Below are 55007 nucleotides of genomic sequence, written 5' to 3'. Positions count from 1 at the left end.
GCCAGGCGTTCGTCGCCGCGCTCCTCGCCGGGATCGCCGCGCCGCTGGTCGGCACCTTCCTCGTCCAGCGGCGGATGTCGCTCATCGGCGACGGGATGGGTCACGTCGCCCTCGCCGGCGTCGCGGTCGGCATCCTCACCGGGTCGCAGCCCGTGCTCACCGCCCTCGTCGCGGCGGTGCTCGCCGGGGTCGCCATCGAGCTGATCCGCGCCAGCGGCCGCACGAGCGGAGACGTCGCGCTCGCCGTGATGTTCTACGGCGGCATCGCGCTCGGCGTCGTGCTCATCGCGCGCTCGTCGGCGAGCAACCCCTCGAACCTCACCGCCTACCTCTTCGGGGCGATCCTCACGACGAGCGGCGGTGACCTCGCCCTGCTCGCCGCGCTCACCGTCGTCGTGCTCGTCGTGACGACCGTGCTGCGACAGCGGTTCTTCGCGGTCGCCAACGACGAGGAGTACGCGCGCTCGGCGGGCCTGCCGGTCCTCGCCTACAACCTCGTGCTCGCCGTGCTCACGGCGGTGACGGTCGTCGTGTCGATGCGGATCGTCGGGCTGCTGCTCATCAGCGCGCTGATGATCGTCCCCAACGCCACGGCGCAGCTGCTGGCCCGCAGCTTCGGGGCGAGCGTCCGCTGGGCGGTGCTCGTCGGCGTCGTCTCGAGCGTCGGCGGGGTGGCGGTGTCGTACGAGGCGGGCACGCCGTCCGGCGGCACGATCGTCCTCATCGCCATCGGCCTCTTCCTCACGGTCACCGTCGTGACCGGGCTCGTCGGCCGCGCCCGGCGGGCCGCGCACCGCCGCGCCGAGCGGCACGACCACGAGCACGGCCCCCGGTGCGGCCACGACGCCGTCGAGCACGACGACCACGTCGACTACCTCCACGACGGCCACCGCCACGCCGCCCACGAGGGGCACTACGACGAGCACGGCCACCACCACGCACCCGAGCACGACCGGCCGCAGGAGGCAGGGACCCGATGACCGAGCAGACGCAGGCCGCCCGCCGGCCCACCCGCCAGCGCGCGGCCATCGCGCAGGCGCTCACCGGCACCGTCGAGTTCCGCTCCGCCCAGGAGATCCACTCGTCGATGGCCGGCGACGGCACCCGCGTCGGGCTGGCCACGGTCTACCGCAACCTCCAGGCGATGGCCGCCGACGGCGAGGTCGACGTCATCCGCACCGCGGACGGCGAGGCGGTCTACCGCTCGTGCGCGACCGACGACCACCACCACCACGTCGTGTGCCGCTCCTGCGGCCTCGCGGTCGAGGTCACCGGCGACGCCGTCGAGCGGTGGGCCGAGGCCGTGGCCGCCGAGCACGGCTTCACGCAGGTGCGCCACACCGTCGAGATCGACGGCCTCTGCGCGGAGTGCGCCGCACGCCGCTGACGCCCGTCGGCCGGGGTCAGCCGGCCGGGGCCTCCGGCACGCCGGGGGCGTCGACGGCGCCGCCGTACCGCCGCTCGCGGTCGACGTAGGACTCGACCGCGGCCCAGAGGTCGCGGCGGTCGTAGTCGGGCCAGAGCCGGTCCTGGAAGACCATCTCGGCGTAGGCGCTCTGCCACAGGAGGAAGTTGCTCGTGCGCTGCTCACCGGAGCTGCGGACGAAGAGGTCGACGTCCGGCATGTCCGGCTCCGGCAGGTAGCGCGCCACGGTGCGCTCGTCGACGCTGCGCGGCTTGAGCCGGCCCGCGGCGACGTCCTGCGCGAGGCGCTGCACGGCGTCCCCGATCTCGGCGCGGCCGCCGTAGTTGACGCAGAAGTACAGCGTCAGGCCGGTGTTGTGCCGCGTCATCTCCTGGGCCGTCTCGAGCTCCTTGATGACCGAGCCCCACAGGCGCGGCCGCCGGCCGACCCAGCGCATCCGCACGCCCCACGCGTGCAGCTGGTCGCGGCGGCGCCGGATGACGTCGCGGTTGAAGCCCATGAGGAAGCGGACCTCGTCCGGGCTGCGCTTCCAGTTCTCGGTGCTGAAGGCGTACGCCGACAGGTGCGTGACGCCGACCTCGATGGCGCCCGCGACGACGTCGAGGAGCGCGGCCTCGCCGGCCTCGTGGCCCTTGGTGCGGGCGAGCCCGCGCTGGTTGGCCCAGCGGCCGTTGCCGTCCATGACCACGGCGACGTGGCGCGGCATCCGCGACGCCTCGATGACCGGGGCCTGCGCGCCGCTGGGGTGCGGGAAGGGGCGCTCGTAGGGGGTGGGGCCGCTCACCGCTCCACCATACGGAGGCTGCGGATACCGCGTTCGAGGTGCCACTGGAGGAAGGCCGCGGTGAGACCGCTGCCCTCGCGGCGCTGCCGCTGGTCGGCGTCGTCGGCGAGCGCCCAGTCCCCGGCGAGGAGCGCGGCGAGCAGGCGCAGCGTGTCGGGGTGCGGGGCGGTCGAGCCGGGCGCGCGGCAGACCGGGCAGACCGCGCCGCCGGCCGCGACGTGGAAGGCGCGGTGCGGGCCGGGCGCGCCGCACTTGGCGCAGTCGTGGAAGCTCGGGGCGTAGCCGCCGATGGCCATCGCCCGCAGGAGGTAGGCGTCGAGGACGAGGCCGGGGTCGTGCTCGCGGTGGGCCAGGCTGCGCAGCGCGCCGGCGAGCAGGAGGTACTGCTGGAGGGCGGGCTCGCGCTCCTCGGTCAGCCGGTCGCAGGTCTCGAGCACCGCCGTGGCCGCCGTCCACGCGGGGTAGTCGCGGGCGATCGCCTCGCCCCACGGGTCCATCGTCTCGACCTGGGTGACGGTGTCGAGGGTGCGGCCCTCGTAGCACTGGAGGTCGATGTGCATCCCCGGCTCGAGCCGCGCCCCGAACCGGGAGCGGGTGCGGCGCACGCCCTTGCCGACGACCCGGAGCTTGCCGAGGCGCCGGGACAGGACGGTGACGATGCGGTCGGCCTCACCCAGCTTGTGGGTGCGCAGGACGATCGCCTCGTCGCGGTAGAGGGGCACCGCACCATCATCCGCCCCCGCACCGACATCCCCGGCGCCGCCCCGCCGACGACCCCGCCCCGGACATCCCCGCACGTGCGGGGTTGTCGCTGTCCCTCCCTCTCCCGGCGCACGCCAGGCCCGCACGTGCGGGGTTGTCGCGGCCCGGCGCCCACCCAGCGCACGCCAAGCCCGCACGTGCGGGGTCGTCACGGCCCGTCGACGACCTGCACGCGACCGTGGCGCACGACGTGGGGTCATCGCCCCCGCTCTGGCGCCACGAGGGACGCCACCATCCGCGCCCCGGCGTCCGCCGGTGTCAGCGGGGGTCGAGGGCGTGATGGGTCCACAGGTGCACGACGGCGAGGCTGCGGTGTGGCGCCCAGGCCTCGGCCAGCCGGGCCGCCTCGCGCGCCGGCACGCCGCCGAGCGCCTTGCGCAGGACGAGGTCTCCGGGCAGGAAGACGTCGGGGTCGCGCAGGCAGCGCATCATCACGAGGTCAGCGGTCCACGGGCCGACCCCCGGCAGCGCGAGGAGCTCGGCCCGCCGCGCGGTCCGCAGCGCCGGGTCCGGCTCGGCCTCGAGCGACAGCCCCCCGGCCACCGCGGCGCCGAGGGCCAGGAGCGTGCGGGCGCGGGCGCCGGTGACACCCACCGCTCGTTGCAGCTCGTCGGGGTCGGCGGCCGCGAGCGCCATCGGCTCGACGGCCAGCAGCGCCGCCAGCCGGGTCGCGAACACCCGGCCGGCCGCGAGCGACACGTGCTGCCCGAGGACGACGTTGACCGCGGCGGCGAACGGGTCCGGCGCACCGGGGACACGCACGTGCGGCCGGGCCCGGACCAGCGCCCCGAGGACGGGGTCGTCGGCGAGCGCCGCCACCCCCGGCGCCGGGTCGAGGTCGAGCCCGAGCCACCGCCGCCCCGCCATTAGGGCGCCCGCCGCCCCCGGTCCCCCCGAGCGCAGCACCGGCGCACCGGACCCCGGCAGCACGACCTCGAGCCACCCGTCCCCGACCGACCGCCGGTGGATGCTCCCGCCGGGCTCCACCGTGGTCGTCTCGACGCCGTCGACGGCGTGCGCGACGAGCCAGGCCCGCAGCGCCGGCACGTCGACCGGCGCGGACACGACCTCCTCGGTCAGGGGCGGGACGGGCACGCGACCATCCAACCCCACCCCGGCGACACCGCTGCGCCCTACGCTGCCGGGATGACGGAGCAGCCGTTCTTCGACCCGTGGCCGGAGCCGGAGGAGCACGAGCACGACCAGCCCGAGTACGACATCCCGTGGATGCCCCCGCGGCACGTCGTGGGGGTGACCGTCCCCCTCGACGTCGAGATCTTCACCGGCCCCGACGTCGTCGTCCGGGCGACCCGGGCGCGTGCCTTCTCGCGGGGTCTCGAGATCGAGGTCGAGGCGTGGGTCCGACCCGGCGCCACCCGGCCGGTCGACGACGTCGCGCACGGCTGGGAGCAGCAGGAGCCGCGCTTCGGCGTCCGGCTCGCCGACGGGACGCGCCTCGGCCACCGCCCCCCGCACGGGCCTCCGGACGAGGACGCCGGCCCCTCGACCCTCGCGCAGACCGGCGGCCAGGGCGACGCGCTGCGCTCGAGCCGCTCGTGGTGGCTGCATCCGTTCCCCGACGGCGACGCGCTCGAGCTCGTCGTGCGCTGGGACCACCTCGGCGTGCCCGAGAGCGCGGCCTCCCTCCCCCTGGCACCGCTGCGCGAGGCCGGCACGCGCGAGCACGTCCTCTGGGACCCGCCTCCGCCGCCCGGCGCGGACGGGGTCGGCTGGTTCGCCTATGCGCCGATGTCGGGCGCCGCGTACGGCTCATCGCTGGCGATCACGTGGGACGACGACGAGGACGAAGAGGCCCGCGAGCGCGCCGACGAGGAGGAGTAGGCCCGCCCACCACGACCGGGCTCAGGCGAAGTCGCCGGATGCCACCTCGGCCGTGCGCTGCCAGATCGCGTCGAACACGACCTGCGCGACCCGCTGGGGCTCGAGCCCCTGCGGGAGCGACGGCGCCGTCCCGGCGAGCGGGCGCGTCGCGAGCCCGGTCTCGGTGTGCGGGGGCCTCAGGTCGATGACCTGCACGCCGCTGCGGCGGGCCTCGCGGGCCAGCGCGCGGTCGGCGGCGGTCAGGGCCGCCTTGGCCGCGGCGTAGGCGACCATCCCGGGCAGCGGTGCCTCGGCGACGACGGCGCTGATGTTCGCGAGGTAGCCCTTGGTCTCGGCCAGGGCGGGCAGCACCCGGCGCGCGAGGAAGAGCGGGCCGATGACGTCGGTGAGGAAGAGCTCCTCGATGACGGCGTCGTCGGTGTCGACGAGCGTCCCGAAGGCGACGACGCCCGCCGCGTTGACGACCCCGTCGAGCCGTCCGTGCTCCTGGCGGCAGTGCGCGACGAGCCGGTCCCCCAGCGCGGCGTCCCCGATCTCGCCCACCACCTGGGTCGCCCCCGGGACGGCCTCGTCCAGCCGACCCGCGTCCCGTCCGACCGCGACGACGGTGGCTCCCCGCTCCTGCAGCCCCCGCGCGACCAGCCCGCCGAGCACCCCCGAGGCACCGACGACGGCCACGACCTGTGCGTTCTCCTCGCTCATGGCGCCACTCTCGCAGCGGGCGCCGCGCGCCCGCGGGCACGGACCCGGCGCCTCCGGCGCGCGTCGAACGTGGGGCGAGACCGTGGGGCGAGATCGTGGACACGTGTTCGATTCCGGGCTACGCTCACGACATGGCAGTGCTCCAGGGCTCGCTCCTCGACCTCGCCGACGGCATCGAGGTCCGGCCGCTCGGCGACTCGGTGCGGCGCACGGTGCTCGACCACGGCGCGTGGGTCGACGAGCGCACCGGATGGGTCGGTGGCGCCGACGAGCTCTACGAGGCGCTGCGCCGTGACGTCCCGTGGTTCGCCGAGCGGCGGCAGATGTACGACTCGGTCGTCGACACCCCGCGCCTGCTGTCCTTCTACGGGGAGGGCGACCCGCTCCCCCACCTCGCGCTCGAGGAGGCCCGCGACGCCCTCTCGGCGCACTACGCCGCCGAGCTCGGGGAGCCGTTCGTCACCGCCGGCCTGTGCCTCTACCGTGACGGGCACGACTCGGTCGCGTGGCACGGCGACCGCATCGGGCGCAGCCGCAACCAGGACACGATGGTGGCGATCCTGTCCGTCGGCGCCCCGCGCGACCTCCTGCTCCGCCCGCGCGAGGGCGGCGCCTCCCGCCGGTTCGCCGCCGGGCACGGCGACCTCCTCGTGATGGGCGGCTCCTGCCAGCGCACCTGGGACCACGCCGTCCCGAAGACCGCGCGCCCCGTCGGTCCGCGCATCAGCATCCAGTTCCGGGTGCGGGGCGTGCGCTGACGCGCGAGGAGCCGTTCAGCCGCGGATGCTCGCGACGCGGAACTCGACGACCCTCCGGACGAGCTCGAGCGGCAACGGCCGGTCCAGAGGCAGCTGCACCGAGCCCTTCCCCTGCCGGTAGGCGGCGAACTCCTCCGCGAAGGCCTCGTGCCCGTTCGGGGTCGCGTAGAAGCCGACGTGCCGCTCGAACCCGGCGAAGTAGACCAGCGGCTTCTTGTCCAGCTTGTACGCGGGCATGCCGTAGGCCATCGACTCGACCGCGCCCGGCGCCACCTCGCGGACGACCCGGCGCATCGCGTCGAGCCGCTCGCGCACCTCGCCCTCGAAGCCGGCCAGGTACTCGTCGACGGTGTCGGCCATGGGGGCTCCTCGGGGGCGGTCAGTCGGTGAGGACGACGCGGTTGCCGTCGGGGTCGGCGAGCCGCAGGATGCGCACGCTGCTCGCCTGCTCGACACCCTCGTGGGCGACGCCGGCCGCGGTCAACCGCGCGGCGACGGCGTCGAGGTCGAAGACGGTGACGGTGCAGCCGGAGCGACCCGCCGCGTCGGGCTCGCGCCAGACCTGCAGGCCCGCACCGGGGCCGAGGCGCCACTCGAGCAGGCCGTCCATCGGGCGCTCGTCGGGCCCGCGCCCGAGCAGCGCCGTGTACCAGCGCTCGGCGGCATCGAGGTCGGAGACGCGGAGGTTGGGCATCACGAGGGTCGTTTCCATGTCAGGGCAGACCCGTCCCGGGGCAGGAACTCATCGCTGCCGCGCCCAGCCGAGGGCGCCCGGGTGGGCCACCGAGCGCGAGGCGACCTCCACCGCGCGGGCCAGGGCTGCGGGCAGGTCGTCCGCTCCCCCGCGGCCGAGCTCGGCGAGGAGCGCTCCGTGCAGGACGTCACCGGCCCCGAGGGTGTCGACGACGTCGACGACCGGCACGGGCACCTCGCCGTGCAGACCGCCCGCCCAGCGCCAGCGCACCGGCCCGGCGCCGTCGGACACCGCCGCCCACGACGGCCCCGCCGTCAGGACGGCCTGGAGCGCCCCGGCCGACCCCGGGTCGCCCGGCACCGTGAACGCGGACGACAGCACGGCGAGGTCGGTCTCGGCCAGCAGCTCCTCGAGCCCCGGCTTCCACGAGCCGCCGTCCAGGAGCACCGGCACACCCCGCCGCCGGGCCGCCCGCGCGACCGCCACGGCGACCGGCAGGTGGTGCCCGTCGACGAGCACCGCCGCCACCCCGTCGAGCAGGGCGTCGAGCGCCGAGTCCGACGGCGCCCCGAGATCCGTCACCCCGACGGCGTTGCGCGACACCACGGCCCGCTCCCCGGTCGCCTGCGTCACCAGCACGGTCGACAGGGGCGGCTCGAAGGCCGGGGGCGCGAGGTCGGTCACCGCGACACCCCCGGAGGCGAGCTCGCGCAGCACCACCGCCGACAGCGGCCCGCTGCCCACCGCTCCGACGAACCGGGTCGGCACACCGAGCGCGGCGGCGGTCAGGGCCGCGTTGCACGCCGGGCCGCCCGCGGTCACGTCGGCCGCGAGCGCCACGACCTTCTCGTCCGGGCCCGGCACGGCCTCGACGACCTGGACGACGTCGACCGTCGCCAGCCCGCACGCGAGGACCGTGCCGGACACCGGCGCTCAGCCCTCGGTGGGAGCGCGCTCGGCGCGGTTGACCGCGGAGAGGATGGCCCGCAGCGACGCCTTGACGATCGACTCGTGGAGCCCGACGCCCCAGAGGACGCGGTCGCCGACGGCGCACTCGACGTAGGCGGCCGCGCGGGCGTCGCCACCGGCCGACAGCGCGTGCTCGTGGTAGTCGAGGACGCGGACGTCGACGTCGAGGGTCGCGAGCGCCGCGGTGAAGGCGTCGATGGGTCCGTTGCCGCGGCCGTGGACCGGGGTGTCGACCCCGTCGACCCGGATGACGGCGTCGATGACGTCGGTGCCGTCGTCGGAGCCGGCGATCGTCGAGCGGACCGGGCTGAACCGGCCCCACCGGTGGTCGGGCGACTCGGCGTGCAGGTACTCGTCGGCGAACATCGCCCAGATCTCGGCGCCCGAGAGCTCGCCGCCCTCGGTGTCGGTGCGGCGCTGGACGACGTGGCTGAACTCGACCTGGAGGCGGCGCGGCAGGTCCAGCCCGTGCTCGGCCTTGAGCAGGTACGAGACCCCGCCCTTGCCGGACTGGCTGTTCACGCGGACGACGGCCTCGTAGGAGCGCCCGATGTCGTGCGGGTCGATCGGCAGGTACGGCACGCCCCAGTCGAGGTCGTCGATGCTCGTGCCCTTGTCCTTCGCCCGGCGCTCCATGTCCTCGAGGCCCTTCTTGATGGCGTCCTGGTGGGAGCCGGAGAAGGCCGTGTAGACGAGGTCGCCGCCCCACGGGTGCCGCTCGTGGACGGGCAGCTGGGTGCAGTACTCGACGGTGCGCCGGACCTCGGCCATGTCGGAGAAGTCGATCTCGGGGTCGATGCCCTGGCTGAAGAGGTTCATCCCGAGGGTGACGAGGCAGACGTTGCCGGTGCGCTCGCCGTTGCCGAAGAGGCAGCCCTCGATGCGGTCGGCGCCGGCGAGGTAGCCGAGCTCGGCGGCGGCCACGCCCTCCCCGCGGTCGTTGTGCGGGTGCAGGCTGACGACGACGGACTCGCGCCGGTCGAGGTGGCGGATCATCCACTCGATGCTGTCGGCGTAGACGTTGGGCGTCGCCATCTCGACCGTCGCGGGCAGGTTGATGATCATCTTGTGGTCCGGCGTCGGGTCGATGACGTCGATGACCTCGTTGCAGATGCGCACGGCGAACTCGAGCTCGGTGCCGGTGTACGACTCCGGCGAGTACTCGTAGTAGACGTCGGTCTCGGGCACCGTCTCCTCGAGCTTGCGACACAGGCGCGCGGCCTGGAGCGCGATGTCGACGATGCCGTCCTCGCTCATCCCGAAGACGACGCGGCGCTGGAGGACCGAGGTCGAGTTGTAGAAGTGGACGATCGCCTGCTTGCTGCCGCGGATCGCGTCGAAGGTCCGCTCGACGAGGTGGTCGCGGCTCTGCGTGAGGACCTGGATCGTCACGTCGTCGGGGATGTGCCCGCCCTCGATGAGCTCGCGGCAGAAGTCGAAGTCGGTCTGGCTGGCGCTCGGGAAGCCGACCTCGATCTCCTTGTAGCCCATCCGCACGAGGAGCTTGAACATCCGCATCTTGCGCTCGGAGTCCATCGGGTCGATGAGCGCCTGGTTGCCGTCGCGCAGGTCGACGGCGCACCAGCGCGGCGCCTTCGTCATCGTGCGGTCGGGCCAGGTGCGGTCGGGGAGGTGGACCTCGATCTGGTCCTGGAACGGCACGTACTTCGCCGTCGGCATCCCGGAGGTCTGCTGGGGGTGGATCATCTCTGCGCTACGCCTTCGTCTCGTCTGCGGGGGCCGGCCGGGTGCAGCAGGAGCTCCGCGACGAGGGGCGGCCGATGTCAGGCCCCGCCGCGGCAGCGAAGGAGGAGGCGCGAGGAACGCACACGTCGAGCATGCCACAGGGGTCGCGGGGTGGCGAGCGATGTGTCCACGACTCGGGCCGTCGGGCTCACCCGTCGCGCCGGAGCACGACGACGGCGACCTGCCGCCGGACGGTGAAGCCCAGGCGCTGGTAGAGCCGGTCGGCGCCGTCGTTGCCGAGCCGGGTGTGGAGCATCGCCCGGTCACCGCGCTCCTCGATGGCACCGGCGGCGGCGCGGGTCACGAGCGCCCCGAGTCCCGCGCCTCGTGCCTCGGCGGCCACGCAGACCCCCGAGACCTCGCCCCACCCGGGCGGCCGGATGCGCTCGCCGGCCATCGCGACGAGCCGCCCCTCGCGGCGCACCCCGAACCAGCGACCGGCGAGGTGGCTCGTCGGGCCGAAGGGGCCGGGCTCGGTCTCGGCCGCGAGCCGGACCATCTCGGGCGAGTCGGCGTCACCGAGCTCGACCACCCCGTCCTCCCCACGGCGACCGACGGGCCTCTCCGCGACCAGCTGCGTCGCCGGCTCGCGCACGAGCTCGGTCCAGCCGGCCGGCGTGGGCGGCACCTCGCCGCGCAGGAACACCGCCGTGCCCCCGGGTCCGACGAGCTCGGCGAGGGCGTCCCACCCCTCGGCGTCGAGCACGCCGACGCCGCAGAACGGGGCGATGCCGTCGCGGTAGCCGAGGGCGCGGCCCCCCGCGGCCGCACGTGCCAGACCGGCCTGCGGGCCGGTGAGCGCGGACCAGGCGACGTCGTCGAGCGGGTGCCCGCCGGTCACGGCCAGAGGGAGTGGTACGCGTTGAGCGCCTGCTGGCCGCCGAGGTGGGCGTAGAGCACGGTCGAGTCCTTCGGGATGTCGCCGGACCGGACGAGGTCGACGAGCCCGGCCAGCGACTTCCCCTCGTACACGGGGTCGGTGATCATCGCCTCGTACTGGGCGCCGAGGCGCATCGCCTCCATCGTCGAGTCGACGGGGATGCCGTAGAGGTCGCCGGCCCAGTCCGGCAGCAGGGTGAGCTCGTCGTCGCGCAGGTCGCGGCCGAGCTCGATGACCTCGGCGGTGTGGCGGGCGATGCGCTCCAGCTGCGCCCGCGTCTTCTCGAGCGTGGCGCTGGCATCGATGCCGATGATCCGACGGCGAACGCCCGTCAGGTCTTCCAGGGCCGCGAAGCCGGCGACCATCCCGGCGTGCGTCGAGCACGTGACCGTGCAGACGACGACCGTGTCGAAGATGACGCCGAGCGCCTTCTCCTGCTCGGCGACCTCGAAGGCCCAGTTCGCGAACCCGACGCCGCCGAGCGGGTGCTCGCTCGCCCCCGCGGGGATCGGGTAGGGCGTGCCGCCGGCCTCCTCGACCTCGCGCAGTGCGTCCTTCCACGAGTCGCGGATGCCGATGTCGAAGCCCGCCGGGTCCAGCCGCGCGTCGGCGCCCATCATCCGCGAGAGGAGGATGTTGCCGACCCGGTCATTGACCGGGTCGTCCCAGGGAACCCACTTCTCCTGCACGAGACGGCACTTCAGCCCGAGGTGCGCGGCGACGGCGGCGACCTGGCGGGTGTGGTTGCTCTGGTACCCGCCGATGGAGACCAGGGTGTCGGCGCCGCTGGCCAGCACGTCCGGGACGATGTACTCGAGCTTGCGGACCTTGTTGCCGCCGTAGGCCAGCCCGCTGCTCACGTCCTCGCGCTTGGCCCACACCTGCGCCCCGCCGAGGTGCTCGCTCAGCCGGCGCAGGTGGTGCACCGGGCTCGGGCCGAAGGTCAGCGGGTACCGCGGGATCTCGTGCAGGCGCATCCCGCAGGTCTACCACCGCGGGAGGCCCGCGCGTCAGCCCCGTTCGCGGAGCAGGCGCGCGATCTCGGTGCGGCCCAGGCGCTCGGCGTGCTCGAGCGCGGTCACGCCCTCGGCGTCGGCGACGGACGGGTCGGCGCCGGCCTCGAGGAGGATGCGGACGATCTCCTGGTGGCGCGCTCCCCCGTCCCCGAGGATGACCGCCTCGAGGAGCGCGGTCCAGCCCAGCCGGTTGACGTGGTCGACGTCGATGCCGGTGGTCACCACCCGGCGCACGTAGTCGACGTGCCCGCGCTCGCTGGCCGGGATGACCGAGACGCCCCCGTATCGGTTGACCTCGGTGAGGTCGGGGTCGGCGGGCAGCAGCACCTCGAGCATCGCCACGCTCCCGGTCACGCCGGTGACGAGCCACGGGGTGTCGTGACGGTCGTCGAGGGCGTCCGGGTCGGCGCCGGCGGCGACGAGGACCCGGGCGGCCTCGACGTGGTCGGCGGCGGCCGCGAGGAGGAGCGGCGTGCGGTCGTGCTCGTCGCGGGCCTCGGTGTCGGCCCCGGCGTCGAGGGCGGCCCGGACGGCGTCGGCGTCCCCCGTCGACGCGGCGGCGAGGAGGTCGGTGTCGGCGGTGGTCACGGACCCCAGTGTGCGACACCGCCGGAAACGCGGGTGCGGGGCGCGCGGCCCGTCGGACATCCTGTCCCGGTGACGCACTCCCCCGACCTGCCCACCCTCCCGGCCGGCTGCACCGAGCGTGCGCTGACCGCCGACGACCTCGACGCCGCGTACTTCGTGTACTCGAGCGCCCAGCTCGAGGACAGCGGGGTCGTCGCCCTCGAGCGGGCCGACATCGAGGCCGACTGGTCACGCCCGAGCATGGACCTGGCCACGGACACCCGCGGCGTCCTGCGCGACGGGCGGCTCGTGGGCGCGGTGGAGGTGGCCCGGCGCGGGAGCCGGGCCGAGGGCGCCGTCCACCCGCACGCGCGCGGGCACGGGGTCGGGACGTGGCTCGCCGCGTGGGCCGAGGCGCGCTCACGCGCCACCGGAGCGGCGTCGGTGGGGCAGACGGTGCCGCGCGGGTCCGCCGGGCACCGGCTGCTGGAGGCGCGCGGCTACCGCGACGGCTGGACCTCGTGGGTGCTCGAGCTGCCGGCCGGGGCGCGCGTGCCCGAGCGTCCGCTGCCGCCGGGCTACGAGCTGCGCACCGCGACGAGCGACGCCGACCGGCACGCGGCGCACGAGGTCATCGAGACCGCGTTCGGGGAGTGGTCGGACCGCACCGGCGAGACCTACGACGAGTGGGCGGCCGGTACCGTCCGGCGGCCCGGCTTCGAGCCGTGGAACCTGCGGGTCGCGGCGCTCGGCGACGAGGTCGTCGGCGCCTGCTTCACCGTCGTCGACGAGCGGGGGTGCGGGTTCGTCGACCAGGTCGCCGTCGCGCGCGAGCACCGCGGGCGGGGTCTGGCGCAGGCGCTCCTCGCCGACGGCTTCGGCCACGCCGCCGCCCACGGCGCGGTGCGCAGCGAGCTGTCGACCGACAGCCGCACCGGGGCCCTCGACCTCTACCGGCGCGTCGGGATGCGGGTCGCCGCGACGTGGGTCCACCTCGTCCGCGGCCACGACGGCGTCAGCCGCTGAGGCCCCGCACGACCTCGACGTACTCGGTGCGGGCGGCCTCGGCGTCCGTCCCGCGGGCCGCGGCCCAGGCGTCGTACTTGGCGCGGCCGACGAAGTCCATCATCCCCGGGCGCTTGCCGCCGACGTCGCCCTCGGTGGCCTGCTTGTAGAGCGCGTAGAGGCGCAGCTTGGTGTCGTTGCCCGGGTCCTTCGTCAGCCCGGACACCGCCTCGACGGCGGCGCGGAACTCGTCCTCGGTGGCCATGCCGGCGACTCTAGGCGTCGGTCCGCCCGACGGCCAGCGCTCGTCCGGCGGCCGTCGACGCCCGCTGTCGTGCCCCGAGACCCCGGTTCGTCCACGAGACCCCGGCTCGGAGCCGGGGTCTCGTGGACATTTCGGGGTGACCCCGAAAAGTTGAGGCGCGGAGGGGGGCAGCGCTCAGCGGCGCTTGACGAGCTCCTCGGCGACCTGGACCGCGTTGAGGGCCGCACCCTTGCGCAGGTTGTCGCCGACGACGAACAGGGCCAGCCCCTTGCCCTCGGGCGCCGCCTGGTCGGCGCGGACGCGGCCGACGAACACCTCGTCGCGCCCGGTCGCCTGGAGCGGGTTGGGCACGTCGGTGACGACGACACCGGCGGAGCGGCCGAGCACCTCGAGCGCCTGCTCGGGGCTGATGTCGCGCTCGAACTCGGCGTGGATCGCGAGGCTGTGCCCGCTGAAGACCGGGACGCGCACGCAGGTGCCCGAGACGCGCAGGCCGGGGATGTGGAGGATCTTGCGCGACTCGTTGCGCAGCTTCTGCTCCTCGTCGGTCTCGAGGCTGCCGTCGTCGACGAGCGAGCCCGCGAGCGGGACGACGTTGAAGCCGACCGGCACGGCGTAGACCTGCGGGTCGGGCAGGGTGAGCGCGGAGCCGTCGAGCGCGAGGTCCTTGGGGTCGCCGGCGGCGTACCCGCCACGCAGCTGACCGTCGAGCTCGGTGAGGCCGACGCCGCCGGAGCCGGACACCGCCTGGTAGCTGGAGACGTGGAGCCGGACGAGCCCGGCGAGGTCGTGCAGCGGCTTGAGGACCGGCATCGCGGCCATCGTCGTGCAGTTCGGGTTGGCGACGATGCCCTTCGGGATGTCGTCGAGGTCGTCGGGGTTGACCTCGGAGACGACGAGCGGGACCTCGGGGTCCTTGCGCCAGGCGCTGGAGTTGTCGACGACGACGGCCCCGGAGGCGGCCACGCGGGGCGCCCACTCACGCGAGGTCGCGCCCCCCGCGGAGAAGAGCGCGAGGTCCAGGCCCGAGAAGTCGGCCGTGGCCGTGTCCTCGACGGTCACGTCGCGGCCGTCCCACGGCAGCGTCGAGCCGGCGGACCGCGCCGACGCGAAGTAGCGGATCTCCTCGACCGGGAAGTTCCGCTCGTGCAGGAGGGTACGCATGACCTTGCCGACCTGACCGGTCGCACCGAAGACTCCGACTCGCATGCCGGCCAGTCTAGGGAGGGCGGCATCCGCCGGCCGTCGACGGCCCGGCATCCGGTCACCGCCCGGGCGAGGAGCCCGAGCCGGTGGCGTGGCCGGGGCACCCCCACCCCTGGAACGGTGCACCCGGCCACGCCTGCTCTCCGCCCCGGAGGACCGCGTGGCGCGACGACCTCCGTCGGCGGTGGCCGTCGCGGCACTACTGTGACCCGAAGAGCCCCGAGGGGGGAAGCGTGATTGCGAGATCTCGCAACCGTGGGAGGGAGCAGGATCCGTGGGGACCCAGGACGGTGCCGGGGGGCACGCGTACGACGTGGGCGAGTTCTTCCGGTGGGTGCAGGCGCTCGCCGTCCGGGGCGACCCCCGGATGGAGCCGCTCGGTGACCTGGCGCCGGCCTTCGAGTCCGGCATCGCCGCCCTCGCGGGGTCGGTCCGCCGCAGCATCTGGCACATGACGTTCCGCCCCACGTGGTCGGAGGTCCGGATGGCGCGCCCGCTCGCCGACGCCTCACGGCGGACCGGCATCGACGGCCGGTACGTCACCGACCGCGTCACCTCGGCCCGCCTGCCGGTGCTCGCCAGCCACCACCACCCGTACTTCCGGCACCACCCGGTGCACGCGCCGCTGCTCGTCGTCGACGCCCGGCGCGTGTACGTCGGCGCGCCGCCCGGCCACGAGCTCGCCGGCTCGGTGTGGACGAGCACGGCGCCCCAGGTCGTCGGCGGCGCCGTGCGCGCCTTCGACGCCGTGTGGCGGGCCGCCGTCGACCCCCACCCGGGCGACACGGCACCGTTCACCCGTCGCATGGTCGAGATCGCCTTCCACCTGACCGACGGTGCCAGCGATCGGGAGATCGCGCGGGCCATCGGGGTCTCGGAGCGGACGGTCTCGGCCGAGGTCGCCGAGGTCATCCGTCGCCTCGGCGCGCGCAACCGGTCGCACGCCATCGCCCTCATCGGCGACGCCGGCCCCTGACCTGCTGCGGGTCCGCGCCACCCCCTCTAGGCTGGGCGGCCCCACCAGCCCCAGGAGACACCGCCGTGCCCCACCCGTCCGCGATGGACCGCCTCGTCGTCCACGTGGGCCGGCTGGCCGCGGAGCGCTCGCCGGTACTGCGACCTCTCCCCCATCTGCGTGACGTCCTCGTCGAGCTGGAGGCGGTCGAGGCCCGGACGGCGCGCAGCGTGTGGAACATGCAACGGGAGATCCGGCTCCCCGTCGTGCGCCTGGCCGCTCACCTGGACGCCCGCTCGCGCAGCCGGCAGGTCGAGGAGCGCACCATCTACCCGGTGGCCAGGGCGAGGGCCTGCCCGCTGGTGACGTCGTTCGAGCCCGCGATGCGCCTGGCACCGGTCGACCTGCCCCTGCTCGTCGCGGACGAGCGCGACGTGGTGCTCGGCGTCGCGGCGCAGGACGACACGGTCTTCGCCTGGGCGTCCGACGACCCCGAGGTGGCGGCGCTGGCGTCCGCTGCGTTCCTCGAGTGGTGGGAGGGTGCGCGGACGTGGCAGGACGCCGGGCTGCGCGAGCCCCTGCCGCCCCGCCGGTTCAACGTCGCGCTCGGGATGGCCGACGGGCTGTCGGACCGCGAGATCGCCGAGACCCTCGGGGTCAGCGCGCGCACCGTCGCCGTCGAGGTGCGGGCGGTGCTGGACTGGCTCGGTGCCCGCAACCGGGGCCACGGCATCGCGATGCTCGTGGGGGCGGCGTGAGCGTCGGAGGGAGCGCGACCCGGCGACTCGCCACGCAGGTCGAGACCCTGCTGCGGGCGAACGACCCCGTCCTCCGGCCGCTCGGCGAGGGCTGGGCGCTCGTCCGGGCGTTCGAGGAGCTCGAGGCGCGAACCAGGCGCTCGGTGTGGCTGGCCGCGCAGCGCCACATCCGGATGACCGCCCGGGGCATGCACGAGCTCAACGACCGCTCGCGCGCCCGGGGGATCGAGGAGCGCTCGATCTACTCGACGCCCCACGCCCGCTCCTCGCCCCTCCTCACGTCCTTCGAGCCGCAGGCCCGGATCGGTCCGGTCCCCCTCAAGGTCCTCGTCGTGGACGAGGACTACCTCGTCGTCCCGGGCCCCGACGGGGTCGGGGTGTCGGCCACCGCGTGCGGCACCGACGACCCGGACCTGGTCCGGATCGGCATCGAGGCGTTCGAGGAGATGTGGTCCCGCTCCGCCCCCTGGCAGGAGGTCGGGCTGCGTCCACCTTTGCCGCAGAGGCGTTTTCAAGTCGCTCTACTGCTCCTCGAGGGCTACTCGGACCGCGAGGTCGCCGAGGAGCTGCGGGTCGGCGCGCGCACCGTGTCGCAGGAGGTCCGCGAGGTCGTCGCCTGGCTGGGTGCGCGCAACCGGGCACACGCCATCGCGATGCTGGCGGGGGCCGCATGACGAGGGCGTTCGCCGACACCCGACGACTGGCCGAGCGGGTCCGTGCCCTGCTGTCCTCCGGGGACCCGGTCCTGCGCCCGCTCGGGGAGGGCCGCGAGCTGGCCCGCGCGTTCGGCGAGCTCGAGGCCGCGACCGAACGCTCGTTCTGGCGGGTCGCCGACCGTCACGTCCCGTCCATCGCCCGGGCCATGGACCACCTCAACCACCGGACCCGGTCGAGGGGCCTCCACGAGAGGGTCGTCTTCTCCACCCGTCACGCGCACGAGTCGCCCCTGCTCACGTCCTTCGACCCGGGCTGCCGGATCGGGCCGGTCCACCTCAAGATGATCGTCCTCGACGAGCGGTACCTCGTGGTCCCCGGTCCCGACGGCGTGGCCGTGTCGGGGTCCGCCTACGGCTCGGACGACCCCGACCTCGTGGCCCTCGGGTGTGCCGCCTTCGAGGAGACGTGGGAGGCCGCCGTGCCGTGGCAAGAGCTCGGGCTGCGTACCCCGTTGCCGGACAGACGTTTTCGGGTGGCGCTCCTCCTGCTCGACGGCCACTCGGACCGGGAGATCGCCGACGCGCTCGGCGTCGGTGCGCGCACCGTGTCGCACGAGGTCCGCGAGGTCGTCGCCTGGCTGGGCGCCCGCAACCGCTCGCACGCCGTCGCGATGCTCGTCGCCGCCGGCACCCGCTGACCGGGAGCGGTCAGAACCCGAGGCGCTGCATCTGCTTGGGGTCGCGCTGCCAGTCCTTGGCCACCTTGACGTGGAGGTCGAGGTGCACCCGCTGCCCGAGCAGCGCCTCGATGCCCTGCCGGGCGTTCGTGCCGACCTCGCGCAGCCGCGAGCCGCCGCGGCCGATGACGATCGCCTTCTGGCTGTCGCGCTCGACGAACACGTGGACGCGCACGTCGAGGAGCGGGTCGTCCGCCGGCCGGTCCTCGCGCTGGACCATCTCCTCGACGACGACCGCGAGGCTGTGCGGCAGCTCGTCGCGCACCCCCTCGAGGGCCGCCTCACGGACGAGCTCGGCGACCATGACGGCCTCCGGCTCGTCGGTCAGCTGGCCGTCGGGGTAGAGCGGCCCGGGCGAGGGCGGCAGGTAGCCGGACAGCACCTCCGCCACGTCGTCGACCTGGTCGCCGCGGGTCGCCGAGCACGGCACGATGGCATCCCAGTCCCCCAGCCGGTCGACGGCGATGAGGTGCTCGGCGAGCCGCTGGCGGTCGACGGAGTCGGACTTGGTCGCGATGGCGACGACCGGCACGCGGCGGCCGCGGCGCAGCTCGGCGAGCTCGTTGGCGATGAACTGGTCGCCCGGGCCGACGCGCTGGTCCGAGGGCAGGCAGAAGCCGATGACGTCGACCTCGAGCAGCGTCTCGCGGACGAGGTCGTTGAGCCGCTCCCCGAGGAGCGTGCGCGGCCGGTGCAGGCCCGGCGTGTCGACGAGCACGAGCTGGCTCGCGTCCGTCGTGACGATGCCGCGGATGGTGTGCCGCGTCGTCTGCGGCTTGCTCGAGGTGATGGCGACCTTCTGCCCGACGAGCGCGTTGGTCAGGGTCGACTTGCCCGCGTTGGGACGGCCGACGAAGCAGGCGAACCCGGCGACGTAGCCCTCGCGCGGGGCGATGGGGGTGCTGTCGGTCATCCGACGCTCTCCTCGAGCTCGGCGTCGGCGGGCTGCTCGGGGGCGACCCGCTCGACGAGGACGGTGGCGACGCGGTGGCGCCGCCCGGACATGCGCTCGGCCGTGAGCCGCAGCCCCGCCACCTCGCAGGACGACCCGAGGATGGGCACGAGCCCGGTCGTCTTGCCGATGAGGCCGCCCACGGTGTCGACCTCGTCCTCGTCGAGGTCGACGTCGAAGAGCTCGGCGAGGTCGTCGACGTGCATCGTCGCGGCGACGCGGGTGCGGCCGTCGGGCAGCTCCTCGACCTCGAAGGCCTCGCGGTCGTACTCGTCGGTGATCTCGCCGACGATCTCCTCGAGGATGTCCTCGATCGTCACGATGCCGGCGGTGCCGCCGTACTCGTCGACGACGACGGCGAGGTGGGTCTGCTCGAGCTGGAGCTCGCGCATGAGTGCGTCGACGGGCTTGCTCTCGGGGACGAAGCGGGCCGGGCGCATCAGCTCGGTGACCGGCAGGGTGACGGCCGCCGGGTCGGCGTTCATCCGCCGCACGACGTCCTTGAGGTAGAGGATGCCGACGACGTCGTCGACGCTCTCGCCGACGACGGGGATGCGCGAGAACCCCGAGCGGAGGAAGAGCTTCATCGCCTGGCGGCAGACCCGGTCGTCGTCGACCGCGACCATGTCGGTGCGCGGGACCATCACCTCGCGGGTCAGGGTGTCGCCGAGCTCGAAGACGGAGTGGAGCATCTCGCGCTCGTCGGAGTCGATGAGCCGGTTCTCGCGGGCGACGTCGACGAGGTCGCGCAGCTCGGACTCGCTCTCGAACGGCCCGTCGCGGAAGCCCTTGCCCGGCGTCACGGCGTTGGTCAGCGCGATGAGCAGCCGGGAGAACGGGCCGAGCACCCGGCGCAGCCAGATGGCCACCGGCGCCGCGAGCAGGGCGACCCGGACGCTGTGCTGGCGGCCGAGGGTGCCCGGCGAGACACCGACGATGGCGAAGCTGATGAGCGCCATGACGCCGATCGCCACGAGGAACGGCTGCCACGTGCCCTCGACGAGCGCGACCGCGGCGAGGGTGACCATCACGGCGGCGGTCGACTCGGCGATGACCCGCAGGAACGACAGCACCGAGAGGTACGCGGCGGTGTCGCCGACGACCCGGACGAGCGCGGCGGCGCCCGGGCGGCCCTCGTCGACCAGCTCCTCGGCGCGCACCCGCGACATCCGCTGGAAGGCCGACTCGGCCATCGAGATGAGGAACGCGACGACGGTCGCGAGGACGGCTGCGACGACGAGCCGGGTCATGGGGTCCTCCGGCTCAGGTGCTCGGTCGGCCGCGGCTGGCGAGGAAGGTGAGCAGGAGCTGGCGCTGCAGCTCGAACATCTCCTTCTCCTCCTCGGGCTCGGCGTGGTCGAAGCCGAGCAGGTGGAGGATGCCGTGCGTCGTGAGCAGGAGCAGCTCCTCCTCGGTGGCGTGGCCGGCCTCGCGGGCCTGCTTCGCGGCGACGGTCGGGCAGAGCACGATGTCGCCGAGGACGCCCTCCTGCGGCGGCACGCCGTCGCGGCCGGGGCGCAGCTCGTCCATCGGGAAGCTCATGACGTCGGTCGGGCCGGGCAGGTCCATCCACTGCACGTGGAGGGTCTCCATCGCGGCCTCGTCGACGAGGCGCAGGCAGAGGTCGGCCTGCGGGTGCACGCGCATCTCGGCGAGGACGTAGCGCGCGCAGGCGACGAGCTCGAGCTCGTCGAGCGCGACCTCGGTCTCGTTGAGGACGTCGATGCTCATGCGCCCGGGCCGTCCTGCGGGGAGGGGCGGCGGGCCGGCGCCCGGCGCGGACCCTTCTGCTGGCCGGCGTCCCAGCGGTCGTAGGCGTCGACGATGTGCCCGACGAGCCGGTGGCGCACGACGTCGGCGGCCGTCAGCTCGGAGAAGTGGACGTCCTCGATGTCGCCGAGGATGTCGCGCACGATCCGCAGGCCGCTCGTCGTGCCACCCGGCAGGTCGACCTGCGTGACGTCGCCGGTGACGACCATCTTCGAGCCGAAGCCGAGGCGGGTGAGGAACATCTTCATCTGCTCGCCGGAGGTGTTCTGCGCCTCGTCGAGGATGATGAACGCGTCGTTGAGCGTGTTGTGAGTGACCAGGTAGTCGTCGGTCACGTAGAGCGAGTCGGCCGCCGCGACCTGGATGCACATCGTCTCGGCGATGCCCGCCGGCTCGATCGACTCGACGTAGCGCATCGGCCGGCCGCCGCCGTGGCGGAGGAACGTGTCGCGCTTGCGCCCCAGGCGGAACGGGATGTAGCCCTCCGGGAGGCGGAGCTCGACCGTGTAGGAGTCGTGGCGGTGCTCGACGGGACGCCCCTTGGCCAGGCCGGGCGCACGCCCGGCGGCCGGGCGCACGCGCCACGTGGCCACGCCGCCGAGGGAACGGACGATCGCGACGACGTCGTCGCGCAGTCGGGGCGAGGTCGTCGAGTACTGGACACGGCAGGTCCGGTCGACCTGGGTGACGGGGCCACCGTCCGAGTCGAGCAGGCCCTCGAGCACGGCCAACCGCACCCACGGCGCGTTGTCGAGGTAGACCGGCGGGACGAACTTCGTGTGGGACGTCGTGCCGGCGAGGCCGAGGGCGCGGACGACCTCGGTGACCGGGTTCGCGACGCGCAGGCCACCGCGGCCGTGACCGCGGTGACGCAGGACGTGGTCGTAGCCGTTCTTGTGGACGACGTCGACCGCGAGCAGCGGCTCGCCGAGGGCCTCCTCGAGTCGCTCGACGAGCTCGGGGTCGGCCGTCGTGAAGGACGGAGTGGTCGACGTCGTGAGGCAGCCGTCGCCGAGGAGCAGCCCGAGTGCGTACGGGTCCATCGGCACGTCCTGGGGCACGACCTCGACGGCCTCCACGAGAGGCAGCTCGAACCGGTGGACGTGGCCCCGGCGTAGGCGACCGACCATCTCGGAGGTCTGCACGGTGCGCCAGCGGCCCCGCCGCTTGTCCTCCGGGGTGCGGACGGTCCACAGGTGCTCGCCGCAGGCGAGGGTCGACGCGCCGTCCTGCGTGGTGACGCGGAAGACCTCCTTCCGCCCCTGCGGGTAGACGCCGATGACCGGCGTGGGACGGCCGTCCGAGCCGGTGACGAGGTCACCCACCTGCAGGTCGCCGAAGCGGCGGAAGCCATCAGGGGTGTGGACCCGGCTGTCGAGGGGCTGCGCGCGGCCCCGCATGTAGGCCAGGGGCGCGACCTCGACGGTGCCGGAGGCCATGAGCTTCGGGATCGACTCCGGGTCGACCATGTCGTGCAGCGCGTCGTAGAGCGGCCGCAGGTACGGGTCGATCTTGTCGTTGAGCGTGCCCGGGAGGAAGCCGAGCCGCTCCCCCGCCTCGACGGCCGGACGCGTGAGGATGATCCGGTTGACCTGCTTGGCCTGGAGAGCGGCGACCGCCTTGGCCATCGCGAGGTAGGTCTTGCCGGTGCCGGCGGGCCCGATCCCGAAGACGACGGTGTTCGCGTCGATCGCCTCGACGTAGCGCTTCTGGTTGAGCGTCTTCGGCCGGATGGTGCGCCCGCGGTTGCTGACGATGTTCATCGTCAGGACGTCGGCGGGACGCTCGACGGTCTGCGCGCGGAGCATCTGGATGGAGCGCTCGACGGCGTCGCGGTTGAGCGGCTGACCACCGTCGATGACGTCGAGGAGCTCGTCGATGAGCCGCTCGATGAGGGCGACCTCGGCGCTCGGGCCGGCGAGGTGGAACTCGTTGCCGCGCACGTGCACCTGCACCTGCGGGAACTGGCGCTCCATCGTCCGCAGCATCTCGTCACGGGGACCGAGCAGCGTCACCATCTGGACGTCGGCCGGGATCGTGACCGTGTGCAGCGGCACGTGCGGTTGGCTGGGGCTGGAGCCGGCGTCGGGGGCCGGGCCGTCGTTCTGCGCGTCTGACATCGTCGGGCCAGTCTAGAGGCCCGCACCGACGGTCATCACGCGGGAATGCGCGCCCGTCAGCCGGGGGGCCAGGTCAGCTCGCGCCCGCCGAGGACGTGCAGGTGGCAGTGGAAGACCGTCTGCTGCGCGGCCGCGCCCGTGTTGGCGACGAGCCGGAACCCCTCGAGACCCTCGTCGTCGGCGACGCGGGCCGCGAGCGCGACGGCGTCGGCGAGCTCCTCGGGCGACTCGGCGGCGAGCGTCCCGACGTCGGGGACGTGTCGGCGCGGGATGACCAGGACATGAGTCGGTGCCTGGGGGCCGATGTCGCGGAAGGCCAGCGAGTGGTCGGTCTCGGCGACGACGTCGGCCGGGACCTCACCCGCGAGGATGCGGCAGAACAGGCACTCGGAGGTCTCGCTCATGCGCCGACCCTAGACGAGCGCGGGGTGTCGGCGCGGCGTGCTCCACTGGAGCCCCCGACGAGCAGGAGGTGCGGCATGACGGTGCGCTGGACGGTGACCGTGGACTGCGCGGAGCCGCGGACGGTCGCGGCGTTCTGGCGCGAGGCGCTCGGCTACGTCGACGCGCCCCCGCCCGAGGGGTTCGCCTCGTGGGAGGAGTGGAACCGCTTCTTCGACGTGCCGGAGGAGGAGTGGGACGACGGCGCCTTCCTCGTCGACCCCGACGGCGCGCTCCCCCGGCTCTCGTTCCTCCGGGTGCCGGAGCGCAAGGTGGCGAAGAACCGGCTGCACCTCGACCTCCAGGTGAGCGGTGGCCGGCACCGGCCGGCGGACGAGCGTCGGGCCGCGCTCGACGCCACCGTGCGCCGGCTGCTGGCGGCGGGGGGCTCGGTCCTCGCCGAGCACCACCACGACGGCGCGCTCGACCACGTCGTCGTCGCCGACCCCGAGGGCAACGAGCTCTGCGTCGTGTGAGCGGCGGCGCGCGTCAGACGTCGAGCGAGACCGACACCGTCACGACGTCACCCAGCTCGACACCCTCGCGGCGGCGCACCGCGAGCTTGAGCGGCAGCAGGTAGCCGCCGTCCTTGGGGAAGAGCGAGGTCGTGAAGTCGCTGCCCCCGAGCCGTCCCGCCACCGGGATGCAGCCCCAGCCGTAGGTCGCCAGCCGCGCGACCTCGTGGACGCGGGCCGCCTCGGCCTCGGGCAGCGCGACGAAGTGGTGCGGCGCCGGGCCGCGCCACTCCACGACCTCCCCCGTGAACTCCAGGTCCATCGCGCCAGCGTAGGACCGTCCCCGACCCCGCGCCCGTCGCGAACGCGTGTGGACCCGCCGGTCGTCCCCGGCGGTCTCACACGCGTTCGCGGTGAGACGGGGAGCGGTGGGGAGGTCGGGTCAGCGCCAGCGGGAGGCGGCGCTGAGCACCGCCAGCGCGGCCGGACCGGCGCTCGACGCCCGCAGCACGGTCGCGCCCAGCCGCACCGTCCGCGCGCCGGCCGCCTCGAGCGCCGCGACCTCCTCCGGGGCGATGCCGCCCTCGGGCCCGACGACGACGAGCACGTCCCCGGCGTCCGGCAGGGACACCCCGGCCAGCGGGGCCTCGGCGTCCTCGTGGAGGACGAGGACGAGGGCCGCGTCCCGGGCGCGCTCGACGAGCCCCGCGGTGGTCACGGTCGGGCCGAGCACCGGCCGGCGGGTGCGCCGTGACTGCTTGGTGGCCGCGACGAGCACGGCGTCCCACTTGCGGCGGGCCTTCTCGCCGCGCTCCCCGCGCCACTGGACGATGCTGCGCGCGGCCTGCCACGGCACGACCTCGTCGACCCCGCACTCGGTGGCCGCCTCGACCGCCTGGTCGTCGCGCTCCCCCTTGGCCAGGGCCTGGACGAGGACGAAGCGCGGCGCGGGCTCGGGCTCGTCGCGGACCTCGTCGACGCGCAGGTCGAGGGTGTCGCGCTCGACCACCACGACCTCCCCCTCGACGGCTCGTCCCGCCCCGTCGGCGAGCACCAGCCGTTCACCGACACGGGTGCGCCGCACCGCCACCGCGTGCCGGCCCTCGGGTCCGTCGAGCCGCACGGCCGAGCCGGGGCCCACGGCGTCGAGGGTCCCGGCGGGGACGAGGTGGACGGGCAGCGTCATCGGGCTGGGAGCGTCGGACGAGCCGGGGTCAGCGGGCCTTGAAGGCGTCGCGCAGCTTGCCGAACAGGCCGCCGTCGGCGGGGTTGGCCATCTTCCCCTGCGGACGCTCCTCGCCGCGCAGGGCCGCGAGCCGCCGCAGCAGCTCCTCCTGCTCGCCGTCGAGCCTCGTCGGGGTCTGCACGCTCGTGTGGACGATGACGTCGCCGCGCCCACCGCCGCGCAGGTGCGTGACACCCAGGCCGCGCAGGGTCAGGGTGTCGCCGGACTGCGTGCCGCGCTTGATGTCGAGCTCCTGCGCCCCGTCGAAGGTGTCCATCGAGAGCGAGGCCCCGAGCGCCGCGGCCGTCATCGGCAGCTCGACGCTCGCGTGGAGGTCGTCGCCGCGACGCTGGAAGACCGGGTGCTTGCGGACCGCGACCTCGACGTAGAGGTCACCGGCCGGGCCGTTGCCGGGGCCGACCTCACCCTCGCCGGCGAGCTGGATGCGGGTGCCGGTGTCGACACCGGCCGGGACGCGCAGGGTGAGCGTGCGGCGGGTGCGGACCCGGCCGTCGCCGCTGCACTCGTAGCAGGGGTCGGTGATGATCTGGCCGAACCCCTGGCAGGTCATGCACGGACGGGTCGTCATCACCTGGCCGAGGAAGCTGCGCTGGACCTGGCGGATCTCGCCGCGGCCCTCGCAGACGTCGCAGGTGCGCGTGCCGGTGCCGGGCTGGCGGCCGTCGCCGTGGCAGGTGCCGCAGCCGACCGCGGTGTCGATGGTCAGCTCCTTCTCGCCACCGAACACGGCGTCACCGAGGTCGATGTCGAGGCGGACGAGCGCGTCCTGGCCGCGGGCGGTGCGCGAGCGGGGGCCGGCGTTCGGCCCGGCCGCCTGCCCGCCGAAGAAGGCGTCCATGATGTCGCTGAACGAGAAGCCCTGGCCGAAGCCGGCGGCGCCCCCCGAGTAGGGGTCGGCGCCCATGTCGTACTGGCGGCGCTTGTCGGCGTCGGACAGCACGTCGTAGGCCTGCGACACCTTCTTGAACTGCTCCTCGGCCTCGGGGCCGGGGTTGACGTCCGGGTGCAGCCGGCGCGCGGCCTTGCGGTAGGCGCGCTTGATGTCCTCGGGGCTCGCGTCGCGGGCGACGCCGAGGTCGGCGTAGTAGTCGTTCACGGGTGGGGGGTCCTCCGTGGGTCGGTGTGGTGGCGGGGTCCGCGCGGGTCAGTCCGCGAGGATCCGGGAGACGTAGGTGGCGACGGCGCGGACGGCGGCCATCGTCGAGGGGTAGTCCATGCGCGTGGGGCCGACGACGCCGAGCCCGGCGACGAGGTCGGCGCCCGACCCGTACCCGGTGCTCACCATCGACGTCGACTGCAGCCCGGCGTAGGGGTTCTCGTGCCCGATGCGCACCGCGAGGCTGCCGCCCTCCTCGGCGACCGTGCCGAGCAGGCGCAGGAGGACGACGTGCTCCTCGAGCGCCTCGAGCACCGGGCCGATGCTCGACGTGAAGTCGCCGCCGGCGCGGGCGAGGTTGGCCGTCCCGGCGAGCACCAGCCGCTCCTCGCGCTCCTCGACGAGGGAGTCCTCCAGCGCGCCGACGACCGCCCGCACGACCGGTCGCGCCCCGTCCTCGAAGCGCTCGGGGACGCCCGCGAGCTCGGAGGAGGCGTCGGCGAGGGTGCGGCCGGCCGTCGCCGTGTTGAGCTCGGTGCGCAGCGCCGACAGCACGCGCTCGCCGTCGTCGGTCGTCAGGTCGGCCGGGACCTCGATGACCCGCTGCTCGACCCGGCCGGTCGTCGTGATGAGGACGACGAGGAGCCGCCCGGGGCCGATCGGGACGAGCTCGACGTGGCGCACCGAGGAGCGCGACAGGGACGGGTACTGCACGACCGCGACCTGCCGGGTCAGCGACGCCAGCAGCCGGACCGTGCGGTCGACGACGTCGTCGAGGTCGACGGCCCCCTCGAGGAAGTGCGCGATCGCGCGCTGCTCGGCGGTCGACATCGGCTTGATCTGCGAGAGACGGTCGACGAAGAGCCGGTAGCCGGCGTCGGTGGGCACCCGGCCGGCGCTGGTGTGGGGCGCGGCGATGAGGCCGTCCTCCTCGAGCGCGGCCATGTCGTTGCGCACGGTGGCCGCGGAGACGCCGAGGTGGTGGCGCTCGAGCAGCGCCTTGGAGCCGACCGGCTCGGAGGTGTGCACGTAGTCCTGGACGATGGCCCGGAGCACGCGCAGGCGGCGGTCCTCGCTCATCGGGGCTCCTCCTCGGGCGGCTCGTCGGGTCGGGCGGCACGGCGGGCTCTGGCACTCTCGCCGTCCGAGTGCCAATGCTACGTCGTCGCACCGTCACGCGCGAAAGCCGAGGGGCGCTCCCGCGTGCCGCTCCCGGCGACCGTCGCCGCTCGCGGCTAGCCTCGCGGCCGTGGTGGACAGGTACGGATCCGACGTGCTCTCGGGCGACTGGCGCGCTCCCCGGCGGGGGCGCTCGGTCGAGCTGCCGGCCGAGCCCGGCACGGTCGTCGAGGACGTCGAGACCGGATGGGTCGGCGCGGTCGTGCGCGTCGAGAAGGCCGGCGGCGTCCACGTCGTCCACCTCGAGGACCGGCGGGGCCGGACCAAGGGCTTCCGGCTCGGCCCGGGCTTCCTCGTCGACGGCTCCCCCGTGACCCTCGTCGCGCCGCGGACCGCCGAGGCCCAGCGCCTCGCCGCCGCGAAGGCCGCGGGCGCCCGGACGGCCAGCGGCTCGGTCGCGGTGCACGGGCAGCGCGCCCGCGTCGCCAGCGGCTCGCGCATCTTCGTCGAGGGCAAGCACGACGCCGAGCTCGTCGAGAAGGTGTGGGGGCACGACCTGCGCGTCGAGGGTGTCGTCGTCGAGATGCTCGACGGCGTCGACGACCTCGCGGGCGCCATCCGCGACTTCGCCCCCGGCCCCGGCCGCCGGATGGGGGTGCTCGTCGACCACCTCGTGCCCGGCACCAAGGAGTCGCGCGTCGTCGACGAGGCGCGGGCGCTGCGCCCCTGGGCGCAGCACGTCCTCGTCGTCGGCCACCCCTACGTCGACGTCTGGCAGTCCGTGAAGCCCGGCCGCCTCGGGATGGACGCGTGGCCGGTCATCCCGCGCGGGACGTCGTGGAAGCACGGCATCGCCGCGCACCTCGGCTGGCCGCACGCGACCCAGGCCGACATGGCGCAGGCGTGGCGGCGCATCCTCGCCTCCGTCGACTCGTGGACCGACCTCGAGCCCGAGCTGCTCGGTCGCGTCGAGGAGCTCATCGACTTCGTGACGGCGCCTGAGTAGGCGTCAGCGGGCGGCCCGTGCGGCGGCGACGCCGACCTCGAGCCAGCCCGCCAGCGCGTCGTCGTCCTCGAGCACCGACGCGTGGACGTCGACCCACCCCCGGCTGGTCCGCCCCTTCATGACCATCGGCTCGACGCCGGGGCGGGCGACGAGCTCGTCGAAGCGCTCCGGACCGGTCCGCACGAGGAGGCCCCGGGACCCGACCGAGCACGCGAGCGCGCCGTCGACCATGAAGGCCACGCCCCCGAACATCCGCTTCTCCTCCGCGGGCGGCAGCGCCGCCCGGACCCGCTCGAGCAGCTCCACGGGCCCAGTGTGGCCCCGGCGCCGGCGCCGGCGGTAGGGGTCGGCCCTGAGCGCACCCCGACCCGGACCCCGACATGCCCCCGGAACCCCTTGGGCCGCGCGGCCGTCGGGTGTTCGATGGACCCAGACCCACTCCAGGAGGAAGAGATGAGCGAGAACACCCCTCGCGACGACGCCCCGCGCGACGAGCCCACGCAGATCGTGCCGCCGCCGCCGGCCGAGCCCCCGGCGCCCCCCGCCGCCCCCGCACCGACGCCCGGCTGGGAGACCCCGGCCGCGGGCGAGGTGCCCCCGCCCCCGCCGCAGCCCCAGTACGCGCAGCAGGCCCCGGGGCAGCAGCAGTACGCCCAGCAGCCGTACGGCCAGCAGCAGTACGGCCAGCCCCAGTACGCGCCCGCTGCCCCGCTGACCGCGCAGGAGGAGAAGACCTGGGCCCTGCTCAGCCACGCGGCCGGGCTCGTGGCGATGGTCATCAGCGCCGGGACCCTGGGCTTCGTCGGCAGCCTCGTCATCTACCTCGTCTACAAGGACCGCGGGCCGTTCGTGCGGGCGCACGCGGCGAACTCGCTCAACATCCAGATCACGACCGCCATCGGCGTCGTCGTCTCGGTCATCCTCATGTTCGTGCTCGTCGGGTTCGTGACGATCTTCCTCGTCGGGATCTACGCGTTCGTCATGCACATCATCGGGATGGTCAAGGCGAACAACGGCGAGTGGTGGAACCCGCCGTTCACGCCGCGCTTCGTCAAGTGACCCGCGGCTGACCCGGTCCGTACGCCGGCCGCTCCCCCGTCAGGGACCGAGCAGCCGGCGCACGACCGTGTCGGCGAGCAGGCGGCCGCGGAGGGTGAGGACGGCCCGCCGGTCGCGGACGGCGGCGGGTCCCTCGAGCAGCCCGTCGGCGACGAGCCCGGCCACGGCCGTCCGGCCCGCGTCGTCGAGCCGGCGGAGGTCGAGCCCTTCGCGCAGTCGCACCCCGAGGAGCACCTCCTCGTCGTGGCGCTGCTCGGCGGTGAGGACCTCCCGGGCCGCCGCCGGGGACTCGCCCGCCGCCAGCCGGGCCGCGTACGCGCGGGGGTGCTTGACGTTCCACCAGCGCACGCCGCCGACGTGCCCGTGCGCCCCGGGACCGACGCCCCACCAGGCGTCGCCCCGCCAGTAGCCCTCGTTGTGACGGCACCGGTCGGCCGGCGTGCGTGCCCAGTTGCTCACCTCGTACCAGCCGTAACCCGCCTGCGCGAGAATCGTGTCGGCGAGCTCGTACTTGTCCGCCTCGTCGTCGCCCTCGGGTTCGGGCAGCTCTCCGCGGGCCACCTGCCGGGCCATCCGCGTGCCCTCCTCGACGACGAGGGCGTACGCCGAGACGTGGTCGGGCTCGAGCGCCAGGGCGGCCTCGAGGCTCGTGCGCCAGTCGTCGAGCGACTCCCCGGGGGTGCCGTAGATGAGGTCGAGGCTCGTCGCGAGGCCGGCGGCGCGCGCGGCGGCGACGGCCTGCCCGACCCGTGCCGGGTCGTGCGTGCGGTCGAGGGTGGCGAGGACGCTCGGGACTGCGCTCTGCATCCCGAGGCTCACCCGCGTGAACCCACCCGCCGCGAGGGTCTCGAGGCCCTGCGGCGTCACCGAGTCGGGGTTGGCCTCGGTCGTCACCTCGGCTCCGTCGGCGAGCCCGAACCGCTCGCGCACGCCGTCGAGGAGCCGCACGAGGTCGTGCGCCGGCAGGAGGGTCGGCGTCCCGCCGCCGACGAACACGGTGTCGACGACCGGCGCGGCGGCGCCGAGCACCCGGGCGGCGAGGTCGAGCTCGGCCAGCGCGGTGCCCGCGAAGTCCTCGGTCGACGCGCCGGGCCCCAGCTCGGTCAGCGTGTAGGTGTTGAAGTCGCAGTAGCCGCAGCGCACCGCACAGAAGGGCACGTGGAGGTAGAGGCCGAACCGTCCGTCGGCGAGGCGGGCGAGCGCGTCGGCGGGCAGCTCGCCGGAGGCCGGCGCGGGGTCGCCGGCGGGCAGTCGGGGCACGACCCCAGTCTCGCAAGGTCCACCCACCGGCCGCTCCCCTGCCCCCGGTCGTCCACCGGCGCTGCCTAGGATGACGAGGTGACAGACCGCTGGATCCACCTCGACGGACTCGTCAACATGCGCGACCTCGGCGGGCTGCCGACCCGGGACGGCCGCACGACCGTGCCGGGGCGGCTCATCCGCTCCGACAACCTCCAGGACCTCAGCGACGCCGACGTCGACCGGCTGGTGCGCGAGCTCGGCGTCAGTGACGTCGTCGACCTGCGCACGGAGGCCGAGGTGCACGTCGAGGGTCCGGGGCCGCTGCACGCCGTGGGGTCGCTGACCCACCACCACCACTCGCTCATCCCGGAGCGCCGCCCGAGCGAGAGCCTGCGCGACACCGCCGAGCGGGCGCTGCCGTGGAGCGAGGACGAGCCCGAGCGCGACGCCGCCTTCTGGGCCAAGCACTACCTCGGGTACCTCGCCAAGCGGCCGGAGGCCGTGGCGGCCGCCCTCGACGTCGTCTCCCGCGCGAGCGGCGCCGCGGTCGTGCACTGCGCGGCCGGCAAGGACCGCACCGGCACGGTCGTGGCGATGGCCCTGTCGGTGGCCGGCGTCCCGCGCGAGGAGATCGTCGCCGACTACGTCCTGACCGCCGAGAGGCTCGAGCAGATCGTCGGCCGGCTCAGACCGCGGCCGGCCTACGGCGAGGCGCTGGCGCGCCAGAGCCTCGAGGACCAGCGGCCCCGCGCGGAGTCGATGGAGGCCATCCTCGACGCCGTCGACGAGGGCTGGGGCGGGGCGGCCGACTGGCTGCGCGCCCAGGGCTGGTCGGACGCCGACGTCGAGCGCCTGCGCGACCGCCTCACCCTCGACTGAGACCGGTCGCGTTCAGCGCGAGGGACGTTCGCTGACGTAGATGGTGATGACACCCTCGACCACCACCGTGCCGTCGGTGCGCAGGGCCCGCACGCGCACCGGGACGTCACCCGACGCGCCGACCTCCCACTCGGCCGGCGAGGTCTCGGCCACGCAGAGCAGGTCGGTCGTCGACTTCGCGAGGTAGCACACCTCCATCCCCCGCGGGATCCAGCGGTGGGTGGTCGGAGTGGTCGCCTCGGCGAGCAGGCCCATCGCCGCCTCGAGACCGTTGCACACGGCGATGGCGTGCACGGTGCCGAGGTGGTTCTGGACGCCCCAGCGCTTGGCCACGACGAGCTCGGCGTGGTGAGGGCGCACCTCGCGCACCCGGGGACGCACGGTGCGGAAGTAGGGCGCCTTGAGCGCGAAGAGCACCGAGAAGGCCTCCCGTCCGAGGGGTCGGGCGGCGAGGCGACGGTAGAGCGCGTGGGTGTCGGTCACCCCGCTGATGTTACCCACGGGTAGCGACGGGGCCCTCGGTAGCGTGGCGCCGGTGACCCCTCCCCTGCCCGGGCAGCCCGGCTTCGTCGCTCCCGCCCCGTCGGACCGTCCTCGCTTCACCCGCCGGGCGGTGCGTGTGCTCCTGCTCGACGAGGACGACCGCGTGCTGCTCATCGAGGACTCCGACCTCGGGCTCGACCCCGTCGCGCACTGGTGGAACACGCCCGGCGGCGGAGTCGACCCCGGCGAGAGCGACGCCGAGGCGGTCGTGCGCGAGCTGCACGAGGAGACCGGCCTGCGGGTCACGGAGGCCGACCTCGAGGGACCGCTGCTGGAGCGACGCGTCCTGCACGGGTGGAGCGACAAGGTCGTCGACCAGGAGGAGACCTTCTGGGCGGTGCGCGTCCCGGCGTTCGAGGTCGACACCTCCGGCCACACCGAGGAGGAGCGGATGACGGTCGTCGGCCTGACGTGGTGGGACCTCGACGCGCTCGAGGCCACCGGCGACCTCGTCTGGCCCGTCGGCCTGCGCGCCCTCGTCGCCCTGGCCTCCGACCGCGACCGGTGGCGCGACGCGGCCGTCGACGGTGGGCGCGTGGAGGAGTCGACGGTCCCCGTCGACCCCCACGTCTGAGGGGGTCGACCACCCCGCACCTGCGGGTCGCCCGGAGGAACCGCAGGGCGGAGACTCGACGGGACCCGCGACAGCCCGTCGCGCCCTGACCCGAGGACCGTCGATGCGCCTGGTCCGGCTGTTCGGCACGACCGCCGTCGTCGTCAACGACACGACGCTGCTCACGGGCGACGCGCTCGGCGACGACCGCAGCCGCCGGCTGCTCGCCCGGCTCGCCCTCGCGGCCCCCGCGCCCGTCCCCCTCGCCCGCCTCGAGCGAGACCTCGGACGCGCGACGCTCCTGCGCCGCGACGCCGCCACTCTCGCCCACGCGCTCGGCACCCCGGGGCTCGTCGTCGAGCAGGAGGACGGCTGGGTGCTGCGCCCGGGCTGGGCCAGGGTCGACGTCCAGGTCGCCCACGCCCTCTTCGCCCGTGCTGCCGCGGCGCCGCCGACGACCGCCCTCGCCCTCGTCCTGCGGGCGTTGCGCAGCTGCTGCACCGCGACGTTGCTGGCCTCCGAGGACGACACCCTCCCCTGGGTGGCCGCCGCCCGGGCCCGACACGACCGCGTCCTGCGCGACGCGTTGGTCCGCGCGGCGGCCGCCGCGAAGGTCCTCCACGACGACGAGCTGGCCTCCGAGCTGATGGCCCGCGCGCTGGCCGACGCTCCCCAGCATCGCCGCGCCGGCTGACCGTCCCTCCGGCGTCCTCCCCCTCCCGCGCGCCCGCACGATGGCGTCGTCCTCGCCTGCCCGCGGGCGGGCGCGGACGCTCGCTCGCCCGCAGCCCGTCGCCCCTGTGCGCCACAGGCTTTCCCCAAGGTGACGCTGGGTCAATGACCGTGTCCATGGCGATCTGCGGACCCGAGGAGCACGGCCATGACCGCGACCAGCATCCATCCCCACCGTCCGGCCACGGCGCCACGCCGCGGGCTGACGACGGCCCTCGTCGCGCTGCTGGCGGTGGCGCTCGGCCTCGTCGCGCTGCCCGCGCGGGACGCCCTCGCGGCCGGCGGGCAGCCCGCCGTGTCGCCCGTCCTCGACGCGGCGCACGGCTTCCCGACGTGGTTCGAGGACTCCGGCGGGACCCGGCTGGCGCCGTGCCTCGACCCGACCGACACCCGCTGCGTGGTCCTCGCCGACGCCGGCTACGACCCGGCCCGGCCGCAGGTCTTCCCGACCAACTTCCCCTCGGAGTTCTTCTACCTCGTCGCCGACTCCCAACGGCTGACGACCGGTGGCTGCTCGGGCACCAAGCGCGGCACCGCCTCGATCCGCCTCGCTCTCGAGGGCGCGTTCGCCAACGGCGCGCCGGTCCCCGGTGAGCAGATGGTCTTCGGGCGGGTCCGGCTCTCGGTCAGCAGCGGCCTGTGCGCCAACGGCACCTACACCGCGACGACCCCGTTCGGTGCGATCTCCTTCCGGACCGACGCCGCGGGCGCGCTCGCGCGCAACCAGGGGACGACCGACATCGGGTGCGTTCCGGTCGCTCCGGCCACGTGCGACTGGCGCCTGGCCCTCTCGAGCCCCGTGGCCCGCAGCTTCCTCCGCTGGGACCCGGCCGTCGCCCCCTCGGCGCCCGCCGGCTACCTCGGCGACGCCGTCACCGCGCACCGCATCGTCGGCGCCACCTACACCGCTCCGGGTGAGGCGTCCCCGGCCAACTACTTCAGCATCGCCGGCACGAAGCTGGCGACCCCGCTGCGCACCGACCTGTTCACGGTCGCCGGCAAGGTCGCCGGTCCCCTCGAGGTCTCCCCCGCGGCGGTCACCGTCGGCTCGACCGAGGTCGGCCAGTCGTCCTCGGTGCGAGAAGTCACGGTTCGCAACGTCGCGGCGGGGACCACCACGCCGAACAGCGTCACGGTCACCGGAGCCGCCGCGGGCGACTTCCGGGTCGTCGACTCGACCTGTCCCGCAACGGCTCTGGTTCGCGACGCCACGTGCCTCATCCGGGTCCAGTTCTCCCCCACCGCACTCGGTGCCCGGACCGCGACGCTGACCGTCGCCCACGACGGCCTGGGCTCCCCCACCACCGTCCCGCTGACCGGCGAGGGCACGGCGCCGCACCAGGCGCCGCACGCCACCGCCGCCCCCTCGTCCCTCGGCTTCGGTCAGGAACGGCTGCGCGTCCCCTCGTCCGCGCGGACGGTCACGGTCGGCAACACGGGCACGGCCCCCCTCACCCTCGGCACGCTCGAGCTGGCCGGCTCGGACCGGGCCCACTTCGAGAAGGGCTTCGACACCTGCACCGGAGCGGTCGTGCCGGTCGGCGGCACCTGCCGCGTCGACGTCTCCTTCCTCCCGCAGGCCGTCGGCGAGCACTCCGCGACGCTGCGCATCCCGTCGGACGACCCCGCCGGGACGCTCGACGTCGCCCTCCAGGGCACCGGGTTCGGCGGTGTCGCGAAGTCCTCCCCGGCCATCGACCCGGCCACCGGGTTCCCCACCTGGTACCAGGACGAGCGCGGTGTGCGCCTCGCGCAGTGCATCGACGCCACCGACCCCAACTGCATCGTCCTCGCCGGCGGCACCTACCCCGGCAGCGGGCCCGTCGCGTTCCCGACGACCTTCCCCGACGAGTTCTTCTACAGCGTCGTCGACAGCGACCTCATCACCACGCCCGGCTGCGGTGACAGCCCGCCCGGGAAGATGATGGTCCGGATGGCCCTCGAGGCCGCCTTCGTCAACGGTGAGCCGGTGAGCGGCGAGCAGATGACCTTCGGGCGCATCCGCGTCAACGCGACGAGCGGCCTGTGCGCCGGCCAGGAGTACTCCGTCGTCCACCCGTACGGCACGTACACCTTCGTGGCCGACGACGCCGGTGGGCTCAAGCGGACGACCGGGACGAGCGACGTCGGCTGCCTCGCGGCGACGGCCGACGCCCCCTGCGCCTGGGACCAGGCCATCTCCAGCCCCGTCCTCGCCGGCTTCCTGCGCTGGGACCCGGCCCGTGGCGCCGCCGCCCCGGCCGGCTACCTCGGGGACGCGACGACCCTGCACCGGGTCGTCGGCTCCTCCTACGTCCCCGTCGGCGAGACGGCTCCGGCCAACTACGTCCGGCTCGTCAGCGCAGGGGCGACCGTCGCGCAGACCGACCTCTTCACGGTCATGGGCAAGCTCGCCGGCCCCCTCGTCGCCGACCCCGAGGTCGTCGACGCCGGCGCCGTCGAGGAGGGCAGCACCGGGCCGGCCCGGGTGACCCTGCGCAACGAGGGCATCGAGACGCTCGGCGTCACCTCGCTCGCCCTCGCGGGCAGCGACGCCGCCGACTTCGCCGTGGGCAGCGACGCCTGCTCCGGTCGCGACCTCGCCCCGGGTGCCGCCTGCCAGGTCGACCTGACGTTCACCCCCGGTGCCGTCGGTGACCGCAGCGCGCTCCTGCGGGTCCGGCACACCGGGCTCAACGACCCGTTCGAGGTGCGCCTGCGCGGCGTCGGGTCGGTCGCGGCCGGGATCGCGGCCCTGTCCACCTCCGGGCCGCTCGCCTTCGAGCAGCGCCACGTCGGCCGCGCCGCCGCGGTCCAGTCCGTGACGGTCTCCAACCGGGGCGGCACCGCGCCGCTCGTCCTCGACGCACCCGCCCTCGTCGGCGGGGACACGACGGACTTCTCGGTCGTCGGCACGACCTGCGACACCGAGGTCCCCGTCGACGGGACGTGCACCGTGACCGTCGGGTTCACCCCCTCGGCGGCCGGCACCCGGACGACCGCCCTGCGCCTCACCGCGCCGGGCGCGCGCCCCTCGCAGGTCGACGTCGGGCTCTCCGGCCGCGGCAGCACCTCGGACCCGGCGGTCTCGGCCGGGCGTCGGGCGGACGGGTTCCCGCTCTGGTACCAGGACGCCGACGGTCTGCGCCTGGACCTGTGCGACGACCCGACCGACCCCGGCTGCATCGTGCTCGCCGGTGACGGTTACGACCCGACGCAGCCGATCTCGTTCCCGGACAACTACCCGCCGGAGCTGTTCTACGCGGTCGCCGACAGTGAGCCGATGCCCACGCCGGGCTGCGACACCGTCGCTCCGGGCACCGCCGCCCTGCGCGTGGCGCTCGAGGGTGCGTTCACCGGGCCGACGGCCGAGGCCGGCCAGCAGGTCGTCTTCGGGCGCACCCGCTTCCACGCCACCGGTCTCTGCCCGGACACCGACTACACCGTGACGACCCCGTACGGACCGCTCTCGGTCCACACGGACGCCTCCGGGTCGGTGGCCCGCAACGCCGCGACGCAGAACGTCGGGTGCGGGGCGGCGCCCTGCGACATGGCCGAGGCGCTCGCCTCCCCGGTCGTCGGGAGCTTCCTGCGCTGGGCCCCGGGCGTCGGACGCGCCGCGCCGGCCGGGCACCTCGGTGACGCCGTCACCTTCCACGAGGTGGTGGGCGGCACCTGGGCCCCGGACGGCGTCCCGGTCGAGCACGTCGCGGTCACCGGACCCGAGGGCGAGGTCGCGCGCACCGACCTCTTCGCGGTCGCCGGTCGCTACGCCACCGGCCTGACCGGGGACGCGAGCCTGGCCTTCGGGGACCACGACCTCGGCACGGCGACGGACCTCACGGCCACGCTGCAGAACGTGGGCACCGGCGCGCTCCCCCTCGGGACGGTCCGCGTCACCGGTCCGCAGGCCGCCGCGTTCACGCTCGGTGCGGGCACCTGCGCCGGCGCCACGCTCCCCGGTGACGGGACGTGCACGCAGACCGTCCGCTGGGCCCCGACCACCGCCGGGGACGCCACGGCGACGCTCGAGGTGCTCGGAGCCGACGGGAGCGTGCTGTCGCGCACGGCGCTGACCGGTCACGGCATCGAGCCGCCGACCCCGGCGCGCGCCACGGTCACCCCGACGACCCTGACCTTCGCGGGTCAGCGCGTGACGACCACGTCGGCCGTCCAGCTCGTCGGCGTCCGCAACACCGGCGGCGCCCCGCTGACCGTCACCTCGGTGGCGCTCTCGGGCACGGCGGCGGGCGACTACACCGCGACCGCCGACCCGGCGTGCGCCTCCGTCGTGGCCGGCGCCTCGTGCTCGGTCCGGGTCACGTTCTCCCCGAGGGCGACCGGGACACGCGCCGCGACGCTGTCGATCCGCAGCAACGACCCCGGCGCGGCCCCGGCCGTGGCGCTCACCGGCACCGGGACGAGCTCCGTCCTCACCCCGAAGTCGACGTCGGTGGCCCTCGGCACGGTGAAGATCGGGCGCTCGGCCTCCTCGAGCGTGACGATCACCAACACCGGGACGGCGTCGCTGTCGATCACCGGCACGACGTCGACGAGCACGGCCTACAGCGTCGCCCTCGGCACCTGCGCCGTGGCGGTCGCCCCCGGCCGGAGCTGCGCGATCACCGTGACGCTCAACGCCCAGGCGGTCGCGGGGTCCTACCCGGCGACGATCGGGTTCGTCAGCGACGCGGCCAACCGCGCGACGGTGTCGTTCACCGCCACCGTCCGCTGACCCCAGGGCCGACGGGACCCGACGGAGTCCGTACCCCCCAAATGAGGGGTACGGACTCCGTCGTCTGCATCTGCCCGCTCGAGTGGCGGAATCCGATACTGGGTGGTAGGACGCCCTCTGCAGGGGAGGGCGACCGGAGCCGCAGGGGGTTCCACCATGCACGAGAGCACGTCCACCACCACCACCACCACCACCACCACCACCACCACCACCACCACCACCCACGAGATCACGCTGTTCGGCACGACGACCGTCATCGTCGACGGCCGCACGGTCAGCGGACCGGCCCTCGGCGGGGCCAAGCCCCGTCAGGTGCTCGAGCTCCTCGCCGTCGCGGACGGCGCGCCGGTCACCAAGGACCGGCTCGTCGAGCTGCTCTGGGGCGACCAGGCCCCCGCGTCGGCCGTCGCCACACTCGAGAGCTACGTCTGCGTCGTCCGGCGGGCCATCGGTACGCCGGGCGCCGGGCGCGACTCGGTCGTCCGGACCACGTCGGCCGGGTACCGCCTCGACACCACGCGCGTCGTCGTCGACCGCTCGGAGTGCCTCTCGCTCCTCGCCCGGTCGGCCGGGTCCACGACACCGGACGCCGTCCGGATGGTCCGGGAGGCCCTCGCCCTCGCGCGGTCCCCGCTCCTGGCCTCCGAGTCCCGCTCCGCGTGGGCCGACCGGGAGCGGGACGTCGTGACGACGCGCCTCGCCGAGGCCTGCGCCGTCGTGGCGGGGCGCGCCCTCGACGGCGGCGACGTCGCGGCCGCGACCGAGCTCTCGGCGCGGGCCGCCGACCTGGCGCCGTTCGACGAGCGCGCCGCCACGGTGCGGATGGCCGCTCTCGAGGCCGCCGGCCGCCGGGCGGAGGCCCTGCGCTGCTACCTCGACCTGCGGCGTCGCCTCGTCGACGAGCTGGGGGTGGAGCCCGGTGCCGAGGCGCGGGCGGGCTACCTGCGCCTCCTCGCCGGCTCCGGCGACGCGGTCACCGAGACCCCGTCGCGGACGGAGATCGCCGCGCTGCTCGAGCTCCTGCGCGAGACGCTCGGGCGCGTGCCGGGACTCGACCCCGCACCGGTCGACCGGGCCCTCGGGCGGGTCGCGACCAGTGCACTCGCCCTACTGTGAGATCAGCCGACCGGATGTCACCACCCGAGGAACTACAGACAGCGCGCCGCCGACGGTCCACACTGTTCGCGTGAGCAGCAGGGGGCCCACGGACGGGCCGGCACGGGCGCAGGCCCCGTCGGTGCGGCGTGTCCTCGTCGTCGACGACCACCGCACCTTCACCGACCTCCTCGGTCGGGCCATCGACGCCGAGCCGGACCTCGAGTGGCTCGGCGCGGCACACACCGTCGACGAGGCGCTCTCCCGCACCCGCGCGCTCGTCCCGGACGCGGTCGTCATGGACGTGCAGATCGGCGAGGGCGACGGTCTCGAGGCCACGACGGCGCTGCTGGCCCACCTCCCGGACCTGCGCGTCGTCGTGCTCACCGCCTTCGCCACGCAGTCGCTCCTCCAGCGCGCCATGACGGCCGGCGCAAGCGCCCTGCTGCCGAAGGACGGCACGCTCGAGGACCTCCTGGAGGCGCTGCGCGACACCCGCGACAGCGGGTTCCGGGTGCACCCCGCCCTGCTGCGTCGCCTGCTCGAGCTGCAGGGCGCCGCCGCCCCGCCGCAGGAGACGGTGCGCCTGACGGCCCGGGAGGACGAGGTCCTGCACCTCCTCGCCGACGGCCTCGACCCGGCCTCGATCGCCCGCCGCCTCGGCATTTCGCGCCACACCTCGCGCGGCTACGTCGCCGCGCTCCTCACCAAGCTCGACGCCCACTCACAGCTGGAGGCCGTCGCCGTGGCCCGTCGGCGCGGGATGATCCGTGACCGCGCCTGACGGCGGGACCGCCCCGCGGCCCAGCCGCGCCGTCGTCCGGACCGCGGTCCAGCGCTTCGTCGTCCTCAGCGTCGTCACCCTGCTGGTGCTCGGGACCGGTGCGGTCTGGGTCTGTCGTCGCATCGCCGAGGACTCGGCCCTCGCCGAGGCCCAGCTGCGCGGGGCGACCCTGGCCGGCACCGTCGCGGCTCCCCTCGTCGACGAGCGGGTGCGCGAGCAGGATCCCGGAGCGATGGCCAGCCTCGGTGCGGTGCTGCGGCGGAGCATGGAGGTCGGGTCGATCCGGCACGTCAAGCTCTGGACACCGGAGGGCCGGATCCTCTGGTCCGACGAGACCCCGCTCATCGGACGGACCTACGAGCTCGAGCCCACGGTCGGCAACCTCGTCGGGACCGACCACACGGTCGCCGAGCTCTCGAGCCTCGACAAGGCCGAGAACGTCTCCGAGCGCGCCGAGCGCGAGCTGCTGGAGGTGTACGCGGGAGCGCAGGACGCGGACGGCAAGGACCTCGTCTTCGAGGCGTACTACTCGACGGGCGAGATGCGGGCCCGCGAGCAGGAGATCCTCCGCGCGATCCTGCCGGTCGCGCTCGGCGGACTGCTGCTCTTCCAGGTCGCCGTCATGCCGCTCGCGATCTCCCTCGCCCGGCGGGTGGAACGCGGTGAGCTGCAGCGCATCCGCCTGCTGCGGCAGACCGTGCTCACGACGCACCGCGAGCGCCTGCGGATCGCCCGGGACCTCCACGACGGCGTCGTCCAGGACCTCGCCGGGCTGCGCTACGCCCTCCCCGTCGTGGCCGCCCACGTGTCGGACGCCCCGGAGGCGGCGGGGGCACGGGACACCCTCGAGCAGGCGCGCGAGATCCTCGGGCGCGACGTCGAGGCCCTGCGCTCGCTGCTCGTCGACATCCACCCGCCGGGCCTCGAGGGGACGGCCTTCCGGGACGCGGTCGAGGACCTCGCCGAACGGACCCGCCGCGCGGGACCCGAGGTCTGGCTCGACATGCCCGGGCGCGCGGAGTGGTCGATCGACGTCGCCCGCGTCTGTTACCGCGTCGTGCAGGAGGCGCTGCGCAACGTCGCGACGCACGCCGACGCGGCCAACGCGTGGGTCGACGTGATGACCGTGGACCGCCAGGTGCGGGTCACCGTCGCCGACGACGGTCGGGGCATCCCCGAGGGCGTCGCGCAGGAGGGGCACGTCGGCCTGCGCCTGCTCGCGACCCACCTCGAGGACCTCGGCGGGTCGCTCGAGGTGGCACCCCGTGAGGGCGGCGGTACCCTCCTGAGAGCGCTCGTCCCCGCCGACCTGCCGGCCGGCGCCTGAGCCACAGGGTTTCCCCAAGCGACCTGCCGCAGACTGCGTTCCGTCACACCGTCCCCCACACCCTGTCCGGGAGGACCGATGATCCGCATGGTCCTCGCCGACGACCACGAGGGCATCCGCCTGGGCGTGCGCGCGCTCGTCGACGCCGAGCCGGACCTCGAGCTCGTCGGGATGGCGACGACGGGCGAGGACGCCGTCGCGCTCGCCGGCCACGAGCATCCCGACGTCGTCCTCATGGACCTGTCGATGCCCGGCCGCGGAGGGCTCTGGGCCCTCGCCGAGATCCGCCGGGTGCGACCGGCCACCCGGCTCGTCGTGCTGACGAGCGACGGGCGGGCCGCGACCCACCGCGCGGCCGTCGCCGCAGGAGCCGACCGCTGCGTCGGCAAGGACGAGGAGGTCGAGGAGCTGCTCCTCGCCGTCCGGGGGGCCGCGCCGACCCCAAGGTGACCCCAAGGCGCCTCGCCCATCCTCGAACCGGGGCCGTCCGGCCCCATCAGGATCCGTGGACGAGGCAGGGAACTTTCCATGGGAATCACCCGTCGTGATGCACTCAAGCTCGGTGTCGTCGGAGGAGCCCTCGCGGCCCTCCCGCTGGAACGCACGGCGTTCGGCGCCACCATCGTCAACCGGATGCCGAAGAGCAAGATGGTGAAGCCGTTCACCCTGCCGTTCGTCGTGCCGCCGGTCCTCTCGCCGACCGGGTCGCAGGAGGTCGCCTGCTCGGACGGGCAGATGCGCGCCTACGACTTCTACGAGATCGCCCAGACCTTCTCGGTCGCGTCGATCATGCCCGGCTACAAGACGCCGTTCTTCGGCTACAACGGCGTCACGCCGGGCCCGACCATCGTCAACCGGCGCGGTCGCCCGATCGTCGTGCACCAGACGAACCTGCTGCACCAGCCGCCCGCGAGCGCCCCGAACGCAGCCGTGCCGTCCCGGTACTCCAGCGACCCCCTCGACCGCTGGACCTCGACGCACCTCCACGGGTCGGCCTCGCTGCCGCAGTACGACGGCTACGCCTCGGACGTCACGCTCCCCGGCCGGACCAAGCGCTACGTCTACCCGAACTCCCAGGAGGCGCGCACGCTCTGGTACCACGACCACGGCGTGCACCACACCTCGCAGAACGCGTACAACGGCCTCGCCGGCATGTACGTGCTCCACGACGAGGTGGAGCTCTCGCTCGGCATCCCGCAGGGCCGCTACGACGTCCCCATGATCGTCAAGGACGTCATGCTCGACACCAAGGGCGGCCTGATCTACGAGGACAACAGCGAGTCGGGCGCCTACGGCGACATCGTCCTCGTCAACGGCGTGCCCTGGCCGGCGATGCAGGTCGAGCCGCGCAAGTACCGCTTCCGCATCCTCAACGCGTCCGTGTCGCGCTCCTACGAGTGGCAGCTGCACGACGGCAGGAGCGCCGTGCCGATGACGGTCATCGGCACCGACGCCGGGCTGATGCCCCAGCCCCAGGTCGTCTCCTCGCTGCGGCACGGCATGGCCGAGCGCTACGAGGTGGTCATCGACTTCGCGCCCTACGCGCAGAAGCCGGGCAAGGCCGCGGCGAAGCTGACGCTGAAGAACCTCGGCCCGAAGAACAACGTCGCCGAGGCCACGGCCCTGTACGCGATGCAGTTCGTCGTCGGTCCCGAGTCCTCGGTGCAGAGCACGGAGAACAACTCCGTGCCGACCCTGTGGAACTCGGCGGTCGCGCCCGAGGAATGCATGACCTGGACCGAGGCCGACCTGGTGGCGCAGGGCGTCCCCCAGCGGCGCTTCGCGTTCATCCGCGCGAACGGCCACTGGACGATCAACGGCGAGACCTGGCAGGACGTGGTCGACAGCGACTACACGCACTGCATGGCCGAGCCGGAGCAGGGCGCAGTGGAGATCTGGGAGCTCGCGAACACCTCGGGCGGCTGGTTCCACCCGGTGCACATCCACCTCGTCGACTTCCAGGTGCTCTCGCGCAACGGCCAGGCGAGCCTCGTGCGTCCCCACGAGAAGGGCGCCAAGGACGTCGTGTACGTCGGCGAGAACGAGACGGTGCGGGTGGCGATGCGCTTCTCCGGCCCCTCGGCCGGCGAGGGCTGGCAGGTGCCCAAGGGGCGCTACATGATGCACTGCCACAACCTGGTCCACGAGGACCACGACATGATGATGCAGTTCAGCGTCGGCGACCCGGACCACGACCCCGAGTGCGACCCGATCACGGCCGACCCGGCGTGGTGAGCACCGTGGCCACGACCGCCCCGCCGGCGCGGCCGGCCACCGCGCCGGCCGCCGTCCGGCGCCGCGGCCGGCTCGTCGACCTCGCGCTCGTGCTGGCGCTCGTGCTCCTCGTCGGGCGGTTCGCGCTCGAGCCCGTGCTCGTGCCGACGGCCAGCATGGAGCCCACGCTGCACACCGGCTCGCACGTCCTCGTCGACCACGTCGGTCCGCTGCTGCGCGGCTACCACCGGGGCGACGTCGTCCTCCTCGACGCGCCGGACGGCAGCGGTCTGCTCGTCAAGCGGGTCGCCGCCGTCGCCGGCGAGGACGTCGCGATCCTCGACGGCGTGCTGACCGTCGACGGGGTCCCCGTCGAGGAGCCGTGGGTCGACCCCGGTGACGTCGACTCGGTGTACGCCGAGCTCGGGCGGGTGCCGGCCGACCACGTCGTCGTGCTCGCCGACCACCGACCGGACGCCCGGGACTCGCGCACCTTCGGCCCGGTCGCCGTCACCGCCCTGCACGGGCGGGTCGTCGCGACCGTCTGGCCGCTCGGCTCCCTCGGAGGCACCCCGTGACGCCGCGGACGCCCGGCCGGCGTCGCGTGCCGCGCCTGCTGGCCGGGGTGCTGCTCCTGCTCGGGCTCGCCGTGGTCACGGCGACGCCGGCGGCCGCGCACACCGGCCTGGAGAGCAGCACCCCGGCCGACGGCAGCACCCTCCGCCGGTCGCCGACCACCCTCGTCCTCCGCTTCGCCGACCCCGTCGTCCCCGGTACCGCCGTGGGCGCCCTCAGCGGCCCGGGGGGCCGCACCTCCCTGCGGGCGCCCACGGTCCGGGGGGCGACGGTGCGGATGACCCTCGCCGAGCCGGCCGCGGCGGGCCGCTACCGGCTCACCTGGCGCGTCGTGGCCGACGACGGGCACCCCGTCTCCGGCACGCTGCGGTTCGAGGTCGCTGCCCCGGCGAGCCCCTCCCCGACCAGCGACCCGTCGCCGACCGTCCTCCCGTCACCGGACGCCACCGCGTCCGGGGCCGCGGCGGCCCCAACGACCACCCCCTCCGGCGCCGCCCCGGTGGCACCGGTGGGCGCGGCCGAGGACGCGCTCGCCGCCGTCGAGGGAGCGGCCGGGGCGGGTGCGGGCACGACACCGACCACTGGGGGCCCGCTGCTCGCCTGGGCGTTGCTCGCCGCGCTCGTGGCGCTCGGCGCCGCCGGGCCCGCCGTCCTGCGCCGCCGGGCCTCCGCACGGAGGCCGTCGTGACCGCCCCCGGCCTCCCCCTGCGGGTCGTCTCCCCCGGCCGCGCGGTCGTGGCGGCCGCGGTGCTCGGCGCCGCGACAGCCCTCGTCGTGCTCACGCTCACGACCCCGGTGGCGGCTCCTGCCTCGGCGCTGCCCGACGCCGGACCGGGCGTGCCGCTCCTCGCGACCGGCGCCCGGCTCACGGCGCGGGTCTGCGCGGTCGTCGTCGTCGGCGGGCTCCTCGTCCCCGCCTGGCTGCTGCGCGCCGCCCCTGCCCCGGTGCGGGTGCTGCGCGCGGTCCGGGTCGCCGCGTGGGCGTGGGTCGTGGCCTGCCTCCTCGGGATGATCGCCGCGGCCGCCGAGGCCCTCGCCGTCCCGCTGCCCGGGGCGTTCACGGCCGCACGGGTCTGGGCCTTCGTGCCGAGCCTCGAGGGCGGCCGCGCCCTCATGGTCACGGCGGCCCTCGCCGCCGTCGTCGCCGGCGGCAGCCGGCTCGTCCGCTCCCCCGCCGAGACGCTGGCGCTGCTCGGCGTCGCCGTCCTCGCGGTCCTCCCGACCTCCTTGTCCGGCCACGTCGCGACCTCCGAGCTGCACGTCCCCGTCAGCGTCGGCACCGCCGTGCACGTCGTCGCCGCCGTGCTGTGGGTCGGCGGGCTGGTGGGCCTGGCGCTGGTCGGGCGCGCCCCCGCGCTCGCCGACGCCGTCGGCCGGTTCTCGGGGCTCGCGCTCGTCGCCGCCGTCCTCGTGACGGTGAGCGGTCTGCTCTCGGCGTGGTGGCGCCTCGGGGCCGTCGCCGAGGCGTGGCGGACGACCTACGGCGCTCTCGTCCTGGCGAAGGCCGCGCTGCTCGTCGTCCTCCTCGCGCTCGGCGCGGCCCACCGCCGCGCGAGCATCCCGGCCCTGCGTCGTGGGTCGAGCCGGGTCTGGTGGCGGCTCGCCGGCGTCGAGACCGCCCTGATGGGCGCCGCCCTCGGGGCCGCGGTCGCCCTGGGGCGCACTCCGACCCCGACCCGACCCGACGTCGTGGCCCTCCCGCACGGCGGCGTCACGACCGTCGACCGGGCGCTGCCCGCCCCGACTCCGTGGCACCTCCTGATCGAGCCCCGCGCGTCCGCGACCGGCGTCGTCGCGGTGGCCCTGCTCGTCCTCGTCGTCGTGCTCGCCGTCAGCCGGCCGGGCGTCGACCCGCGGGCGGCCGTGCGCGGCCTCGCCGCGGGCCTGGCCGCCTCGGGCGTCCTGGCGTGGCTGCTGCTCGGCGGTCCGGGCGCCTACGGCAGCGCGCTGCTCACCGTGCACGGCCTCCGGCTCGTCGCCGCCGCGCTCCTCGTCCCACCGCTCCTCGTCCGCGCGGCCCACCACCTGCTCCCCGGGGCCCTCCCACGCGGCACGCGCAGCCCCGTCGACGCCGTGCTGCCGGTCGTCCTCCTCGTCGGGGTCGTGCTCGGCAGCCCGCTGCTCGGGGTCTCGCTGGCCCGGGAGTCCGTCGGCACGGCCCTCGTCGCGGGCGCGGCCCTGGCCGGCCTGCCCGCGGCGCTGCTGCGGGAGCGTGGCGACCGGCGCTGGGCCGCGGGCCTGCTCGTCGTGCTCGGTGTCGTGGTGCTCCTCGTGCTCCTGACCCGCCCCGACGCGTTCGCGCCCCAGTGGTTCGCCGACCTCCCCCTCGACTGGGCCGACCCGGTGCGCGGCACCGGCATCGGCGAGCGCACCCCCTGACCCACCCGCCCCTCCCGCCTCGACATTTCGGGGGCACCCCGAAATGTCCACGAGACCCCGGTTCCGAACCGGGGTCTCGTGGACGAACCGGGGTGTCGCGGCCCCGGCACCGGGCTCAGGCGGCGCGACGGGCGGTGGCGGCCCGGGTCAGGCGCGGCGTCACGAGGACCACCATCCCGACGAGGACGAGCAGCCCGCAGCCGAGGAAGACCCCGGAGTACCCCAGCGCGCTCGAGCCACCGAACGCGATGACCGGCCCCGCGACGATGGCCCCGACGCGCGTCGTGTTCATGAAGAGCGACGACGCGAGCCCCGGCCGGCCGACGACGTCCTGGAAGAGCGTCAGCCCCACCCCGGACATCGTCGCGATGAACACCGCGTTGGGCAGCTGGCCGGCGACGAGCACGACCGGCGACGCCGCGAGCGTCATCGCCGCGTAGTAGACGAGCCCGGCCAGGCAGCCGACGGCGACGACGCGCCGCGGGCCGAAGCGCGCCGTGATGCGCCCGAGCAGGACGAGGATCGGGATCTCGAGGGCGGCGCACGTCCCCAGCGCGATGCCGCTCCACTCGACGTCGAGCCCGAGCTCGCCGGTGACGAGCAGCGGCAGCGACGAGACCGCGGCGTTGAGCGCGGCACCGAGCGCGACGAAGGTGCCGAGCAGGACGAGCACCTCGGGCCGCCGCAGCGCGACGCCCATCGGCTCCCCTTGTGGCGGAGCCGCGTTCGCGTGCGGCGACGTGGCGTGCGCGTGCATCATCACCCGCGTCAGCGCGAGGCCGAGGACGCCCAGCGCCGCGACGACCCACAGCACCGAGCGCTGGCCGAGCACACCCATGAGGAACGCGGCGAACGGCGGGCCGCCGACCCACGCGAACGAGAACACCGCGCGCGTGCGCATGATCTGCTGCACGCTCGCGCCGGTGTGCCGCTGGTAGGCGAAGAGCAGGCCGATGGCGATGCCGGCGGGTCCGCCGAGCGCCACGAGGGCGAGCACCGCCAGCGGCAGGGTCGTCGCGAGCGCCAGCGCGGTCGTCAGCGCGATCGTGAAGCCACCGCACCACAGCAGCGGCCGCAGGTAGTCGCCGCGCCGGTCGGCCCGCGTCGGCACGACGAGCGTCGAGACGAAGCCGCTGACGTTGTAGGCGGCCAGGGCCAGCCCCACCTCCCCCGCCGACGCCCCGTACAGCGAGACGAGGATGATGCCGATCGCCGGGTTGAGGAACGCGAACTGCGTGCCCCACAGCAGCGCCGCGGAGGGGACGAGGAGTGAACGTCGGTGCCCGGCGAGGAAGCCGGAGCGCGCGACGGGCGTCACTTCTTGGTGGCCTGGGCCCCGGCGCCGTCGGACGTCAGCGCGGCGATGAAGGCCTCCGGCGGCACCTCGACCGAGCCGATGTTCTTCATCCGCTTCTTGCCGGCCTTCTGCTTCTCGAGGAGCTTGCGCTTGCGGCTGATGTCACCGCCGTAGCACTTGGCGAGGACGTCCTTGCGGATGGCGCGGATGTTCTCGCGGGCGATGACGCGAGCGCCGATGGCCGCCTGGATCGGCACCTCGAACTGCTGGCGCGGGATGAGGTCCTTGAGCTTGCCGGCCATCATCAGGCCGTACGAGTACGCCTTGTCCTTGTGGACGATCGCCGAGAACGCGTCGACCGTCTCGCCCTGGAGCAGGATGTCGACCTTGACGAGGTCGGCGGCCTGGTCGCCGTCGGGCTCGTAGTCGAGGCTCGCGTACCCGCGGGTGCGCGACTTCAGCTGGTCGAAGAAGTCGAACACCACCTCGGCGAGCGGCAGCGTGTAGCGCATCTCGACGCGGTCCTCGGAGAGGTAGTCCATCCCGAGCAGCGTCCCGCGCTTGCCCTGGCAGAGCTCCATGATCGCGCCGATGAACTCGCTCGGCGCGAGGACGGTCGTGCGGACCTTCGGCTCGCGGACCTCGGCGATCTTGCCGCCGGGGAACTCGCTCGGGTTGGTGACGACGACCTCGGTGCCGTCGTCCATCGTCACGTCGTAGACGACGTTGGGCTGGGTCGAGATGAGCTCGAGGTTGAACTCGCGCTCGAGCCGCTCGCGCACGATCTCGAGGTGGAGCAGGCCGAGGAAGCCGCAGCGGAAGCCGAAGCCGAGCGCGACGGAGGTCTCGGGCTCGTAGACGAGCGCGGCGTCGTTGAGCTTGAGCTTGTCGAGGGCGTCGCGCAGGTCGGGGTAGTCCGAGCCGTCGAGCGGGAAGAGGCCCGAGAACACCATCGGCTTGGGGTCGCGGTAGCCGCCGACGGCCTTCGTCGCGGGCTTGGCCGCGTTGGTCACGGTGTCGCCGACCTTGGACTGGCGTACGTCCTTGACACCGGTGATGAGGTAGCCGACCTCGCCGACGCCGAGGCCCTTGCCGGGCACCGGCTCCGGGCTGATGACGCCGATCTCGAGCAGCTCGTGCGTGGCCTTGGTCGACATCATCGCGATGCGCTCGCGCGGGTTGAGGTTGCCGTCGACGACCCGGACGTACGTGACGACGCCGCGGTAGGTGTCGTAGACGGAGTCGAAGATCATCGCGCGGGCGGGCGCGTCGGCGTCACCGGTCGGCGCCGGGATCTGCGCGACGATCGCGTCGAGCAGCGGCTCGACGCCCACGCCGGTCTTGCCCGACACCTGGAAGCAGTCCTCGGGCTCGCACCCGATGAGGCCGGCGAGCTCCTCGGCGTACTTCTCCGGCTGGGCGGCCGGCAGGTCGATCTTGTTGAGGACCGGGATGATCGTGAGGTCGTTCTCCATCGCGAGGTAGAGGTTCGCGAGCGTCTGCGCCTCGATGCCCTGCGCGGCGTCGACGAGCAGGACGGCCCCTTCGCACGCGGCGAGGCTGCGCGAGACCTCGTAGGTGAAGTCGACGTGGCCCGGGGTGTCGATCATGTTGAGCACGTGGCTCGCGCCGTCGACCTCCCAGGGCATCCGGACGGCCTGGCTCTTGATCGTGATGCCGCGCTCGCGCTCGATGTCCATCCGGTCGAGGTACTGCGCGCGCATCGCCCGGTCGTCGACGACACCGGTGATCTGGAGCATCCGGTCGGCGAGGGTCGACTTGCCGTGGTCGATGTGGGCGATGATGCAGAAGTTGCGGATCGCCTCCGGCGGTGTCGCGTGCGGCGGCAGCACGGTGCGGGCGCGGGGTGACACGGGTGCGCGGTTCCTTGCGGTCGGGGGCGAGCGGGCGGTGCGCCCAGTCTCCCACGCCGGGCGGACAGGTCCGAACGCGACGGGCGACCCGCCGCGACACCATCGGCACGGCGAGACAATCGCGGCACGGCACGTGCACCACGACCTCGCCCCGCCGCCCCGACGTCACCTCGCAGCCCGGACGTCACCTCGCCGCCCCGACCTCGCCCGGCCGCCCTATCGTGGCACCCCGGCACGGCGAGACCACCGCGGCACGGCACGTGCACCACGACCTCGCCCCGCCGCCCCGACCTCGCCCGGCCGCCCTGGCGTGGCACCCCGGCACGGCGAGACCACCGCGGCACGGCTCGGTGAACCCGGTCGTGCCCGCACACGGCGCGTGGCACGGTGGGCGGATGACTCCCCCGGTGCCCGAGGTCGACTACGGCCGCACGAGCCGGCGACCGGCCTTCGACACCCTGCCGGCCGCGGTCTCCGACGCGGTGACCGCGGTGGCCGGCAGCGCCGTCGCCGGGGCGCACGTCCCGGTGGGCTCGGGGTTCGGCGGCGCCTTCGCCGGTGCCGTCGAGCTGGCCGACGGCCGGACGGTGTTCGTCAAGGCGGCGGGCCCCTCGACCCCGCACGTGCTGCGCGCCCTGCGCCGGGAGTCGGAGCTGCTGCCGGGGCTCGTCGGGCTGGCCTGCACCCCACGGATGCTGGGCCGGGTCGACGTCGAGTCCGGCGGCGGCTGGCGGGTCCTCGTGCTCGACCTCGTCGAGGGCACCCGACCGGGCGACCCCTGGACGCCGCAGGACGTGGCGGCGGCGTACGACGCCTGCCGGGAGATCGCGGCCACGCCCGCGCCCGTCGTGCAGGGCCTCGGGCTGGCGACCGTCCGCGACGAGCTCGCCGGCGCCACCGCGTCGGTCCCCGCGCTGCGCCGCCTCGCGGAGGGCTCGCAACCCTGGCCGCGCGGCCACGCCGTGCCCGACCGGGCCGCGACCGCCGAGATGGTGCGACTGGCCTCGCGGGTCCTCGACGCCGTCCACGGCGACGCGCTGACGCACCTCGACCTGCGCCCGGACAACCTCCTGCGCGAGCCGGACGGCCGGATGCGCGTCGTCGACTGGAACCAGGCCGCCGTCGGTCCCGCCTGGTTCGACCTCGTCACGCTCTGGCCGCTCATGCACCACCACGGCATCGACCTCACGGACCTCGAGCGCTCCCCCCTGCTCGAGGACGCCGCCGACGACGACGTCGACGCGGTGCTGGCCTTCCTCGTCGGCTTCATGCTCGAGGACCTCGACGCGCCCCCGCCCCCCGGCTGCACGGAGGCCCTGCGGGGGCACGCACTCTTCTTCTCCGACACCACGACCCGCCTGCTCGCGCACCGTCGTGGCTGGTCCCTGACCGGCTGAGCGGCTCCCGACGCGGGAGGGGTCAGGCGCTGCCTCGCTTGATCGACGACATCTTCTTGCCGCGCGCGACCTCGTCGACGAGCAGGTCGAGGTAGCGGATGCGCTGCATCAGGGGGTCCTCGATCTCCTGGACCCGGTGGCCGCAGATCGTGCCGGTGATGAGACCGGCGTGCGGCGTGAAGGCCGGAGCCCGGTCGAAGAAGGTCTCGAGGTCGCGCTCGTCCTCGAGCGCCCGGCGCAGCCCGGCCTCGTCGTAGCCGGTCAGCCAGTGGATGACCTCGTCGACCTCGGCGCGCGTGTGTCCCTTGCGCTCGGCCTTGGCGACGTAGTGCGGGTAGATGCTCGCGAACGGCGTCCCGAAGATGCGGTGTCCCGTCACGGGTCCTCCTCCACGTCGTGGGCCGGCGCCCCGACGGCCGCTCTCTACGGAGCCTAGGAGACCTCGGCCGCCGCGTCACCGTCCGCGGCTAGGGTCGGGCCCATGCAGTGGCAGCGCATCCTCCGCCCGGTCCTCGACGGCGCACTGCGCGAGCTGCTGCGCGGTGGCTCACGGCGTGCACCCCGCGCGGACGGCCCCACTCCGAGGGAGCGCTCCCCGCGCTCCGGCCCGCCGGCACCGACCCGGCCGACCGGCGGTTACCCGGGCGACTACACGGGCCCGCTCGACCCGGTCTACGCGCCACGCCCCGACGGCCGCCCCGACCCCGGCGAGATCGTCTGGACGTGGGTGCCCTACGAGGAGGACCACACGCAGGGCAAGGACCGCCCGGTCCTCCTCGTCGGCCACGACGCCGACTGGCTGCTCGGCCTCCAGCTGACGAGCAAGGACCACGACCGCGACGAGGAGCAGGAGCGCCGGGCCGGGCGGCGCTGGGTCGACATCGGCACCGGCGCCTGGGACCGGCAGGGCCGTCCGAGCGAGGTGCGCGTCAACCGCGTCCTGCGGGTCGACCCGGCCGCGGTCCGCCGCGAGGGCGCGGTCCTCGACCGCGACCGCTTCCTCGAGGTCGCGGCCGCCGTCCGCGCGAACCGCTGACCCGTCGCGAGCGCAACGTCCCACCCGTTGGCCAGGAGCGGAAGATTTCCACGCTCTTGACCTGATGGGCGGAACTCCTTACCTCCGGCAGACCCGGTCCGGACCCGCACCGTCCTAGCGTCGAGGCGCTCCCCCAGCCCCGACGCAGGAGACCCACCGATGCGACCACACCGCACGACCCGACGCAGCGGCCTCGCGGCCCTCGCCGCCGGGGCCACCGCCCTCGCGGGCCTCGTCGCCGCCCTCCCGGCGCAGGCCGCCCCCGTACCGCACCCGACCGCGCAGGCCCGCGCGGTCGGCATCGACCGGACCGGCGACGCCTTCATGGGATGGTCTGCCGCCCGCGACACCCGGCGCGTGGCCCCGGACGCAGCGCCGTCCCGCACCGCCGTCACCCAGACCCCCGGCATCGACGTCTCGAAGTGGCAGGGCACCGTCGACTGGGCGTCGTGGTGGGCCAAGGGGACGAAGTTCGCCTACGTCAAGGCGACCGAGGGTACGACCTACCGCAGCCCCACCTTCAGCGCGCAGTACACCGGCTCGTACGACGTCGGGATGATCCGGGGCTCCTACCACTTCGCCCTGCCCGACTCCTCCTCCGGTGCGGCGCAGGCCGACTGGTTCGTCGACCACGGCGGCGGCTGGAGCGCCGACGGGCGCACGCTCCCCGGGGTGCTCGACATCGAGTTCAACCCCTACGGCGCGACCTGCTACGGCAAGAGCCAGAGCGGGATGGTCTCGTGGATCCGCGACTTCACGACTCGGTACAAGGCACGGACCGGCCGCGACGCGGTCATCTACACGGCGACGAGCTGGTGGACCCAGTGCACCGGCGGCAGCACCGCCTTCGCGACGACCAACCCCCTGTGGGTCGCGCGGTACAGCACGAGTGTCGGCACGCTGCCGGCCGGCTGGGGCTACTACACGTTCTGGCAGTGGACCGACAGCCCGCTCGACCAGGACCGCTTCAACGGCGACCTCGCCGGGCTGCGCCGGCTAGCCCTCGGCTGACCCGGGTCCCCCGCGAACGCCCGAGGGCCCGTCACCGGTTCGGTGACGGGCCCTTGGGCGTGGGCTGCTCCGCTCAGAGCGAGGCGGCCCGCTTGGCCATCGCGGACTTCTTGTTCGCGGCCTGGTTCTTGTGGATGACGCCCTTGCTCACGGCCTTGTCGAGCTTGGTCGACGCGACCTTGAGCGCCTCGCGCGCCTGCTCGGCGTTGCCGGAGTCGGCCGCCTCGCGGAAGCGACGGATGGCCGTCTTGAACTCGCTCTTGACGGCCTTGTTGCGCTCGGTCGCGAGACGGTTCGTCTTGATGCGCTTGAGCTGGGACTTGATGTTCGCCACTGTGAAATCGTGCCTTCGGTCGAGGAATCGGTTGCCGTTAGAGGGCGGCAGTCGCGGGTCGGGACCGGGCGTGGGGCACCCGTGGTTGACTCGCGCTGGGTGGTGCTCGTGCGCGCGCGACCACACGCGCACGCAGTCGACAAAGGTACCAGCGGCCCGCACCCCCGCCAAAACGGGCGGGCGAGAGGGTGACGCGTGGTCAGCCCTCGCGGTGCCGACCGTGCTGCCCGGTGATGGTCAGCACCGCGCGCTCGACGGCGTAGACGGGGTCGCGGCCGCCGCCCTTGACCTCGGCGTCGGCCGCCGCGAGCGCCTGGAGCGAGGTCGCGAGCCCCTCCGCGGTCCAGCCCGAGAGCGTCCGCTTGGCGCGGTCCACCTGCCACGGCGCCATCCCGACGTCGCGGGCGATGTCGGCCGGGCGCCCCCGGCCCGCCGACCCGACCTTGATGAGCTGGCGCACCTGCTGGGCGAGCACCGCGACGATCGGGACGGGGTCGACCCCGACGGCGATGGCGTGGCGCAGCAGCCGTAGCGCCTCGCCGGGGTCGCCCGCGAGCGCGGCGTCGGCGACCCGGAAGCCCGTGGCCTCGACCTTGCCGCCGTGGTAGGTGAGGACGACCTGCTCGTCGATGACGCCGGTGGTGTCGTCGACGAGCTGCTGGCAGGCGGCGGCGAGCTCGCGGACGTCCTTGCCGACGGCCTCGACGAGCGCGTGGACGGCCTCGGGGGTCGCCTTGCGCCGCGCGCGCCGGAACTCGTGCGTCGCGAAGTCGGTCTTGTCGCGGTCGGTCTTGACCGCGGGGGCGTCGAGCACCCGGGCGCCGGCACCGCGCAGCGCGTCGAGCACCTTCTTTCCGCGCTGGCCGCTCTTGTGCATCACGACGAGCGTGAGGTCGGGCTCGGCCGGTGCGGCGAGGACGGCGAGCAGGTCGGCCTGGAGCTCGTCCGGGGCCTCGTCGAGGTCGTGGACGACGACGCACTTGGCGCCACCGAAGAGCGACGGACTCGTGTGGAGGACGAGCTCACCCGGCTGGTAGGACGCCGCGTACACCCGGATGACCTCGAGGTCCGGGCTCGTGACGCGGAGGTCGTCGAGGGTCTGCGCGACGGCGCGCTCGGCGAGGATGCCCTCGGGCCCCGAGACGAGCACGAAGGGCGGCACGCGGTGCGCGACGGCGACGACGTCCTCGGTCATGCCGCCACTCTGCCACCCGGCGCCGACGCCGCGCGTCCACCCCCGAGTCGTCCTACGATCCCCCGGTGCTCCTCGACGCCCCCTTCGACCCTGCCCGCCACCGCCGGGTGGTCGTCGTCGGTGTGACCGGGTCGGGCAAGTCGACCTTCGCCGCCCGGCTGGCGGCCGCCACAGGGGTCCCCCGCGTCGCGACGGACGACCTCATGTGGCGTCCCGGATGGGTGCAGCTCGGCCCGGCCGCGCAGGTCGGTGCCGTGCGCCCCCACGTCGAGGGTCCTGCGTGGGTCATGGACTCCCTGTGGAGCGCCACCCGCGACCTCGTGCTCGAGCGCACGGACCTCGTCGTCGCGCTCGACTACCGGCGCCGGGTCTCGCTGGGCCGCCTGCTCCGGCGCACGGCGCGGCGGCTCGTCGACCGCGAGGAGATCTGCGGCGGCAACGTCGAGTCGTGGCGACAGACCTTCTCGCGCGACTCGATCCTCGCGTGGCACCACCGCTCCTTCCACAAGAGGCAGCAGCAGGTCGCGATGATGTGCGCCGCCCCCGACGGCCCACCCGTGCTGCGCTTCACCGACCCGCAGGCGACGGAGACGTGGCTGTCCGCGCTCGAACCCTCGCCGAGTGACTGACGGTGGTCAGTCGAAGGTGAGGGTCGGGCCCTTCCCGGCCTCGAGGCCCAGGCCGGTCAGCCGCGCCTCGACCGCGGACGGCGGCAGCTCCATCGACTCGGCGAGCTCGCCGAGCGAGAGTCCGAGCTCGACGCCGTCACGCAGCTCCTCGTCCTCCTGCGCGGTCCACGCGTGGCCCTCGGTGACGGCGGTGCGCGAGGACGG

58 protein-coding genes and 3 pseudogenes (2 of these 61 cut by a window edge) are annotated in these 55007 nt (G+C 74.6%); 28 read left to right on the top strand and 33 right to left on the bottom strand.

The features are described from left to right. Both J3473_RS09995 and J3473_RS09990 read left to right on the top strand, forming a co-directional pair. Positions 1-980: the 3' portion of a metal ABC transporter permease gene (locus J3473_RS09995; protein ID WP_030529319.1), read on the top strand. Its footprint begins 31 nt before the window's first position; only the last 980 of its 1011 coding nucleotides appear in the window; its start codon lies off the left edge, out of view; it ends in the stop codon at positions 978-980. Next, positions 977-1387 carry a Fur family transcriptional regulator gene (locus J3473_RS09990; RefSeq protein ID WP_030529318.1) on the top strand — a complete coding sequence of 137 codons (411 nt, stop codon included), beginning with the start codon at positions 977-979 and terminating at the stop codon, positions 1385-1387. Before J3473_RS09995 ends, J3473_RS09990 begins: the two co-directional genes overlap by 4 nt. A gap of 16 nt (positions 1388-1403) precedes the next feature. Here the strand turns inward: J3473_RS09990 and J3473_RS09985 are convergent, their stop codons facing one another. The 3 genes from J3473_RS09985 to J3473_RS09975 form a co-directional block, all read right to left on the bottom strand. After that, a complete protein-coding gene (locus J3473_RS09985; RefSeq protein ID WP_030529317.1) occupies positions 1404-2210 on the bottom strand; it encodes an isoprenyl transferase in 807 nt (268 codons plus the stop codon). After that, positions 2207-2932 carry a DNA repair protein RecO gene (gene recO / locus J3473_RS09980; protein WP_030529316.1) on the bottom strand — a complete coding sequence of 242 codons (726 nt, stop codon included), beginning with the start codon at positions 2930-2932 and terminating at the stop codon, positions 2207-2209. Before recO ends, J3473_RS09985 begins: the two co-directional genes overlap by 4 nt. A 298-nt stretch (positions 2933-3230) precedes the next feature. Beyond that, the gene (locus J3473_RS09975) at positions 3231-4067 is read right to left on the bottom strand and encodes a DNA-3-methyladenine glycosylase (protein WP_207022972.1); all 837 of its coding nucleotides are present in this window, start codon (positions 4065-4067) and stop codon (positions 3231-3233) included. 51 nt (positions 4068-4118) lie between these two features. On the opposite strand from J3473_RS09975, the gene J3473_RS09970 reads away from it, so the two are divergent. Beyond that, positions 4119-4814, top strand: coding sequence for a hypothetical protein (locus J3473_RS09970; RefSeq protein WP_207022969.1), 696 nt, complete (start codon positions 4119-4121; stop codon positions 4812-4814). Between the two features lie 21 nt (positions 4815-4835). Here J3473_RS09970 and J3473_RS09965 read toward each other — a convergent pair whose 3' ends face one another. Then, complete coding sequence (locus J3473_RS09965; protein WP_207022967.1) at positions 4836-5516, bottom strand: SDR family oxidoreductase; 681 nt, start codon at positions 5514-5516, stop codon at positions 4836-4838. A 131-nt stretch (positions 5517-5647) separates the two neighbouring features. On the opposite strand from J3473_RS09965, the gene J3473_RS09960 reads away from it, so the two are divergent. Further along, positions 5648-6274: an alpha-ketoglutarate-dependent dioxygenase AlkB gene (locus J3473_RS09960; protein ID WP_207022964.1), complete on the top strand. Its 627-nt coding sequence runs from the start codon at positions 5648-5650 to the stop codon at positions 6272-6274. Positions 6275-6289: 15 nt separating this feature from the next. On the opposite strand, the gene J3473_RS09955 is transcribed toward J3473_RS09960, so the two are convergent. From J3473_RS09955 to J3473_RS09925, 7 genes are all read right to left on the bottom strand, one after another. Further along, on the bottom strand, positions 6290-6634 hold the full coding sequence (locus tag J3473_RS09955) for an iron chaperone (RefSeq protein ID WP_207022961.1): 345 nt from the start codon (positions 6632-6634) through the stop codon (positions 6290-6292). 19 nt (positions 6635-6653) lie between these two features. Further along, positions 6654-6968 (bottom strand): VOC family protein, encoded by a 315-nt coding sequence (locus J3473_RS09950; protein WP_242525799.1) that lies wholly within the window; start codon positions 6966-6968, stop codon positions 6654-6656. A gap of 48 nt (positions 6969-7016) precedes the next feature. After that, positions 7017-7895 carry a PfkB family carbohydrate kinase gene (locus J3473_RS09945; RefSeq protein WP_207022955.1) on the bottom strand — a complete coding sequence of 293 codons (879 nt, stop codon included), beginning with the start codon at positions 7893-7895 and terminating at the stop codon, positions 7017-7019. Positions 7896-7901: 6 nt separating this feature from the next. Further along, positions 7902-9644: a 2-isopropylmalate synthase gene (leuA, locus tag J3473_RS09940; protein ID WP_207022953.1), complete on the bottom strand. Its 1743-nt coding sequence runs from the start codon at positions 9642-9644 to the stop codon at positions 7902-7904. Between the two features lie 187 nt (positions 9645-9831). Continuing rightward, positions 9832-10524: a GNAT family N-acetyltransferase gene (locus J3473_RS09935; RefSeq protein ID WP_207022950.1), complete on the bottom strand. Its 693-nt coding sequence runs from the start codon at positions 10522-10524 to the stop codon at positions 9832-9834. Then, positions 10521-11540, bottom strand: coding sequence for a 1-aminocyclopropane-1-carboxylate deaminase (locus J3473_RS09930; protein WP_030529306.1), 1020 nt, complete (start codon positions 11538-11540; stop codon positions 10521-10523). Before J3473_RS09930 ends, J3473_RS09935 begins: the two co-directional genes overlap by 4 nt. 33 nt (positions 11541-11573) lie before the next feature. Then, a complete protein-coding gene (locus J3473_RS09925; protein WP_030529305.1) occupies positions 11574-12167 on the bottom strand; it encodes an ankyrin repeat domain-containing protein in 594 nt (197 codons plus the stop codon). A gap of 69 nt (positions 12168-12236) precedes the next feature. On the opposite strand from J3473_RS09925, the gene J3473_RS09920 reads away from it, so the two are divergent. Further along, positions 12237-13172: a GNAT family N-acetyltransferase gene (locus J3473_RS09920; RefSeq protein ID WP_207022947.1), complete on the top strand. Its 936-nt coding sequence runs from the start codon at positions 12237-12239 to the stop codon at positions 13170-13172. Here the strand turns inward: J3473_RS09920 and J3473_RS09915 are convergent. Continuing rightward, the gene (locus tag J3473_RS09915; protein WP_207022944.1) at positions 13162-13416 is read right to left on the bottom strand and encodes an acyl-CoA-binding protein; all 255 of its coding nucleotides are present in this window, start codon (positions 13414-13416) and stop codon (positions 13162-13164) included. The two genes, J3473_RS09920 and J3473_RS09915, sit on opposite strands and share 11 nt — an antisense overlap. 174 nt (positions 13417-13590) lie before the next feature. Continuing rightward, complete coding sequence (locus J3473_RS09910; protein WP_207022942.1) at positions 13591-14625, bottom strand: aspartate-semialdehyde dehydrogenase; 1035 nt, start codon at positions 14623-14625, stop codon at positions 13591-13593. A 271-nt stretch (positions 14626-14896) separates the two neighbouring features. Here J3473_RS09910 and J3473_RS09905 point away from each other — a divergent pair, with 271 nt between their 5' ends. The 4 genes from J3473_RS09905 to J3473_RS09890 all read left to right on the top strand — a co-directional run bounded on the left by J3473_RS09905 (position 14897) and on the right by J3473_RS09890 (position 17689). Next, on the top strand, positions 14897-15598 hold the full coding sequence (locus J3473_RS09905) for a helix-turn-helix transcriptional regulator (protein WP_207022940.1): 702 nt from the start codon (positions 14897-14899) through the stop codon (positions 15596-15598). 65 nt (positions 15599-15663) lie between these two features. Continuing rightward, complete coding sequence (locus J3473_RS09900) at positions 15664-16335, top strand: helix-turn-helix transcriptional regulator (protein ID WP_207022938.1); 672 nt, start codon at positions 15664-15666, stop codon at positions 16333-16335. Next, positions 16332-17009: a helix-turn-helix transcriptional regulator gene (locus tag J3473_RS09895; protein ID WP_207022935.1), complete on the top strand. Its 678-nt coding sequence runs from the start codon at positions 16332-16334 to the stop codon at positions 17007-17009. Before J3473_RS09900 ends, J3473_RS09895 begins: the two co-directional genes overlap by 4 nt. After that, a complete protein-coding gene (locus tag J3473_RS09890; protein ID WP_207022934.1) occupies positions 17006-17689 on the top strand; it encodes a helix-turn-helix transcriptional regulator in 684 nt (227 codons plus the stop codon). The genes J3473_RS09895 and J3473_RS09890 overlap by 4 nt, the downstream gene beginning before the upstream one ends. Positions 17690-17699: 10 nt before the next feature. Here the strand turns inward: J3473_RS09890 and era are convergent, their stop codons facing one another. From era to J3473_RS09855, 7 genes and pseudogenes are all read right to left on the bottom strand, one after another. Further along, positions 17700-18641: a GTPase Era gene (gene era / locus J3473_RS09885; RefSeq protein WP_030529298.1), complete on the bottom strand. Its 942-nt coding sequence runs from the start codon at positions 18639-18641 to the stop codon at positions 17700-17702. After that, positions 18638-19930 carry a hemolysin family protein gene (locus J3473_RS09880; RefSeq protein ID WP_207022933.1) on the bottom strand — a complete coding sequence of 431 codons (1293 nt, stop codon included), beginning with the start codon at positions 19928-19930 and terminating at the stop codon, positions 18638-18640. The genes era and J3473_RS09880 overlap by 4 nt, the downstream gene beginning before the upstream one ends. A gap of 13 nt (positions 19931-19943) precedes the next feature. Beyond that, positions 19944-20411: an rRNA maturation RNase YbeY gene (ybeY, locus tag J3473_RS09875; protein WP_207022932.1), complete on the bottom strand. Its 468-nt coding sequence runs from the start codon at positions 20409-20411 to the stop codon at positions 19944-19946. Next, positions 20408-20755: pseudogene (locus J3473_RS09870) on the bottom strand (PhoH family protein); the annotation flags it as partial. The pseudogene J3473_RS09870 and the gene ybeY, both read right to left, overlap by 4 nt. Before the next feature lie 276 nt (positions 20756-21031). Continuing rightward, a pseudogene (locus J3473_RS19510) lies at positions 21032-21493 on the bottom strand (LAGLIDADG family homing endonuclease); the annotation flags it as partial. A 345-nt stretch (positions 21494-21838) separates the two neighbouring features. Beyond that, positions 21839-22570, bottom strand: a pseudogene (locus J3473_RS09860) (PhoH family protein); the annotation flags it as partial. Between the two features lie 56 nt (positions 22571-22626). Then, positions 22627-22974: a histidine triad nucleotide-binding protein gene (locus J3473_RS09855; protein WP_207022931.1), complete on the bottom strand. Its 348-nt coding sequence runs from the start codon at positions 22972-22974 to the stop codon at positions 22627-22629. 75 nt (positions 22975-23049) lie between these two features. Between J3473_RS09855 and J3473_RS09850 the strand changes: the two genes are divergently transcribed. Further along, positions 23050-23487 (top strand): VOC family protein, encoded by a 438-nt coding sequence (locus J3473_RS09850; RefSeq protein ID WP_207022930.1) that lies wholly within the window; start codon positions 23050-23052, stop codon positions 23485-23487. A 13-nt stretch (positions 23488-23500) separates the two neighbouring features. Here the strand turns inward: J3473_RS09850 and J3473_RS09845 are convergent, their stop codons facing one another. From J3473_RS09845 to hrcA, 4 genes are all read right to left on the bottom strand, one after another. After that, on the bottom strand, positions 23501-23788 hold the full coding sequence (locus tag J3473_RS09845) for a DUF1905 domain-containing protein (RefSeq protein ID WP_030529292.1): 288 nt from the start codon (positions 23786-23788) through the stop codon (positions 23501-23503). Between the two features lie 120 nt (positions 23789-23908). Beyond that, positions 23909-24652, bottom strand: coding sequence for a 16S rRNA (uracil(1498)-N(3))-methyltransferase (locus J3473_RS09840; RefSeq protein ID WP_207022929.1), 744 nt, complete (start codon positions 24650-24652; stop codon positions 23909-23911). A gap of 28 nt (positions 24653-24680) precedes the next feature. Then, positions 24681-25808, bottom strand: coding sequence for a molecular chaperone DnaJ (gene dnaJ, locus J3473_RS09835; RefSeq protein WP_030529290.1), 1128 nt, complete (start codon positions 25806-25808; stop codon positions 24681-24683). A 48-nt stretch (positions 25809-25856) separates the two neighbouring features. Continuing rightward, complete coding sequence (gene hrcA, locus J3473_RS09830) at positions 25857-26888, bottom strand: heat-inducible transcriptional repressor HrcA (RefSeq protein WP_030529289.1); 1032 nt, start codon at positions 26886-26888, stop codon at positions 25857-25859. A gap of 169 nt (positions 26889-27057) precedes the next feature. Between hrcA and J3473_RS09825 the strand changes: the two genes are divergently transcribed. Next, the gene (locus J3473_RS09825) at positions 27058-27933 is read left to right on the top strand and encodes a DUF3097 domain-containing protein (RefSeq protein ID WP_207022927.1); all 876 of its coding nucleotides are present in this window, start codon (positions 27058-27060) and stop codon (positions 27931-27933) included. Positions 27934-27936: 3 nt separating this feature from the next. Here the strand turns inward: J3473_RS09825 and J3473_RS09820 are convergent, their stop codons facing one another. Then, positions 27937-28239 (bottom strand): TfoX/Sxy family protein, encoded by a 303-nt coding sequence (locus J3473_RS09820; protein ID WP_207022925.1) that lies wholly within the window; start codon positions 28237-28239, stop codon positions 27937-27939. 147 nt (positions 28240-28386) lie between these two features. On the opposite strand from J3473_RS09820, the gene J3473_RS09815 reads away from it, so the two are divergent. Further along, entirely contained in the window at positions 28387-28992 is a 606-nt protein-coding gene (locus tag J3473_RS09815) for a DUF4870 domain-containing protein (RefSeq protein WP_207022923.1), read from the top strand. Positions 28993-29031: 39 nt separating this feature from the next. On the opposite strand, the gene hemW is transcribed toward J3473_RS09815, so the two are convergent. Then, complete coding sequence (hemW, locus tag J3473_RS09810) at positions 29032-30252, bottom strand: radical SAM family heme chaperone HemW (protein ID WP_207022921.1); 1221 nt, start codon at positions 30250-30252, stop codon at positions 29032-29034. A gap of 78 nt (positions 30253-30330) precedes the next feature. Here hemW and J3473_RS09805 point away from each other — a divergent pair, with 78 nt between their 5' ends. Continuing rightward, positions 30331-31113: a tyrosine-protein phosphatase gene (locus J3473_RS09805; protein WP_242525798.1), complete on the top strand. Its 783-nt coding sequence runs from the start codon at positions 30331-30333 to the stop codon at positions 31111-31113. Positions 31114-31125: 12 nt separating this feature from the next. Here J3473_RS09805 and J3473_RS09800 read toward each other — a convergent pair whose 3' ends face one another. Further along, positions 31126-31596: a hotdog fold domain-containing protein gene (locus J3473_RS09800; protein ID WP_207022920.1), complete on the bottom strand. Its 471-nt coding sequence runs from the start codon at positions 31594-31596 to the stop codon at positions 31126-31128. 52 nt (positions 31597-31648) lie between these two features. On the opposite strand from J3473_RS09800, the gene J3473_RS09795 reads away from it, so the two are divergent. The 11 genes from J3473_RS09795 to J3473_RS09745 all read left to right on the top strand — a co-directional run bounded on the left by J3473_RS09795 (position 31649) and on the right by J3473_RS09745 (position 46030). Beyond that, complete coding sequence (locus tag J3473_RS09795; protein ID WP_242525797.1) at positions 31649-32230, top strand: NUDIX hydrolase; 582 nt, start codon at positions 31649-31651, stop codon at positions 32228-32230. 103 nt (positions 32231-32333) lie between these two features. Continuing rightward, positions 32334-32903: a hypothetical protein gene (locus J3473_RS09790; RefSeq protein ID WP_207022919.1), complete on the top strand. Its 570-nt coding sequence runs from the start codon at positions 32334-32336 to the stop codon at positions 32901-32903. Between the two features lie 186 nt (positions 32904-33089). Then, entirely contained in the window at positions 33090-37655 is a 4566-nt protein-coding gene (locus tag J3473_RS09785) for a choice-of-anchor D domain-containing protein (protein WP_207022918.1), read from the top strand. A 156-nt stretch (positions 37656-37811) separates the two neighbouring features. Beyond that, positions 37812-38771: a BTAD domain-containing putative transcriptional regulator gene (locus J3473_RS09780; protein WP_207022917.1), complete on the top strand. Its 960-nt coding sequence runs from the start codon at positions 37812-37814 to the stop codon at positions 38769-38771. Between the two features lie 70 nt (positions 38772-38841). Beyond that, positions 38842-39534 (top strand): response regulator transcription factor, encoded by a 693-nt coding sequence (locus tag J3473_RS09775; RefSeq protein WP_207022916.1) that lies wholly within the window; start codon positions 38842-38844, stop codon positions 39532-39534. Next, entirely contained in the window at positions 39521-40861 is a 1341-nt protein-coding gene (locus J3473_RS09770) for a sensor histidine kinase (protein WP_207022915.1), read from the top strand. The genes J3473_RS09775 and J3473_RS09770 overlap by 14 nt, the downstream gene beginning before the upstream one ends. 78 nt (positions 40862-40939) lie before the next feature. Next, positions 40940-41311 (top strand): response regulator transcription factor, encoded by a 372-nt coding sequence (locus tag J3473_RS09765; RefSeq protein WP_207022913.1) that lies wholly within the window; start codon positions 40940-40942, stop codon positions 41309-41311. A gap of 78 nt (positions 41312-41389) precedes the next feature. Further along, positions 41390-43096, top strand: a complete 1707-nt coding sequence (locus J3473_RS09760) for a multicopper oxidase family protein (protein WP_207022911.1) — start codon at positions 41390-41392, stop codon at positions 43094-43096. 5 nt (positions 43097-43101) lie between these two features. Further along, entirely contained in the window at positions 43102-43653 is a 552-nt protein-coding gene (lepB, locus tag J3473_RS09755; protein WP_207022910.1) for a signal peptidase I, read from the top strand. Then, positions 43650-44339: a copper resistance CopC family protein gene (locus J3473_RS09750; RefSeq protein WP_207022908.1), complete on the top strand. Its 690-nt coding sequence runs from the start codon at positions 43650-43652 to the stop codon at positions 44337-44339. The genes lepB and J3473_RS09750 overlap by 4 nt, the downstream gene beginning before the upstream one ends. Beyond that, positions 44336-46030 (top strand): CopD family protein, encoded by a 1695-nt coding sequence (locus J3473_RS09745; protein WP_207022907.1) that lies wholly within the window; start codon positions 44336-44338, stop codon positions 46028-46030. Before J3473_RS09750 ends, J3473_RS09745 begins: the two co-directional genes overlap by 4 nt. A gap of 115 nt (positions 46031-46145) precedes the next feature. On the opposite strand, the gene J3473_RS09740 is transcribed toward J3473_RS09745, so the two are convergent. Continuing rightward, the gene (locus J3473_RS09740; RefSeq protein WP_207022906.1) at positions 46146-47348 is read right to left on the bottom strand and encodes an MFS transporter; all 1203 of its coding nucleotides are present in this window, start codon (positions 47346-47348) and stop codon (positions 46146-46148) included. Further along, the gene (lepA, locus tag J3473_RS09735) at positions 47345-49201 is read right to left on the bottom strand and encodes a translation elongation factor 4 (protein ID WP_030529268.1); all 1857 of its coding nucleotides are present in this window, start codon (positions 49199-49201) and stop codon (positions 47345-47347) included. The genes J3473_RS09740 and lepA overlap by 4 nt, the downstream gene beginning before the upstream one ends. Before the next feature lie 395 nt (positions 49202-49596). On the opposite strand from lepA, the gene J3473_RS09730 reads away from it, so the two are divergent. Beyond that, positions 49597-50598, top strand: a complete 1002-nt coding sequence (locus J3473_RS09730) for a phosphotransferase family protein (protein ID WP_207022905.1) — start codon at positions 49597-49599, stop codon at positions 50596-50598. Between the two features lie 22 nt (positions 50599-50620). Here J3473_RS09730 and J3473_RS09725 read toward each other — a convergent pair whose 3' ends face one another. Next, positions 50621-50977, bottom strand: coding sequence for a DUF2200 domain-containing protein (locus J3473_RS09725; RefSeq protein ID WP_207022904.1), 357 nt, complete (start codon positions 50975-50977; stop codon positions 50621-50623). A gap of 102 nt (positions 50978-51079) precedes the next feature. Here J3473_RS09725 and J3473_RS09720 point away from each other — a divergent pair, with 102 nt between their 5' ends. Together J3473_RS09720 and J3473_RS09715 are read left to right on the top strand one after the other, a co-directional pair. Next, a complete protein-coding gene (locus J3473_RS09720; RefSeq protein WP_207022903.1) occupies positions 51080-51634 on the top strand; it encodes a type II toxin-antitoxin system PemK/MazF family toxin in 555 nt (184 codons plus the stop codon). A 159-nt stretch (positions 51635-51793) separates the two neighbouring features. Then, positions 51794-52645 carry a lysozyme gene (locus J3473_RS09715; protein ID WP_207022902.1) on the top strand — a complete coding sequence of 284 codons (852 nt, stop codon included), beginning with the start codon at positions 51794-51796 and terminating at the stop codon, positions 52643-52645. Positions 52646-52718: 73 nt separating this feature from the next. Here J3473_RS09715 and rpsT read toward each other — a convergent pair whose 3' ends face one another. Together rpsT and holA are read right to left on the bottom strand one after the other, a co-directional pair. Further along, positions 52719-52979 carry a 30S ribosomal protein S20 gene (gene rpsT / locus J3473_RS09710; protein ID WP_207022901.1) on the bottom strand — a complete coding sequence of 87 codons (261 nt, stop codon included), beginning with the start codon at positions 52977-52979 and terminating at the stop codon, positions 52719-52721. 199 nt (positions 52980-53178) lie between these two features. Next, positions 53179-54174, bottom strand: coding sequence for a DNA polymerase III subunit delta (gene holA / locus J3473_RS09705; RefSeq protein WP_207022900.1), 996 nt, complete (start codon positions 54172-54174; stop codon positions 53179-53181). A 65-nt stretch (positions 54175-54239) separates the two neighbouring features. Between holA and J3473_RS09700 the strand changes: the two genes are divergently transcribed. Beyond that, positions 54240-54803, top strand: coding sequence for an AAA family ATPase (locus J3473_RS09700; protein ID WP_207022899.1), 564 nt, complete (start codon positions 54240-54242; stop codon positions 54801-54803). Positions 54804-54809: 6 nt separating this feature from the next. Here J3473_RS09700 and J3473_RS09695 read toward each other — a convergent pair whose 3' ends face one another. Next, on the bottom strand, positions 54810-55007 hold the 3' end of the coding sequence (locus tag J3473_RS09695; protein ID WP_207022898.1) for an ATP-dependent DNA helicase. The gene runs 2076 nt beyond the window's last position; 198 of the gene's 2274 nt are visible here — the last part of the coding sequence; its start codon lies beyond the right edge, outside the window; the stop codon is at positions 54810-54812.

The organism is Phycicoccus sp. DTK01, assembly GCF_017312765.1.
Classification (GTDB): domain Bacteria; phylum Actinomycetota; class Actinomycetes; order Actinomycetales; family Dermatophilaceae; genus Phycicoccus; species Phycicoccus jejuensis.
This window is presented reverse-complemented; position numbering and strand designations above follow the sequence as displayed.

Excerpts from the sequence above, each read along its gene's own strand:
- J3473_RS09990 (WP_030529318.1), top strand. The coding sequence starts at position 977 with ATGACCGAGCAGACGCAGGCCGCCCGCCGGCCCACCCGCCAGCGCGCG.
- J3473_RS09970 (WP_207022969.1), top strand. The coding sequence starts at position 4,119 with ATGACGGAGCAGCCGTTCTTCGACCCGTGGCCGGAGCCGGAGGAGCAC.
- J3473_RS09965 (WP_207022967.1), bottom strand. The coding sequence starts at position 5,516 with ATGAGCGAGGAGAACGCACAGGTCGTGGCCGTCGTCGGTGCCTCGGGG.
- J3473_RS09960 (WP_207022964.1), top strand. The coding sequence starts at position 5,648 with ATGGCAGTGCTCCAGGGCTCGCTCCTCGACCTCGCCGACGGCATCGAG.
- J3473_RS09955 (WP_207022961.1), bottom strand. The coding sequence starts at position 6,634 with ATGGCCGACACCGTCGACGAGTACCTGGCCGGCTTCGAGGGCGAGGTG.
- J3473_RS09950 (WP_242525799.1), bottom strand. The coding sequence starts at position 6,968 with ATGCCCAACCTCCGCGTCTCCGACCTCGATGCCGCCGAGCGCTGGTAC.
- leuA (WP_207022953.1), bottom strand. The coding sequence starts at position 9,644 with ATGATCCACCCCCAGCAGACCTCCGGGATGCCGACGGCGAAGTACGTG.
- J3473_RS09930 (WP_030529306.1), bottom strand. The coding sequence starts at position 11,540 with ATGCGCCTGCACGAGATCCCGCGGTACCCGCTGACCTTCGGCCCGAGC.
- J3473_RS09915 (WP_207022944.1), bottom strand. The coding sequence starts at position 13,416 with ATGGCCACCGAGGACGAGTTCCGCGCCGCCGTCGAGGCGGTGTCCGGG.
- J3473_RS09910 (WP_207022942.1), bottom strand. The coding sequence starts at position 14,625 with ATGCGAGTCGGAGTCTTCGGTGCGACCGGTCAGGTCGGCAAGGTCATG.
- J3473_RS09890 (WP_207022934.1), top strand. The coding sequence starts at position 17,006 with ATGACGAGGGCGTTCGCCGACACCCGACGACTGGCCGAGCGGGTCCGT.
- era (WP_030529298.1), bottom strand. The coding sequence starts at position 18,641 with ATGACCGACAGCACCCCCATCGCCCCGCGCGAGGGCTACGTCGCCGGG.
- J3473_RS09880 (WP_207022933.1), bottom strand. The coding sequence starts at position 19,930 with ATGACCCGGCTCGTCGTCGCAGCCGTCCTCGCGACCGTCGTCGCGTTC.
- ybeY (WP_207022932.1), bottom strand. The coding sequence starts at position 20,411 with ATGAGCATCGACGTCCTCAACGAGACCGAGGTCGCGCTCGACGAGCTC.
- J3473_RS09855 (WP_207022931.1), bottom strand. The coding sequence starts at position 22,974 with ATGAGCGAGACCTCCGAGTGCCTGTTCTGCCGCATCCTCGCGGGTGAG.
- J3473_RS09850 (WP_207022930.1), top strand. The coding sequence starts at position 23,050 with ATGACGGTGCGCTGGACGGTGACCGTGGACTGCGCGGAGCCGCGGACG.
- J3473_RS09845 (WP_030529292.1), bottom strand. The coding sequence starts at position 23,788 with ATGGACCTGGAGTTCACGGGGGAGGTCGTGGAGTGGCGCGGCCCGGCG.
- J3473_RS09840 (WP_207022929.1), bottom strand. The coding sequence starts at position 24,652 with ATGACGCTGCCCGTCCACCTCGTCCCCGCCGGGACCCTCGACGCCGTG.
- hrcA (WP_030529289.1), bottom strand. The coding sequence starts at position 26,888 with ATGAGCGAGGACCGCCGCCTGCGCGTGCTCCGGGCCATCGTCCAGGAC.
- J3473_RS09815 (WP_207022923.1), top strand. The coding sequence starts at position 28,387 with ATGAGCGAGAACACCCCTCGCGACGACGCCCCGCGCGACGAGCCCACG.
- J3473_RS09790 (WP_207022919.1), top strand. The coding sequence starts at position 32,334 with ATGCGCCTGGTCCGGCTGTTCGGCACGACCGCCGTCGTCGTCAACGAC.
- J3473_RS09785 (WP_207022918.1), top strand. The coding sequence starts at position 33,090 with ATGACCGCGACCAGCATCCATCCCCACCGTCCGGCCACGGCGCCACGC.
- J3473_RS09780 (WP_207022917.1), top strand. The coding sequence starts at position 37,812 with ATGCACGAGAGCACGTCCACCACCACCACCACCACCACCACCACCACC.
- J3473_RS09765 (WP_207022913.1), top strand. The coding sequence starts at position 40,940 with ATGATCCGCATGGTCCTCGCCGACGACCACGAGGGCATCCGCCTGGGC.
- J3473_RS09760 (WP_207022911.1), top strand. The coding sequence starts at position 41,390 with ATGGGAATCACCCGTCGTGATGCACTCAAGCTCGGTGTCGTCGGAGGA.
- J3473_RS09730 (WP_207022905.1), top strand. The coding sequence starts at position 49,597 with ATGACTCCCCCGGTGCCCGAGGTCGACTACGGCCGCACGAGCCGGCGA.
- J3473_RS09720 (WP_207022903.1), top strand. The coding sequence starts at position 51,080 with ATGCAGTGGCAGCGCATCCTCCGCCCGGTCCTCGACGGCGCACTGCGC.
- J3473_RS09715 (WP_207022902.1), top strand. The coding sequence starts at position 51,794 with ATGCGACCACACCGCACGACCCGACGCAGCGGCCTCGCGGCCCTCGCC.
- holA (WP_207022900.1), bottom strand. The coding sequence starts at position 54,174 with ATGACCGAGGACGTCGTCGCCGTCGCGCACCGCGTGCCGCCCTTCGTG.